The sequence below is a fragment of the Alteromonas sp. ABM1_013 genome (assembly GCF_056160505.1).
On record NZ_JBSWXH010000004.1, the window covers coordinates 1 to 57671 of the forward strand.

54 protein-coding genes are annotated in these 57671 nt (G+C 41.6%); 4 read left to right on the forward strand and 50 right to left on the reverse strand.

All coding sequences use genetic code 11. The annotated features are described in order from the left end of the window. Positions 1-395: 395 nt before the first annotated feature. Positions 396-1208 (forward strand): hypothetical protein, encoded by an 813-nt coding sequence (locus ACXAGK_RS11910; RefSeq protein WP_474804523.1) that lies wholly within the window; start codon positions 396-398, stop codon positions 1206-1208. A gap of 192 nt (positions 1209-1400) precedes the next feature. On the opposite strand, the gene ACXAGK_RS11915 is transcribed toward ACXAGK_RS11910, so the two are convergent. Genes ACXAGK_RS11915 through ACXAGK_RS11925 form a run of 3 tightly spaced genes read right to left on the reverse strand, consistent with a single transcriptional unit; the run spans position 1401 to position 5647 of the window. Continuing rightward, positions 1401-2855 (reverse strand): TolC family protein, encoded by a 1455-nt coding sequence (locus ACXAGK_RS11915; protein WP_474856408.1) that lies wholly within the window; start codon positions 2853-2855, stop codon positions 1401-1403. Next, positions 2849-3901 (reverse strand): HlyD family secretion protein, encoded by a 1053-nt coding sequence (locus ACXAGK_RS11920; RefSeq protein ID WP_474856409.1) that lies wholly within the window; start codon positions 3899-3901, stop codon positions 2849-2851. Before ACXAGK_RS11920 ends, ACXAGK_RS11915 begins: the two co-directional genes overlap by 7 nt. Continuing rightward, a complete protein-coding gene (locus ACXAGK_RS11925) occupies positions 3902-5647 on the reverse strand; it encodes an ABC transporter transmembrane domain-containing protein (RefSeq protein ID WP_474856410.1) in 1746 nt (581 codons plus the stop codon). Between the two features lie 201 nt (positions 5648-5848). Between ACXAGK_RS11925 and ACXAGK_RS11930 the strand changes: the two genes are divergently transcribed. After that, positions 5849-6739, forward strand: coding sequence for a LysR family transcriptional regulator (locus ACXAGK_RS11930; protein ID WP_474856411.1), 891 nt, complete (start codon positions 5849-5851; stop codon positions 6737-6739). 30 nt (positions 6740-6769) lie between these two features. On the opposite strand, the gene ACXAGK_RS11935 is transcribed toward ACXAGK_RS11930, so the two are convergent. Both ACXAGK_RS11935 and ACXAGK_RS11940 read right to left on the reverse strand, forming a co-directional pair. Then, a complete protein-coding gene (locus tag ACXAGK_RS11935) occupies positions 6770-7432 on the reverse strand; it encodes a transposase (protein WP_474856412.1) in 663 nt (220 codons plus the stop codon). 166 nt (positions 7433-7598) lie between these two features. Next, the gene (locus ACXAGK_RS11940) at positions 7599-8255 is read right to left on the reverse strand and encodes a YkgJ family cysteine cluster protein (RefSeq protein ID WP_474856413.1); all 657 of its coding nucleotides are present in this window, start codon (positions 8253-8255) and stop codon (positions 7599-7601) included. A 484-nt stretch (positions 8256-8739) separates the two neighbouring features. Between ACXAGK_RS11940 and ACXAGK_RS11945 the strand changes: the two genes are divergently transcribed. Continuing rightward, complete coding sequence (locus ACXAGK_RS11945; RefSeq protein ID WP_474856414.1) at positions 8740-8925, forward strand: type II toxin-antitoxin system Phd/YefM family antitoxin; 186 nt, start codon at positions 8740-8742, stop codon at positions 8923-8925. Next, positions 8925-9305, forward strand: coding sequence for a type II toxin-antitoxin system VapC family toxin (locus ACXAGK_RS11950; protein ID WP_474856415.1), 381 nt, complete (start codon positions 8925-8927; stop codon positions 9303-9305). Before ACXAGK_RS11945 ends, ACXAGK_RS11950 begins: the two co-directional genes overlap by 1 nt. Before the next feature lie 65 nt (positions 9306-9370). Here ACXAGK_RS11950 and ACXAGK_RS11955 read toward each other — a convergent pair whose 3' ends face one another. The 45 genes from ACXAGK_RS11955 to ACXAGK_RS12175 form a co-directional block, all read right to left on the reverse strand. Continuing rightward, positions 9371-10558 (reverse strand): nucleotide sugar dehydrogenase, encoded by a 1188-nt coding sequence (locus tag ACXAGK_RS11955; protein ID WP_474856416.1) that lies wholly within the window; start codon positions 10556-10558, stop codon positions 9371-9373. Positions 10559-10853: 295 nt separating this feature from the next. Further along, a complete protein-coding gene (gene rfbB, locus ACXAGK_RS11960; RefSeq protein ID WP_474856417.1) occupies positions 10854-11936 on the reverse strand; it encodes a dTDP-glucose 4,6-dehydratase in 1083 nt (360 codons plus the stop codon). A gap of 37 nt (positions 11937-11973) precedes the next feature. Next, positions 11974-12843 (reverse strand): dTDP-4-dehydrorhamnose reductase, encoded by an 870-nt coding sequence (gene rfbD / locus ACXAGK_RS11965; RefSeq protein ID WP_474856418.1) that lies wholly within the window; start codon positions 12841-12843, stop codon positions 11974-11976. A gap of 58 nt (positions 12844-12901) precedes the next feature. Continuing rightward, complete coding sequence (gene rfbC / locus ACXAGK_RS11970; RefSeq protein ID WP_474856419.1) at positions 12902-13447, reverse strand: dTDP-4-dehydrorhamnose 3,5-epimerase; 546 nt, start codon at positions 13445-13447, stop codon at positions 12902-12904. 75 nt (positions 13448-13522) lie between these two features. Further along, on the reverse strand, positions 13523-14404 hold the full coding sequence (rfbA, locus tag ACXAGK_RS11975; protein ID WP_474856420.1) for a glucose-1-phosphate thymidylyltransferase RfbA: 882 nt from the start codon (positions 14402-14404) through the stop codon (positions 13523-13525). 92 nt (positions 14405-14496) lie between these two features. Further along, the gene (locus ACXAGK_RS11980; protein WP_474856421.1) at positions 14497-15414 is read right to left on the reverse strand and encodes an FkbM family methyltransferase; all 918 of its coding nucleotides are present in this window, start codon (positions 15412-15414) and stop codon (positions 14497-14499) included. 9 nt (positions 15415-15423) lie between these two features. Further along, the gene (locus ACXAGK_RS11985; protein WP_474856422.1) at positions 15424-16110 is read right to left on the reverse strand and encodes an HAD family hydrolase; all 687 of its coding nucleotides are present in this window, start codon (positions 16108-16110) and stop codon (positions 15424-15426) included. Then, positions 16094-17710: an aldolase catalytic domain-containing protein gene (locus ACXAGK_RS11990; protein ID WP_474856423.1), complete on the reverse strand. Its 1617-nt coding sequence runs from the start codon at positions 17708-17710 to the stop codon at positions 16094-16096. The genes ACXAGK_RS11985 and ACXAGK_RS11990 overlap by 17 nt, the downstream gene beginning before the upstream one ends. A 10-nt stretch (positions 17711-17720) precedes the next feature. After that, on the reverse strand, positions 17721-18800 hold the full coding sequence (locus ACXAGK_RS11995; protein WP_474856424.1) for a hypothetical protein: 1080 nt from the start codon (positions 18798-18800) through the stop codon (positions 17721-17723). After that, positions 18797-19504: an acylneuraminate cytidylyltransferase family protein gene (locus ACXAGK_RS12000; protein ID WP_474856425.1), complete on the reverse strand. Its 708-nt coding sequence runs from the start codon at positions 19502-19504 to the stop codon at positions 18797-18799. The genes ACXAGK_RS11995 and ACXAGK_RS12000 overlap by 4 nt, the downstream gene beginning before the upstream one ends. An 8-nt stretch (positions 19505-19512) precedes the next feature. Beyond that, positions 19513-21117, reverse strand: a complete 1605-nt coding sequence (locus ACXAGK_RS12005) for a capsular polysaccharide export protein, LipB/KpsS family (RefSeq protein ID WP_474856426.1) — start codon at positions 21115-21117, stop codon at positions 19513-19515. Next, positions 21107-21487: a hypothetical protein gene (locus ACXAGK_RS12010; RefSeq protein ID WP_474856427.1), complete on the reverse strand. Its 381-nt coding sequence runs from the start codon at positions 21485-21487 to the stop codon at positions 21107-21109. Before ACXAGK_RS12010 ends, ACXAGK_RS12005 begins: the two co-directional genes overlap by 11 nt. Further along, complete coding sequence (locus ACXAGK_RS12015; protein ID WP_474856428.1) at positions 21487-22581, reverse strand: glycosyltransferase; 1095 nt, start codon at positions 22579-22581, stop codon at positions 21487-21489. The genes ACXAGK_RS12010 and ACXAGK_RS12015 overlap by 1 nt, the downstream gene beginning before the upstream one ends. After that, on the reverse strand, positions 22574-23794 hold the full coding sequence (locus tag ACXAGK_RS12020) for a glycosyltransferase (RefSeq protein ID WP_474856429.1): 1221 nt from the start codon (positions 23792-23794) through the stop codon (positions 22574-22576). Before ACXAGK_RS12020 ends, ACXAGK_RS12015 begins: the two co-directional genes overlap by 8 nt. Positions 23795-24165: 371 nt before the next feature. Further along, positions 24166-27150, reverse strand: coding sequence for a polysaccharide pyruvyl transferase family protein (locus ACXAGK_RS12025; RefSeq protein ID WP_474856430.1), 2985 nt, complete (start codon positions 27148-27150; stop codon positions 24166-24168). A 55-nt stretch (positions 27151-27205) separates the two neighbouring features. Beyond that, positions 27206-28171 carry a beta-1,6-N-acetylglucosaminyltransferase gene (locus ACXAGK_RS12030; RefSeq protein WP_474856431.1) on the reverse strand — a complete coding sequence of 322 codons (966 nt, stop codon included), beginning with the start codon at positions 28169-28171 and terminating at the stop codon, positions 27206-27208. Between the two features lie 57 nt (positions 28172-28228). Continuing rightward, a complete protein-coding gene (locus tag ACXAGK_RS12035) occupies positions 28229-29185 on the reverse strand; it encodes a hypothetical protein (protein ID WP_474856432.1) in 957 nt (318 codons plus the stop codon). A gap of 31 nt (positions 29186-29216) precedes the next feature. Beyond that, the gene (locus ACXAGK_RS12040) at positions 29217-31922 is read right to left on the reverse strand and encodes a glycosyltransferase (protein ID WP_474856433.1); all 2706 of its coding nucleotides are present in this window, start codon (positions 31920-31922) and stop codon (positions 29217-29219) included. Positions 31923-32138: 216 nt separating this feature from the next. Continuing rightward, positions 32139-33482: a hypothetical protein gene (locus ACXAGK_RS12045; RefSeq protein WP_474856434.1), complete on the reverse strand. Its 1344-nt coding sequence runs from the start codon at positions 33480-33482 to the stop codon at positions 32139-32141. 95 nt (positions 33483-33577) lie between these two features. Continuing rightward, positions 33578-35344, reverse strand: coding sequence for a sulfatase-like hydrolase/transferase (locus ACXAGK_RS12050; RefSeq protein WP_474856435.1), 1767 nt, complete (start codon positions 35342-35344; stop codon positions 33578-33580). Positions 35345-35454: 110 nt separating this feature from the next. Beyond that, positions 35455-36768 carry a glycosyltransferase family 2 protein gene (locus ACXAGK_RS12055; RefSeq protein ID WP_474856436.1) on the reverse strand — a complete coding sequence of 438 codons (1314 nt, stop codon included), beginning with the start codon at positions 36766-36768 and terminating at the stop codon, positions 35455-35457. Positions 36769-36950: 182 nt separating this feature from the next. Beyond that, positions 36951-37916 (reverse strand): hypothetical protein, encoded by a 966-nt coding sequence (locus ACXAGK_RS12060; RefSeq protein ID WP_474856437.1) that lies wholly within the window; start codon positions 37914-37916, stop codon positions 36951-36953. A gap of 21 nt (positions 37917-37937) precedes the next feature. Further along, positions 37938-40220 carry a glycosyltransferase family 2 protein gene (locus ACXAGK_RS12065; protein ID WP_474856438.1) on the reverse strand — a complete coding sequence of 761 codons (2283 nt, stop codon included), beginning with the start codon at positions 40218-40220 and terminating at the stop codon, positions 37938-37940. Positions 40221-40430: 210 nt separating this feature from the next. Beyond that, on the reverse strand, positions 40431-41837 hold the full coding sequence (locus ACXAGK_RS12070) for a mannose-1-phosphate guanylyltransferase/mannose-6-phosphate isomerase (RefSeq protein WP_474856439.1): 1407 nt from the start codon (positions 41835-41837) through the stop codon (positions 40431-40433). 178 nt (positions 41838-42015) lie between these two features. Further along, complete coding sequence (locus ACXAGK_RS12075) at positions 42016-43476, reverse strand: phosphohexomutase domain-containing protein (protein WP_474856440.1); 1461 nt, start codon at positions 43474-43476, stop codon at positions 42016-42018. 122 nt (positions 43477-43598) lie between these two features. Beyond that, positions 43599-44948, reverse strand: a complete 1350-nt coding sequence (locus ACXAGK_RS12080) for a flagellin N-terminal helical domain-containing protein (protein WP_474856441.1) — start codon at positions 44946-44948, stop codon at positions 43599-43601. Between the two features lie 279 nt (positions 44949-45227). Beyond that, positions 45228-45629, reverse strand: coding sequence for a 50S ribosomal protein L17 (gene rplQ, locus ACXAGK_RS12085; protein ID WP_012519212.1), 402 nt, complete (start codon positions 45627-45629; stop codon positions 45228-45230). Between the two features lie 41 nt (positions 45630-45670). Beyond that, positions 45671-46660 carry a DNA-directed RNA polymerase subunit alpha gene (locus ACXAGK_RS12090; protein ID WP_039217818.1) on the reverse strand — a complete coding sequence of 330 codons (990 nt, stop codon included), beginning with the start codon at positions 46658-46660 and terminating at the stop codon, positions 45671-45673. Between the two features lie 19 nt (positions 46661-46679). Next, positions 46680-47300, reverse strand: coding sequence for a 30S ribosomal protein S4 (gene rpsD, locus ACXAGK_RS12095; protein WP_012519214.1), 621 nt, complete (start codon positions 47298-47300; stop codon positions 46680-46682). Positions 47301-47324: 24 nt separating this feature from the next. After that, positions 47325-47717, reverse strand: a complete 393-nt coding sequence (rpsK, locus tag ACXAGK_RS12100; RefSeq protein ID WP_012519215.1) for a 30S ribosomal protein S11 — start codon at positions 47715-47717, stop codon at positions 47325-47327. A 14-nt stretch (positions 47718-47731) separates the two neighbouring features. Beyond that, on the reverse strand, positions 47732-48088 hold the full coding sequence (gene rpsM, locus ACXAGK_RS12105) for a 30S ribosomal protein S13 (protein WP_012519216.1): 357 nt from the start codon (positions 48086-48088) through the stop codon (positions 47732-47734). A 175-nt stretch (positions 48089-48263) separates the two neighbouring features. Beyond that, the gene (gene rpmJ, locus ACXAGK_RS12110; RefSeq protein WP_012519217.1) at positions 48264-48380 is read right to left on the reverse strand and encodes a 50S ribosomal protein L36; all 117 of its coding nucleotides are present in this window, start codon (positions 48378-48380) and stop codon (positions 48264-48266) included. Positions 48381-48418: 38 nt separating this feature from the next. Beyond that, entirely contained in the window at positions 48419-49738 is a 1320-nt protein-coding gene (gene secY / locus ACXAGK_RS12115; protein WP_012519218.1) for a preprotein translocase subunit SecY, read from the reverse strand. 5 nt (positions 49739-49743) lie between these two features. Further along, entirely contained in the window at positions 49744-50178 is a 435-nt protein-coding gene (gene rplO, locus ACXAGK_RS12120) for a 50S ribosomal protein L15 (protein WP_012519219.1), read from the reverse strand. 3 nt (positions 50179-50181) lie between these two features. Continuing rightward, positions 50182-50361 (reverse strand): 50S ribosomal protein L30, encoded by a 180-nt coding sequence (gene rpmD, locus ACXAGK_RS12125; protein WP_012519220.1) that lies wholly within the window; start codon positions 50359-50361, stop codon positions 50182-50184. Between the two features lie 6 nt (positions 50362-50367). After that, complete coding sequence (gene rpsE, locus ACXAGK_RS12130) at positions 50368-50868, reverse strand: 30S ribosomal protein S5 (RefSeq protein ID WP_012519221.1); 501 nt, start codon at positions 50866-50868, stop codon at positions 50368-50370. A 9-nt stretch (positions 50869-50877) separates the two neighbouring features. Beyond that, positions 50878-51231, reverse strand: coding sequence for a 50S ribosomal protein L18 (gene rplR / locus ACXAGK_RS12135; RefSeq protein ID WP_014950908.1), 354 nt, complete (start codon positions 51229-51231; stop codon positions 50878-50880). A 12-nt stretch (positions 51232-51243) separates the two neighbouring features. Next, positions 51244-51777, reverse strand: a complete 534-nt coding sequence (gene rplF / locus ACXAGK_RS12140) for a 50S ribosomal protein L6 (protein WP_334059908.1) — start codon at positions 51775-51777, stop codon at positions 51244-51246. 13 nt (positions 51778-51790) lie between these two features. Then, positions 51791-52183, reverse strand: a complete 393-nt coding sequence (gene rpsH / locus ACXAGK_RS12145; protein ID WP_012519224.1) for a 30S ribosomal protein S8 — start codon at positions 52181-52183, stop codon at positions 51791-51793. Between the two features lie 13 nt (positions 52184-52196). Further along, the gene (gene rpsN / locus ACXAGK_RS12150) at positions 52197-52502 is read right to left on the reverse strand and encodes a 30S ribosomal protein S14 (RefSeq protein WP_012519225.1); all 306 of its coding nucleotides are present in this window, start codon (positions 52500-52502) and stop codon (positions 52197-52199) included. A 12-nt stretch (positions 52503-52514) separates the two neighbouring features. After that, positions 52515-53054, reverse strand: a complete 540-nt coding sequence (rplE, locus tag ACXAGK_RS12155) for a 50S ribosomal protein L5 (RefSeq protein ID WP_012519226.1) — start codon at positions 53052-53054, stop codon at positions 52515-52517. A gap of 17 nt (positions 53055-53071) precedes the next feature. Next, positions 53072-53386, reverse strand: a complete 315-nt coding sequence (gene rplX / locus ACXAGK_RS12160; protein WP_014950912.1) for a 50S ribosomal protein L24 — start codon at positions 53384-53386, stop codon at positions 53072-53074. A gap of 12 nt (positions 53387-53398) precedes the next feature. Then, complete coding sequence (gene rplN / locus ACXAGK_RS12165; RefSeq protein ID WP_012519228.1) at positions 53399-53767, reverse strand: 50S ribosomal protein L14; 369 nt, start codon at positions 53765-53767, stop codon at positions 53399-53401. A gap of 220 nt (positions 53768-53987) precedes the next feature. Next, positions 53988-56096, reverse strand: a complete 2109-nt coding sequence (locus tag ACXAGK_RS12170) for a GAF domain-containing hybrid sensor histidine kinase/response regulator (RefSeq protein WP_474856442.1) — start codon at positions 56094-56096, stop codon at positions 53988-53990. A 132-nt stretch (positions 56097-56228) separates the two neighbouring features. Then, positions 56229-57623 carry a DUF4397 domain-containing protein gene (locus ACXAGK_RS12175; RefSeq protein ID WP_474856443.1) on the reverse strand — a complete coding sequence of 465 codons (1395 nt, stop codon included), beginning with the start codon at positions 57621-57623 and terminating at the stop codon, positions 56229-56231. Positions 57624-57671 lie beyond the last annotated feature (48 nt).

The window sequence follows — 57671 nt, forward strand, 5'->3', positions numbered from 1 at the left end:
ACTTACTTCAGGAGGGTTGCTGTTTTGCTTTTCCCCCGAAGCGGATGCGCATTTTAGGGAAATGAGCGCTCACGTCAACACTTATTTTAAAAAAGATGAAAAAACTGAACCAACCGTCTATTTTTCATTCAAATGTGATAATTAGTAGACAATATGGACTAATTACTAATAGGATGGAGATTCAGATCCTATAAAGTAGTAGTTCTTAAAGTAGTATTTGATCCTGCCGTTATTATGAAAGTGCTTAGTATTAGTTACTGATATTGAAGCCAGCGTAAAGGAATACGTATAAGAATGTATATTAGCGTAAACGATGCACGCTTTGCGTTCTTTATAAATGTATTAATACTGGTGGTGTCATAAATTGACTACGCAATAATTATAAAGGTGGGTTTATGTTACGAACTCTTACATTGCTATCAGCGGCAATACTAGCTTCTCAAGTTAGTTATGTGGCAATGGCACAAGACACTTCTTCTGATGAAGTAATTCAGCCATCCACTTCAGCGAGTGTAGAAAAATCCGTTGATGAGTCTAATCGCTTTCAAACAGCCTTTTTAAAACGTCAAGTTGACCAAACCATGTCTGTAGGCAGAGCTATAAGCTCTATAGCAGGTCACTATCCTCAGGAAATCGTGTCTATCGTAGATATTGCGCTAGATACCTACCCTGACAAATATCGTGAGATTATCTTCGCTGCCATATCAGCGCAGCCTTCTTCTACCGAAGAAATTGTTCAGCTTGCTATAGAGAAAGAAGTGAGTAGCTGCCCTAACATCGTGCAGTTAGCTATTAAAGCAGAACCTACTTATGTAGATTTCGTTGTGCAAGCAGCTGCGGTTTCTACACCTGAAGAATTAGATGAGATTGTACGCGTTGCCGTATTAACGCAACCTGATGCTGCTGACAGCATAGTGCAGACATTGTCTCAGGAACACCCAAACAAGATTGTCGATATAATGACAAGTGCGTTAAACGCTGTACCTTTTGTTGGTGAATATGTAGTAGATGCACTTTTGGCAGTGTTTCCTAACGAAGCTGAAACTGTGGTCGAGACAGCAGTACGGGAATCAGCGCAGCAGCGTGAACAAGTGATGCGTATTTTGAACACCGCTCAACATGCTGGTGTGTCTGATGATAAGTTAAAAGAATACGCTATGTCGGCGGGTCTAAGTGAAGACGACGTAAATAGTGCGCTAAACAATTAGTCTTCCAGTTCCTAAACAGTGCTTGACTGAAAACGGCGTATTGAACGAATCAATACGCCGTTTTTGTTTGCGGCTTTGTAGTAACTTCATTTGCTACAAGGTTTGTCGTAACTAGAAGCAAGCCTTACTTATAGTCTTTTAGCACTTGCACATCGCCTACATTGCAATTGCGATGACTGGATTCTTCAAAAGCTAGTTGTCGAGGGAATATAGCATTGCCGCTTCTTTATATAACATAAGCTCCGATTTTAATAAGTCGACCTTGGCTTTAATCTCTTTGATCCTGGCTTTAATCTCATTTTGCGCTCGCGCATTTAATACGAACATATCACTGTCACCTGCATCGAATCGCGTTTTCTCTACCTTCGACAAAGTTTTCGCTAACGCAGCATTTTCACTTTGAAGCGACACAATATCCTTTGCTTGCGACCAATAAATAAAAGCTTGTTCGAATCGTTGAACGATAGCTTGCTGCGTTGATGTTAGCTTGTGTGCAAGCTCTCTTTGCTTAGACTGTAATTGTGCGCGCTCTGCTTTTGCCTTTCTATTGCCTAGTGGATAAGAAAACGATAGGCCCACTTTGGTTTCTGTACCTTCTAATGTTTCAGATCCTGCACCTACATCTCTGGCGATAGAGGCTGTAAGGTCAAGCTTGGGGAGTAGCGAGTTGTCAGCTAGGGCAACTTTATTTTCTACCACCTGCTGTTCTAACTTCATTACATCTAATTCTGGGTGACTTCGAAGCGCATTGCGAAGCGTCACCAACTGGCTGTTGCCAATCCAAAAGGGCCAACTTAAATCGGTAGGTGGCTGGTCACTGTTAATTGCCAACATGTCACCGGTTGGTGAACGCCAGTAAAAAGACAGCATTTGCGCGTGCGTATCTCGCTTTAGTTTAAGTTCGGCCAGAGTTAAACGCTGTTGAAGTAAGTTGGCTTTAAACTCGGTAAGCACAATACTGGCTAAGTCGCCCTTCTCTACCCGAGTAACCAAGGCTTTTTCACGTTCAGACGCCGTGTTAAGTAATTCGGTAACAGCTTGAATTTGTAACGCACTCTCGTACCACGCGATGTATTCACTTACACCTTTATAGACAAAGTCGTTTATAAGGCTCGTCGCTAGTGCCTGCCATTGCGATGTAGCCAGCCCCGCATTGCGCAATTCAGTTCTGCGTTTATCTATCTCGCGATTTTGCAAAAGAGACATGGCAACACCTACACTCGCCTCGCCAGCAGACAGCGTATCGTAGTACCCTTCATAGCTAGGAAAGTCACCCGCTGCAATTCGATACTCACCAAATACAGACGCGTTAAAATCTTCAATTGGGTTAGTGAAACGCTGAGTGAGATTTGTCCCATCGTAGTAACCTGACACTCGGCTTTTCGTTTTCTGTTCAATAAAGGGGTCGAAGCTGCTCCTTGCAATCTCAAGTTCAGCGGCAGCTTGATAGTTACCTTCGTTAATTGCCTTCACATAAGGATGATAGTTCACCATACTATCAACTAACGCCTCGATGGTTGGCGCTTGTCTCTCCTGTTGAGTTTGCACTTGATTCGTATTTTGTGTCTGCGCAAATGAACCAGATACACTTCCACCTATATATGTAGCTAATGCAATTGCAGTAAAAAACAACCTGCGCATTACCATATTGATGCTCCTGAGCCTTTCGCTCCACCTGTTGATGATTGCTGTGTAGGTAATGGCGGGAAGTTATTTAACTGTCTCCACATTTCATAACCTAACCGCACTTCTTCTAACAACACCCATGCTTTTACTCGGCTACCTAAACGGGCTGAACTTTCTGCTGGCCACGGGACATCTGACTCGTCGGGTCTGATCCACACATTAAAGTCACCCGTGGCGTTTGCCACTGGCTCTACATATACCACTTCACCACCGAAGGTTCCTATTGCACTTCCCGGCCACCCGCTAAACTGGAAAACAGGCCAACCCTCGAACTGCAATCGCGCTTTTGCACCAGGCTTTACCAATGGTGCGTCTAAACCTCTTACCGTTACCCGCACACTACGCTTGGCATCGGCAGGAATAAACTGACCCAAGATATCGCCAGATTTCACAAAAGTAGATACGCCACCTGACAGTAAACGCACCACGGTACCATCTACCGGCGCAAATTTGGTTTGGGTAGATTGGCGAGATAACGTCATACTTACTTCGTTTATTTCAGATACTGACGCTGCGGCTTTTGCCCTTAACTCTTGTACTTTGATTTCGGCTTGCTCAACTTCTTTACGAGACACCAAGCCTTGTTCCTGCAGTGACTTTTGGCGCGCCAAGTTATTTTCGGCATTTTTCACCGCCGTTTCGTTAGCTTGGTTTTTAAGATTTGCAGCAGAAAGTTGAGATTGAAGCTTTTCAAGACGCTGGGCGTCAATATCAATAAGCGTAACAATAGGCTCGCCCGCTTTAACTTGCTGACCTTCTCTCACATGCCATTTTTTGACCTGCCCATCGACAAGAGCGTTAATAGGCTGGGTTCTGTCTTTAGGGTCGAGCGAGTCAACCATACCCGTTCCATAGGCGGTTTGGATCCATGGAGTAAAGTACAGTATTAATCCGGCAGCTAGTACCAAGAAAATGATCACGCCTGTGATGACGCGGTGGAGCTTTGGTACTCTCAAAGAGGGCAATGAGGTAATGTTGTCTAAAAAGCGACGTTCTGCGTTATTCACTTACTCACCCTCCTTATCATTTGTTTGTAAGTTATTACTTTGTCCATTATTAGCATTAGTACTTTCATGCTCACCACTGACTGGCGATTCGCTAGCGCTATATGTGTTCAACATAGCCGTGGCATTATCGTGTAGATGAAGCACACCCTCGAAGCAGTCCGGTATTGGCATATTGGTAAAGTACATTACAGTGAAATCGTACTTGCTTAAGCGTCTTAGCAGTCTTGCTCTTAAATCGACAGGTATGGCATCAAAGTGCTGGTTCAACACGAGCAACTTAGGTTTGCCTACGATAGCAGCAGCCAGCTTAAGCAGTAAGAATTCTAACGGCTGTAAAGGCGCACCTAATACCGACACTTTGGTCTGCAGACCTTCCGGTAAGCTATCGACAACCTTCGTCATTTCAACTTCTTCAAGGGCGGCGCGAATATCGGCAATGCTCGCGTCGGGATGAGCCAGTTTCAAGTATCGCTCGATAGACACTTCAATAATTAAAGAACGATCTAAAATAGTTACCGCCTGCCTTAACTCATGGGTGTCATAATCGTTTAGGCTAAATTCACCTAATAATATATCGCCTGACTTCACGCGGTCATATTGCTTTACTAGCCCCAACAGTTGCTTTTGAACCCAGCTTTTATCAGTAGTCACGAAATACTTAGTACCTGGCTCGAACACAACGTTTAAATGGCAGGTATCATTTCCATGTTTAAGCTCTACATTGTTAAAAACCAACTTAGACGATGTAGGGATGTGCTCTGAGGCATTTAGCTCTTCCTGAGGCATAGCTAAAGCACCACCTAATTTTTCGGCTGCACCGTAGAGTTCATAATAAAGCTTTAAGTACTGAGTAAAGCGTGATAAGCCAAAGAATACGGCAGACATCACCAACTCAGCAGCAACGAGCTGGCCAATAGACAGCTCACCTTGTACAACAAGCACACCGCCAATACCAAGTAGTGACGCACTTGCCACCGCATACATTAATAGGAACATTACCACTTGCGCGAAAGTGTAATTAAAGTGGCTTTTGTGCTTTTTCACATAGTTACTAATATAGCCTTCGGTACTGCGCCCGGCATATTCCACGTGATCCGCCGATTTGAAAAACTCGTGTGCAATGGCAATGTCGTGCAGCCACTTCGCGGAATCATACTTAGCGTGAGAAAGTTCGATGGCCGTGCGTTTAGCGCCCCGCCCCCAAATCTTCCATACGGCATACATAGTAAGTAGAAGTACTACGTTAAACGCAAAAAGCGCAGGATGATAAAACGAGACAAGTGTGAAACCCACCAGCATCTGCAGTACCAGAGCAAAGCCGTCGATCATCAGCGAAGGCATGTTCTTTTGAAACGTCATAATATCGAAGTAACGCTGCGTAATACTTACGTTTTGACGACCTTCGAAAAAGCTATGCGGGGCAAGAATAGTTTTAAGCCCTAAATCTGCGGTAAGACGTGCATACACCTTGCGCTCGTAAAACTCCATTACGCGCATACGAAGTGCGCTGAACACACCTGATATAAACAAGGTAAGAAACAAAATAACGGCAAGGATGATAACCGCACGGGTTGAGCCAATATTGGCAATACTATTAATTAGCGTTTGTACCGCAATAGGTACTGCCAGTGTCATCAAACTGATTGCCACGCCATAAGCGATAGCAACCCAAAAAAAGCCAGCCTCAGGTTTCAATAACGAAAACAGTGTTTTTCGCGTTTTACGTAAGTTTATTGTTTTGGCCATAGTTATGTCTTTAATATACCGCTAGCTTGGAAAAATCAGTTACACGTTGTTCAGTTAACTTACGGAACAACACTTATAGTGTATTGCAATGTTTAGTTAGAACAAATCTGTTATATTCTTAATAGTTCATCGAAAATAATTGCGTTTATGAATGATGGGGTCAGAGTACATTTCTCTACCCGTTTAACAGGCTGCTAAAGTATGCACCACCTTAACTACCACCATCTCTATTATTTTTATCTAGTCGCCCGCGAAGGTAGCATTGCCAAAGCAGCTAAGTTACTCCACATTACCCCTCAAACAGTAAGCGGGCAACTGAGCACGTTTGAAAGTCAGCTTGGTTATTCACTATTTGACAGAATAAACAAGCGGCTGTACCTAAACGCACGGGGTAAAGTAAGTTATCAGTATGCCAGCGAAATATTTCATAAGGGTAACCAACTGGCTGAAATACTTAACAATAGCGATGAAGTAAATACGAAGGAATTCGTAATAGGTATTACAAATGGCATTCCAAAAGTGCTTTTTTATGATTTTGTGCACGACACCATGCGCAAGTTTTCGCAAGCAAAGTACGTCATTAAAGAAGATAGCTTTGATGGTTTACTAAAGGAGTTGGCTATAAATGCTATCGACTTTATTGTTGCTGACAGAGGCATAGCGCCCGGTACGCAAATTAGCGCTAACAGCTACTTCTTAGGGGAAAGCTCTTTGAGCTTTTTTGCTAAGTCGCCTCTTAGTGAAGGGCTACAGTTTCCAGACTGTTTAAACCAAATGCCATTGCTTATTCAAGGTAACACGTCGGGCATACGCCAAGCACTTACAAGCTGGCTTGAGACAGAACAGCTTTACCCCAAAATTGTGGCCGAATTCGATGATACAGCGTTGCTGAAGTTATTCGGCAGCGAGGACTTTGGCGTGTTCTGCGCCCCTTCAGCCATATCAAAACATGTAGAAGAACAGTACGGGGTGCATTGCATAGGTATCGCCAATACGCTTAACGAAAGATACTACGCCATTACCGGTAAAAGCCGTGCCGACTATACGATTAGTGAGGCTATTGTGGAAGCGGCACGTGGAATTTTAGCGTAAAGCTTTGAGTTATGGGGTCAGAGTTAAGGATCAGAGTCGGGACTCTGACCCCAATGCTTCATATAGTCGCGTTTTAAACTGTTCTGAGCCAAGCGCCTTACCTATTTGACTGTATGTTCGAATAAGCTCTATATCTTTATTTGAAAGTTCGTCATGAAAAAGTGCGCTGTAAGACTTTTGCCGCGCTTCAGGATCTGCGCCTAATGATGTGTATATTGGGTGCTCAGTGCATAATGAGGTGTGAACCCCACGTGCATTGCGATGATAGCTTGACCACTTATAATTAGCTGGGTGTTTCGCCAGGCCAGCTCTTACTGGGTTGAGCTCTATGTAGCGTGACACCGTCATTAGGTATTTCTCTGAATCCACTATACAGGAACGAAAACGTCCTTCCCATAATGTTCCGGTACGCTCATATTTTGCATTAAACCTCCTTACATACATTCGACCGATTGACTGCATCATTGCACTCACACCTCTATTATCTTCTTGAGGTGTGCAAAGTAAATGAACGTGATTTGTCATCATTACCCAGGCATGTATGTGTATATTAAACTTCTTCGCGTAGACATTGAGCCATTTTACGTAAGCAATAAAGTCCGTTTCACTTAGAAAGCAATTAGAACGATTATTGCCGCGTTGAATAACATGTACAGGGAAACCTGCTGGGGAAATCCTTCTCCTTCTTGCCATACTCTCGCTCAGACTAGTCGTTATTATTTATCGATGATAAGTGGACTTTTGCGGAGTACAATCCTGTACCTTGAAATTCAGGCTCAAAGTTCAGCAACGAAGTTTTTGGAATTAGTGAAGCACTTGGGGGGCAGAGTCATGACCCTGACCCCATGCTTACTGCATGTTACGCTGCAACGCCATCATCTATATTTTGTGAATAGAAACTTAGCGTAAGTATTTTTTCTAATGTGTAGCATAGCGCATCGTTTATAGGCATAAGCTTATCGCCTAACTCGTAGTCCAGTTGCGCCAGCCTTTGCCTACCTTCAGCAATCATTGGTGGTTTGCTGCTTGATATAGACATGGTAGACATGGGGTCAGAGTCGTGACTCTGACCCCATGCCGGCTGTATAGAAATTAGCGCGGCCGCATACTTTTCTGGTACTGCTTGCTTTATTAGTTTGCATACCGAAAGCGTGGCTTCGCCAGATTTGGTTTTATAGCCTGCTGCACCAAACATACGGCAAATTCCTGGGCGGTATTCGTAAATTCCGCAATAACCTTCTGTACCGTCTAAACTCAAGCGTTGATATTGCTTGCATGCAAAACCGCTATAGCTTTGAAGCTCATCGAATACTTGTTCGGATTGACCACTATCAAACAGATGCAGTGCATATGGCAGCATTTCTAAAGGCGACACTTCAATGTCGGGTTTATTGCAACATGCGCCGCATTTCTCAACACAGTTTAACGACTGACTTGATTGATATGCGCTGAATTCTTGAGAAAGAGATTGGTAAACATCCATCACTTGGCTGGAAAGCTCACGCAGCCTATTCATAACGACTCCGCTAATAAAAGCAAACTAAAACGAAACGAAGTTCACGCTGCGGTATATGGTAGGTAGCATGAACTCACTTTACTGCTTGTAAGCTTTGATAACTTATAAGCAGTTAGCAGTGGGGTCAGAGTCACGACTCTGACCCCACAATTTAAAGCATGCTTCTTCCCCGCCGGGTGTGAGTAAGCTTAAGGCTTGATGGCAGGGGTTGAATTGGTGTGGATTTTATTTTGAATTTTGAGGTTTGGGAAGTTTTTTGTGAGTTATCTTTGGTGATAAAGAATAAGCATTACCGACACGACAGATATTCTGTTTATTTCAGTATCAAATTTTTATGCCACTAGTGTTAAACACAAATGAGCTAAAGCCATCGTTGCAACTGCTGCTTTTTTAAACCACCATATTAGATAAGTTTAGCTAAGCCTATTAGAGGTTTTGTATGCAAGCCAATATGCACGAGGCAAAAAGTTAGTTATCCCAACTTGTGGAGCGGGCAGAGGCCGGTGAAGAAGTTGTTATCGCCAAATCGGGAAAGCCAGCAGTGAAGCTAGTGCCCTTTAAAACTGAAAACAAACGCATGTTTTGGCAATTCAAAGGCCAAGTTCATGCAACCGAAGACTTCGACTCGAAAGAGGTTAACGAAGATATAGCAAATATGTTCGGTTTGTAATGAAAAGAATCTTACTAGATACCCACGTTTTAATTTGGTGGATGAGTGGAGATGAGCAATTAGGCCTTAATGCTCAGAAGCATATTTCTAATACTGAAAATGGCATTTATATCAGCGCCGCGTCTGTTTGGGAAATGTCGATAAAGCAGCAACTGGGAAAACTTACGGTACCAGATGATATTGAGTCGCTAATCGAACAATTAGTTTGTAGCGCTTTACCTATCAGCTTATTCCACGGCCAGCAAGCAGGAAGACTGCCAATGCACCACCGCAATCCATTTGACCGAATGCTGATTGCTCAAGATCAAGGATTACAAATATTGACGAAGGACGAACACTTTCCCGCTTACGGGGTCAGATTGATTAACGCTTTAAAGTGAATTAGTGACTGGGAAACTATTTAATTGTAGGGTCAGAGTAATGACTCTGACCCTACAATTCGTAACTAGTCAGCATTGAACAGGTCGCGGCTGTATACCTTGTCTAGTACGTCTTCGATATCGCCCGTTACACGGTTTGCTACGATAACGTCAGAGATTTTCTTAAACTCTTCTAGGTCGTTTACTACGCGTGAATTAAAGAAATCTTCTTCATTAAGTACTGGTTCGTAAACTACAACTTCAATACCTTTCGCCTTAATACGCTTCATAATGCCTTGAATAGCACTTGCGCGGAAGTTATCAGAACCGGTCTTCATAATTAGGCGATAGATACCGACAATCTTCGGGCCACGGCTAACAATTGAATCAGCAATAAAATCTTTACGCGTACGGTTTGCATCTACTATAGCCTGAATCATATTGTTAGGCACTTCACTGTAGTTTGCTAAAAGCTGCTTAGTATCCTTAGGCAAACAATAACCACCGTAACCAAAGCTTGGATTATTGTAATGCTTACCAATGCGAGGGTCTAAGCCTACACCTTCAATGATTTGTTTGGTGTCTAAGCCGTTTCGTTCTGCATAGCTATCCAACTCATTGAAATAAGCAACGCGCATTGCTAAGTAAGTGTTCGCGAAGAGTTTGATAGCTTCTGCTTCGGTGCTGTCGGTGAATAACACATCAATTTCTTCTTTAATTGCACCTTGCTGAAGTAATTTTGCGAAAATTTCAGCGCGTTCACTTTGTTCACCCACAATGATACGACTTGGGTAAAGGTTATCGTAAAGCGCTTTGCCTTCGCGCAAGAACTCTGGAGAGAAAATAATATTTTCAGAACCAAAACGTGCTTTTGCGTCTTTAGTAAACCCTACTGGTACAGTCGATTTTACAATCATCACAGCATTAGGGTTAATTTCCATCACTGTTTTGATAACCGCCTCTACACTACCAGTATTGAAGTAGTTAGTTTGAGGGTCGTAATCCGTTGGTGTTGCAATAACAACATAATCCGCATCTTTATACGCAACTTGTGCATCTAACGTAGCTTCAAGGTTAAGCTCTTTTTTTGTTAGGTATTCTGAAATTTCTTTGTCTTCAATTGGAGACGTTTTGTTGTTAAGCATCTCAACTTTTTCGGGTACCAAGTCGACTGCTTTCACTTCATTGTGCTGTGCAAGTAGTACTGCATTTGAAAGCCCTACATAACCCGTACCTGCTACTGCTATTTTGTACTTAGCTAACGTACTTTCCATTTACTGTTTCTCCAATCCTATTGACTATCAGCGATAGAAATAATTACTAAAATATTCTCTTTATATATTGCCAGAGTTTTTTGAAAATCTCATGAACAATGCATCATAAAGGTGCTTAACTCACAGAAAACTCGGTAAGCCGGTGCGTTTCAGCCTGAAACCATCGTTTCAACATAAAGCGTAAGTGAGATATTGCTAGTGAAGCAACAATCACACCACCAAGAATACCGCATTTGAAAACAAAAAAGCCTCAGCAAACTAAGTAAGCTGAGGCTGCAAAACTAATAAGAGCTAACTAGCTTCCTGTACCTAAACGCTCGCCTTGGTAACTGCCGTCAAGAACCGCTTTCCACCAGCCTTCATTCGCTAAATACCACTCTACGGTTTTACGAATACCGCTTTCAAACGTTTCTTGCGGCTTCCAGCCAAGTTCACGTTCAATTTTGCTTGCATCAATCGCATAGCGCATATCGTGCCCTGGGCGGTCTTGTACGTAGGTAATTTGATCAGCGTATTTGCTATCTTTTGGCTTAACTTCATCCAAAATAGCGCAAATAGTTTGCACCACTTCAATGTTCTGCTTTTCGTTGTGTCCACCAATGTTGTAGGTTTCACCGATTTCGCCATTAAGCGCAACCACTACCAATGCACGTGCATGGTCTTCAACATACAACCAGTCACGAATTTGGTTACCTTTGCCATATACAGGCAGAGGCTTTCCAGCTAGTGCATTTAGAATAACCAACGGAATAAGCTTTTCCGGGAAGTGGTACGGGCCGTAATTATTTGAGCAGTTAGTTACAAGCGTTGGTAGCTTGTATGTGCGAAGCCATGAACGCACTAGCTGATCTGAACTTGCCTTACTTGCTGAGTAAGGCGAGCTTGGTGCATACGGGGTAGTTTCTGTAAAGAGTGGAAGCTCTGTGCCTGGCTCAACTTCATCTGGGTGAGGAAGGTCACCGTACACTTCGTCGGTTGAAATATGATGGAACTTGAACCCTGCTTTTTTATCGCCCTCAAGTGCAGACCAATATGCTCTTGCTTGTTCAAGCAATGTGTATGTACCTACAACATTGGTTTGAATAAACTCGCCTGGCCCGTCAATTGAACGGTCTACGTGTGACTCTGCAGCCAAGTGCATGATGATATCTGGCTGGTGTGTATTGAATACACGCTTTACTTCTTCAGCATCACAAATATCAACTTGTTCAAAGCTATAGCGGTCGCTGCCTGAAACAGGTGTTAATGACTCTAAGTTACCCGCGTAGGTCAGCTTATCTAAATTAATCACTGTGTGGTCAGTGTCATTTATAAGATGGCGAACTACTGCAGAACCAATAAAGCCCGCGCCACCTGTTACTAAAATCGTTTTACTCATTTTCTTTTTACCAAAAGTATAATCTTGTTCTTGTCACTTACGCTTTCAATTCGTCTAGCATGCTGGCTAACTGCTTACGCCAATGCGTGGGCTTACACGCCGCAAACGCTTCGCGCGCGGTTTGCTTATCTAATACGCTGTAATGCGGGCGCTTGGCAGGCGTTGGATACTGGCTTGACGGTATAGGTAACACTGGAATTGATTTATCTAGCAAACCTTTCTCGACACCTAGCTCTTGAATAGCTAAAGCAAAGTCATACCAGCTAGCTACACCTTCATCAGTCCAGTGATACACGCCACTGGTTTTATTCAAAGCGGCAGTAACACAAATTTCAGCTAAACCTTTAGCCCAAGTCGGGGTTCCAATTTGGTCATCTATTACGCCCAACTGAGGTTTATCAGCCATCAAACGCAGCATGGTTTTCACAAAGTTATTACCATGAGACGAATAAACCCAAGCAGTTCTAATTAGACAGCTAGCATCTGGCAGTATTTCAAGCAGCGCTTTTTCGCCTTCTGCTTTTGATTTGCCATAAGCACCTTGTGGTTCAATGGTGTCGTCAGTTAAATAAGGTGAACCTTTATGACCGTTAAACACATAGTCAGTAGACACATGCACCATGAAGGCGCCGTTAGCTTTGCAGAAGTTTGCTAAGTTTTTAACGGCAAGCGTATTAATAGCAATACACGCTTCGGTATCTTCTTCGGCTTTATCAACAGCTGTATAGGCCGATGCGTTTATTACAACTTCAGCCGATAAAGACGATAGCGTTTCTTCAATATTAGAGGCACTCGTAATATCAATATCATCACGCCCCAAAAACGAAACATGATGCACGCTGCTTTCTAATGCACGAGAAAGCTCAAATGCTAACTGCCCAGACTTACCTATAATTATAATATTCATTAATCGCTAATACCTAGTAAAACACCAATAAAAAGCCAGTGAAAAAAATTAATGACAATTAAAACGTGGGTGCGTCTACAAATGCCAAGCCCGCCTCATCTTTACCTGACAAGGAAGGCTTCTCGCCATTTACTAAAGGCCAGTCGATACTTAAGGTTGGGTCGTCGTACTTAACTGATATTTCTGATTCTGGGTGATAGTAGTCTGTGCACTTATACACAAACTCAGCAGAATCGCTGGTTACATAAAAGCCGTGAGCGAAGCCCGCAGGTACCCATAACTGACGTTTATTCTCAGCTGATAACGTCACCCCAACCCACTTACCGTAAGTAGATGAGTCTTTACGCATATCTACGGCTACATCGTACACTTCGCCACTAACTACACGCACTAATTTGCCTTGGGTTTGCTCCATTTGATAATGAAGGCCGCGAAGAATACCTTGGCTAGATTTAGAATGGTTATCCTGAACAAAATCTACGTCTGCACATTCTTTCTTAAACCAGTCGGTGCGAAAGGTTTCTAAGAAGAAGCCGCGCTCATCGCCAAATACTTTAGGCTCGATGATTTTTACATCAGGGATATCTGTTTTAATTACTTGCATTTACTTTCCGTACAAACTGGCAATTTAAAATAAGAAGAAAGGTGGCAATGCCACCTTTTAGAATTTGATATGAAGCTAGATCTTAACTCTATCGTTAATCACTTTAAGCAGGTAATCACCATAACCACTCTTCTTTAGTGGTGCCGCAAGCTTTTCAAGCTGCTCAGCGTTGATATAGCCCATTCTGTAGGCTACTTCTTCTGGGCAACATACTTTCAAGCCTTGGCGTTTTTCGATAGCCGCCACGAAGTTTGCTGCATCAAGAAGTGAGTCTAGTGTGCCCGTATCGAGCCAAGCAGAGCCTCGGCCCATTAGCTCTACTTTCAAACTTCCATCTTGAAGATATAAGTTGTTCAAGTCAGTAATTTCAAGTTCACCGCGGGGTGATGGCTTCACTTCTTTAGCAAAATCGACTACGCGGTTGTCGTAGTAATAAAGACCTGTTACGGCATAGTTTGACTTAGGAACAAACGGCTTTTCTTCAATAGATAGCGCTTTCCAGTCGTCATCAAACTCTACCACACCATAACGTTCAGGGTCGTTAACGTGGTAACCAAACACTGTTGCACCATGCTCTTGTTTAAACGCATTTTGCAAAGATAGCTTTAAGTCGTGACCGTAATAAATATTGTCACCCAGAACCAGTGAACAGCTACCATTGCCAATGAACTCTTCGCCTATCAGGAAGGCTTGTGCCAGGCCATCTGGCGAAGGCTGTACCGCGTATTGAATGTTCATTCCTAACGCGGAACCATCTCCAATAAGGTCGATAAACCTCTGCTGCTCTTCGGGCGTGGTGATAATGAGTACATCACGAATGCCAGACATCATTAACGTTGTTAATGGATAAAAAATCATTGGCTTGTCGTAAACAGGCATTAACTGCTTACTGACCACCTTAGTCAACGGGTGCAAACGTGTGCCAGATCCGCCAGCTAGTATTATTCCTTTTCTCATAAAATAAGAAACCTGCAAGTGTTATTTAAAGCGCAACGCGAACGCTATTTCAATCATTCTGAGTTCTAGCTCGATAGTAAATACATCAATATTCAAAAGTCACCATAATCCGGCTTTACTTTGCGGCCAAAGGGATGAGGGAGCATATTCGGTATAGATTGAAGAACTATTTTTTTTATCGCTGCGGCAGTTTTAGGAGCTATGGAGCTCAACGAATTAACAACATCTAACGCAACAAGCGGATACCCTAACATAACTAATATAAAAATTAAGTTACAAGACTTTCTTACGCTACTTTGCTCTGATAAAGAATCAGTGAGAAATTTTCTCTTTACTAATAAAAAATCTCCAAACGCAGCAACTCCGTCGTGGTATTTTGCATTACCTTTGTCAGAGGTATTCCAAGATACGACACCGGTATCAACAACCATAAAACCTAAGTCATTAAGATATTTGAGAACATCAAAGTAAAGTGGCGCTGAGGAATAAATATCTAAAAATGAAAGCTCAATTTGAACAGCAGTAACATTTAAAAGCGTTTTTTCACCACCTTTTACTACATCTAACTCAGCACCTTGAGTATCAATTTTCACAAAATCGATGTTATTTTCAATATCGATTAAATTATCAAGCATATCGGTATCGATCTGAAGAACCTCGTCGATATCAAAACGCTCTGGATGCCGATAATGCTTTATAGTATCAAAGTTAGGTTTGTAAAATGACGAACATTCTCTCTTTTTTGTTAAGAAGAAGTCTTTTGTACATTTACTTGCCCCAACTAATACTTTGTGATGATGATGCTCTCTGTAATCAGAAAAGTCATTTTCATCTAGATTGATATCGAAGGTGTGAAGCGAAACGGCTTTCTTCAATGATTGAGTTAAAAAAGATGTCCTATTGAAAGAACCCACATCAATTATCTCGACTGTGCTCACTAAGCCCTTTTTCAGCATAGCTTCGCATATTGCCCGACGATACTTTAAAGGTAAAAATTTAACGGCCCCCACAGCAAGTCCTCATTCTAGAATGCCTATGCTCGAGTTTTTGTGCGTTAGTTCGGGCCAATCTGAAATACATACAAAGCCACACTCGCTTGCCTTTTTCTCGAGCTCTTCTCGCACATTACTAAAAGGCAAATATCCAAGAAAATCTATACCATTACTAATTGCAGCATCAAGATCTGACAAGGCATCACCAACCATCAATGGCGTTTTAAAGTGGCCTGACTCAATAATTTTTCTAACATTGTCAGACTTTGATGTCGGAGAGCCATATATAGCATCAAATTGCTTAGATAAGCCTCGCTTCTCAAACACCCATCGAAGTTCACCCTCTTCCGAGCCACTGGCAATAAATTTAGGTACCTTTATATCATTAAGTAGATCTATGCAATGTGGAGTTATTGTCGAGCTCATATATAACTGTCTGGTTTTATTCGCATATAAATCCAAAATTTCCTGATAGAGCTCTTGTTCTTTACCCTGCTCAACATTAATTAGATTCTCGACAAAGAATTCCACATGATAGAAGCGGGACTTTCCAAAATTTTTTGCAAAAAACGAGCAGCATTGCTCAACAATATCTTGCGTAATAGAGAGAGAATCTAAAGATTCCCTCATTGCATCTATTTTAAGCTTGTTAGAGTCAAAGATTACACCATCGCAATCAAATATGATTACATCATATTTAGACAGTTGGTTCATAAATTGAGCCTTTCGCTATGGCATAAGAAGACGGGGTTAATGCTCTAACTGTAGTTGAGCTATATGTTGCATGCATTAATTTAAACAACTCATTCACTTCGGCTTGTCTTGGGTCAAACTTTTCGTAACCATCGAAACCAACAAGTGATATCGACTTAGGCTTCATTGCAAGTGCTGCCGCCAAAGCATAACAAGCAGTCAGATCATAAGGCACAACACAATTTTCGTCTTTCGACTCGAAAGTTCCATCTTCGACAACTACCCCATAGTCTAGTAAACGATTATTTGACTGAACAAAACTCAAGTCCTCTTCGCTAAACCTATGGATTGGTAAAATAACAGAAGTATTGAAGCTACTATATAATTGCTTTTGCGAAAGAAACTTACTGTTATGCGATATCACGTATGAATCTACATACTCGTTCAGTAAGGGTAATGCGTTTACTGCTAATACGTAAGGCTTATGCTCCTCAATATAGTTTTTAATACCCGTTTCGTATGTTTTAAGACTTGGTCCATTCGCGACAACTAAAATCTCCTTTCCTTCCGCAAGACCAATTAAATCTGAGCTTCCGGAGACTTTTTCATCGATACTATTAATGCTCAAAGCCTTACTATACAGCGACTCATCAAATGAAGCTGTATCATCAAACTCTTTCAAGAAATCGATGGCTCCGACGACCTCATCCACACCATAATGTGAGTCAGATAACAGCTTTTGTATGTATGTTGGGTGCACGTTGTTTTGCGCCCCGATGAAATAAAGCAAGTTACTGCCCCACCCATATTGCTTTTGCATTGGTTCAAAGTAGCGAATAACTAGTTCGTAAATTGGGTTACATTCATAATCTGCAACCCCTTTGAATTTCAACTCAGATATCAATCTTTCAGTTTGGGTATTACCAGCTCCCCGTCCCATTCCCGTTATTGTGGAATCGATCCACTCTACACCATTTTGAATTGATGTAATGCTGTTAGTTAGCCCCAAAGACATGTTGTCGTGAGTGTGTATTCCTAGATCGCCTTCCCACTCTTTTCGCAATGCAGTGATGATCCTAACAACTTCGTCTCCATCCATATTCCCAAGAGAATCTGCAAAATAGAGAGCGTCGACAGAATCCCAGGAACTAATCTCTGCTGCCAGCTCTGAAATTAACTCTGATGATTTCCCCCCAGATTGCATCAAGTTAAACCCGACAGTATATCCCATGGTCTTTAATTTCTGGGTTATTTCTTTGCATCCATATACTTCAGCAAAATGAGCAGCAACGCGGACTAAGCCGACCTTACTATCGCTTTTGGGTACGAATAATTTATCTATTGCTTGGTTAACACTCACCCCTGAACTAAGGATTGTTTTAGCGTCAACCATTACACCGTAAGTAGGTCCCGAAGGCAGCTCAATAGTATTCAAGAAGGATTCTGTTGTATACGCAAACGCACCAAAATAGCCGTTTTTCTTAAAATTACGTAAACCCAACTCAACATACTCAATACCTGATTCAGCAACAGCATGTAGATACGCATTCACGACTTCCGGTGAAAAGTCCCAAGAGTTGTAGTACCCGCCGTCTCTCAATGTACAATCTAAAATCTTCATAATTTACCAATTAATCTTTTCTAATATAAATCGCAGCAATTCCAGCTGAAATTTCTCTTTCGTCTACACTACCTAGTTCACTCATATTAGTAATCTCATCAAATTCTAAGCGAACGTCTAAAACTAACTCACTATTTTCAACTCTCGAGCCATCTAATTTCATTTCAATTTCTATGAAGTTTTCATCAAAAACAAAATCAACCTTACATATGTCATTAATAGTCGCGATTCCTCTGCGTTTTATTACTGGAGATGCTAATTGCATTACAACTCTTGTTGCATCTCCCGGCACCAAAAGTGAAAACTCACAGTTTTGAGTGTTTAACCAAATACCAAACTCTTCCGGAGGATAACAACTAAGGTTTCCCGAGATAACTTCAGCAACGGTCGAATCAAAACCAGTTGATTTCTTACCCCGTCTAAACTGTACTTCGTCTTTAACAAATGGGAGTGTCCCTTCATTAAACTGAACTTCTTGGTAGCTTGTATTATCTGAGATGAGTCCAAATGCGATGTCTTTTAAGCCAACGGATAAATTACGCCCCTTTTCATCTTTCGTTAATTTCTCACAATAGATATTAAGGTCTAATTTTACTTTCTTAGCAATGTAACTATTAGGAACAGGGAGTTCAAAAAAATACTCCGTACTACCTGACAACGTTACATTTAGAATTTCACGATCTTCCATCGTTAAAACCAGAGGGGCAGGAGGGTGCCCATCTGGCATTACAAATATTACTTTTAATATAGCATCCTTTTCGATTGGTTTTTCCAATTGAAAAGTAATAGTAGCTCTCCCTGCTTCACCAATCCATCGCCCCCATTTCTCCATTGGAAGCCAAGAATTACTGACACCAGAAAACTTATAACCTTTGTTCTGAGCGCACTTTTCCAGTGTCGGAGTCGGAACAAAGTACTTCTCAGCAACTGTTTGTTGCGAAGAGTAAAACTTAGTGCTGCCAGAGTAAGTGCGCTCTGAAAAACCACAACCTGAACAAACAGACAATAAGTTCCTGTCGAACTCAATGGTATTTAACTTAACTTTACCGCAGTTTAAACAACTATTCCGTTGCGAAGCAGAAAGACTCATATCTGATTCCTAAGTTTGAAAATTTGTTCTGCTAGAATAAAATCTTCCGGCCAATCAATATCGAAACCCGACATCTTATCAACTTCATACATATAAGGGTTTTCACCGATCCTATCGTTCATAGTGATCATCAAGTTCTTTTCAATAACGAACGCAGCACTATTTGCGAAGTATAAGGGGGGTAAATCTTGAGTTTGGGGCCATTTGTTTTGAGCGCGATCGTGAGAAATACACTGTCCTTTGCTATCCCAAGTAAAAGTTTGTTCCTTGGTTACCGTAAACAGGCTATCACAATCACCATTTACCACTTCTGAATTGTATTTTTCAATCATACGGTCCATTTGTTCCGAACCGAAGAATGGACTGGTTACATGCGTCCAAATACACACGCCTTGAGGCATAATCTGCGAAACATATTCAACAAACTCATCCAGTCTGTCGGAGGTTGCAAATTTCGCAGGGCGCTCCTCAATAATCATTTCTTTTGAGATGCTTGCTTTCACATCATTTGCAATTTCGAGTACGACTTCATCATCAGTAGAGACTATTATGGTGTCAATATACTCACTGTCTCCTAACTGTCTTAACTTTAAGGCTAACAATCCCCCTTCAACACCAGCAAAATCTTTCGTGTTTTTGCCCTTTATTCTTTGGCTTCCTCTTCTGCATGGAACCAATACGTTATAAGAAATGTTATTAAGCATCCGAATACCTATGCCAAAATGGGGTTAGTTAGAAACGAGGGGTTAGACTCGTCAAAAATATCAATGTTTGAAATTGCTCTGTACACAGGGTCAAGGCTAAGAAGGTTGTTCGTAAAGCAACTGACTAGACCTGGCCACTTGGGAGAGTTTATGTCAACTTGCGCAATTCCAGGGATAAAGGAAGTATTCAGTTTTGTGTATATATTTTCAAAAAACGCGAAATCGATCGCTTTTTCTATAACAGTTTCCGTTATCTCTGGTTCAAGGCATGCCTTCTCTAACTCACCAAAGTATTCTGCTGCGCTTGTGCAATGAGGTGTTATTCCAAGACGACTATATCTGGCTTCACCTGCTACTACTGTTTTAAGGCCTTGTAGCGGCATTTCATAGCCAGGAGTTCCCTGTACAGTACTCCCAACTTCACAAAACTTTGCAACTTCTCTATTGTTTATGTGTTTGGAAACTATACCGAAATTTGATACATCCTTGAACTTGTTATACAGATAGGTAATCCATGAATCTCGAACATACGTCAAATCTTTAGGATGGACCTTCACTAAAACATTAATGGATTCATGTTCCGCAAAATGGCTAATTGTCTCTTCAAGCCATGTTGAAAAGTCATCAAACAGCATAGGCCCATTAGCATGAACGGCATCGGTGAGAGCATGAGAAAGTAACACTATACTTTTCTCTCTGGGGCTCTTAACTCCTGTAGATCGGAAAAACTCTTCCTTACTCATTTCAATGTGAAACTGATTAAAGTCAGCGTAACTTCTTGACTTCGTCAACCTATCGATAAGACCTTGGCTGTATTCATCGATCGCACTTTTCAATTGACTTTTTTTATTTAAATAAAACTTTTGATAATCGGACTCGAAATCTTTTGACTTCACAACTCTTAAGTCATCGAGAGTCCTCAGTATACGAACAGAACCAAAGACTAAAGGCCAATGAAACAGGACACACCCACCATTTTTTAAAACTGCTTCAGCAATAAAATAGTACGGGTTGTATTCTACATGCCCTAAAACAGCTATCTTGATATTGTTTTTCTCTACTATTTTACGGGCAATTTTTCTAAAGGAATGACATTCACTAAATACTTGAATAAATTCTTCATTCAACTGAGTTTCTGTTGGCTTGAGAACAGATCGTAGATAATGATCATATGCAATTCTCAAGAGATCTCTGTCATCTTGCTCAAGGTGATTATGATCGCCGAAAATAAGTTGTCGTAATGATAACTCGTTCGCTGACAGCAGCGATTTGATCTTTAATAGATTCTCTTGAAAGCTATCATCATAAATATTGCTAAGCGTATCTAAATGATAAAACTCGTTAACACCAAACGCATTTGCTATCGCTTCATTAGCACTTGGCTGGTAAGAAATAAGAGGGGTTTCCCAGTTCTTAGTCGCTGAAACCAGGCTGCATTTATATTTCTCTTGTACAACCTTCGAAAGGTGGAAATTGAAAAATATATAGTCCATGTTATCGTGCATTGCATCAACAAAGAGGGACCAATCCTGTTCAGCTTTTGTCTTGTCCGACCAAAAAGCCTGAACCGAATCCAAACATTCCTCAAATTTAGTTGAACCATCAAGCTTCATTACTACCTCTCAGCAATTCAATTATCGAGCGCTGCGTATTTGCGTAGTGCGCGCTATCTTTATTCTTACTAGGTGTCTGTGACTCTCGGATATCAATTACTTCGCTAAACTTGCGCAAAGATTCATTTATGACTTCCCCATTTTCTTCATCTCGTAAATACAAACATGAATTTTGGCTTATAAGAATCTGATTAGGAATTGCAACAATCATCACAGAAAAGCGATCACCTCGATTCCATACAGTTCTTCTCTCTACAAGTTGGCCATCAATATAAAGGCCCACTTTTATTTTTCGGTTTACATCAGATTGGTCAAAAACCTTGAAAGCTAAACCACCACATTTGGCAGCATAAACCGTAGAAATCAACATCAGCTTTCTCCAACAATAATGCTTAACTCATGCATCGCGCGCTCAACAATGCGTTCCCATGTCTGACGTTCAGAAAACTCAGACATGCTCTCTAATAAGCGATTCACAGACTCTGATGACATAGATTCTAATTTACGAATCTGCTGAAAGAGCTCATCCGGGGAGAATGGGTCGAAATAAAAACCTAGTCCGCCTGAGGCCTCCACCAAACTGGAACTTGATGAACAGAGCACTGGAGTCCCCAAGGCTATAGATTCTAAAACGGGCATACCGAAGCCCTCATAGAATGATGGGTATATTGTTGCGCTTGCGTTCCGTATCAAGAGAGACTTTTCAGATTCAGTAATTTCATTTATGTAAGAAATCTTTCCTGCGAACTTGCTTATATCGATGCCTTTATCGTGCGCGATTTGAGTTATTGTTTTACCCCACCCGAACTTACCTGCTATAACAAAATCGTAGCTTTCGAGAACCTCTGGGTATTGCTTTATCATCTCGAATATTAATTGATGGTTTTTTCTTGGTTCCACTGTTCCTAGTATAAGCAAATAGGGCCTAAACGGTTCGTTAATGGTAGGCTCAGATACGTTGTCCAGGTAACTAGCACAACCAATTGTCACCGAATCCACATCCAGAGAATGAAAGTATGTGTCCACCTGATACTTAGTTGAATCAGAAACCGTAAAAATCAGATCATTTTGAGCCAGAGATTTGTGTATTATTGGTGATAGTTTCTTAACCATTCCTCGCTCATGAAATTCACTGCATAACAAAATGCCTAAATCATGAACTACTTCTACTTCAAACTTAAATTGTTTGTCTTTACTTCTTGGGGAGAAATAGATTGCCACTATATTATCATTCGCGATTTTTGCGTAATCTAAGTAATCACCGTTTTGGAGAGCTGTTTGAATAGCACCTTCATTCAAAGGTGTATCAGCCAAATCAAAATATCTGTCGTCAACAAATCCCATTAAAGAAACTGGCTGAAGCTTTAATTCTTCAACGAATGAAATAGTATAATTTTTCACGCCAGCAGATGTGGCATCTAAAATCGGTTCAAGGTTGATATAAATTTCAGAAATATTACCCATAAATTTTCACCAACCGTTTAGTTGAAAGCTCACCCACTGCGCGATCCGAATACAGATTGCCGATGATTTCCTGACAAACTTTCATTTTACACTTCAATTCGTCAGGTTCAGCTAATATTGAACTTTCCAAGGCTTGATATACATCAGACAGGCTAACTTCGTACCAAGTTAAATTCTCAATCTTATGAAAACAAACTTTATCTTCGATATTTATCGGAATTTCTCTTGATTTAATTTCAAAAGCAGAATTGATATTTACGCAATCACTCATCGCAGTATTCGATACAGAAACCGGGATGCATCCTCGAGCCATTGATTCTTGCAGTGGCAAATTCTGACCTTCACCATGAGATAAACAAAAATAAAAGTCAGCCAAGTCGTATAAGCGTTTTAGTTCTGACTCGTCAAGTCTTTCATTTATAATTATTATATTTTCGAGCAGTGTATCCACGCTCTTCCTGCACCTTTTCCAAATTAAGTTTAATAATGAGGTCAATAATTTTAAGTCAGTATTACATTTGATAATCAAATATGCGTCTTTATATTTTTCAGAAAAGCTAGAGAAAGACTCTATAAGCTTTGAAATATTTTTTCTGTGATCATGCGGGTTAAAAACCGTCAAATATATTTTTTTATTTTTTATATCTGGAATATTAAAGTACAGAGGCTTTATCTCTGCTAGCTTATTCGCTCCTGTGCTGAAATAATAAGCAATGGAGTTAAGAAACCCTAAACTATCAAAGCTCTTATCAAGTTTATTCTGGAGCGAAATATCTTCTTCCTCATCCCAATAAGGAAGCCCTATCGGGCAAGGAATAAAGTGAACATTTGAAAGGCCATAGCTTTCAAAAACTTCTTTCAAATGGCTACTAGCAACCCATATCTCATCTGCCATTTTAAGCATGTCAACTTGATTGTAAAAAATCCCGTCGAATTCATTAGAATCTTTCTGAAGTTGATTAAACTCCCAGGAAATTACCGCAATATTGTAAGCCCCGTTAACAGGCCTGAATGCGCGAAACTTCCTCATCATCAAATGTACTTCGACGTCTTTTAGTTTTGGAATGAATTCAGGGCGGGGGACAAATTTCATTTTGCAATTTGTCGCAGAGAGGCACCTTTCAAAACTCTTAGCAACTACACCGTAAGAAAAATCAATATGACCAATTTCCTTATCAGGTGATGTTTTCATTGTACTAAATAATACATCCATCTAGTTTGTCACTTATTGTTACTCATATAAGAAAGAGGATTATGGAATGAGGAGGCATTCCTTTCTATACTCCAATTAAATTATCTTCCTTGTGTAGATAAATACTACTTATAGAAGTTTCACATCGAAGTTAGGATAACAAATCTTCGATTAATATAGAACTACTCTTGAAAGTTTGAATTTATTTTCAAATGACAGAAGCTTATGTGCTCGAATCTACTTATGTTAATTTCCTTTTTGACTTCGCTAAAAGTCGAAGAGAGATTTAGCATGGGGGCAAGGGCAAAGCCTTATCGGGCCCCCTAGGGCCAATCAAACTTTGCCTTGGATAAGACTTCTAATGATGAAATATTAACCTCAACCGAACTGACTCACAGCTTATTTTTCAAAGATTCAATATACCGATAAACAGCAGTCTCACTCGACATCAAGTCGAGAAAGTAACTTAAATCATCTTTTTCCTTGGCTTCAGCAAATATCCTACCACTCATTACAGACATTTTACGACGCTGACGGAGCAACTCTACTCTCCAGAATGGTAAGTTAACCTTTTTAGGGTCAATTCTTTTACTTGGAAAGCTGCGTCCTTCCTGTTCATCATCTTGCGTTCTAACTACTAGTCCATGCCTTCTATGTGAAATACCACCGAACTGAGTCTGTACAATTTCATTTAACGATAAGTTCTCGGTAGTTAACTCTCCGCTCGCTCCACCATTTTCAAACAACTCTGTTAATTCAGGGTTCCTTGATACAACAATGTTAGTTCCTCTCCACTCGTCGTTAAACTTTGGCAGCCAAGCGTCTCCAAAAACGATATCTGCAGTCTCAGCGAAAATGTCGTCACAATAATTACACGCATTAGGTTGAAAGAATGCATGCCCCCAGTTTCCGCCTAACATGCTTGTCGGCTGCGCGGATTTCTCTTCATTATCTTTAGAAGTAACCGAAAAGTGATAGTTGCCTACTTTGGTATTTGGAATTTTTTTCCTAAAGTCTACTTTTTGTACCTCAGAAGGGGCAACCCCTAGCTGCCAAGCATTAGATTCTGCAAAAAAACGAGTCTTCATATGGCCACATACAATACCAATAAAGTATTTTAGCGAGTTTTTAAGCCCCTCATCGTTTTCACAAAGTAATCGTGCAGACCTTATGAAGCATGGTACTCCAACAATTGCATAGCGTTTATCACTGTTCGAACTAACTTTTTTGAGCACATTAGCTAATGTAGTTGGGTAATAGTTGCTTTTACGGTTACTATCAAGTTCGTTTTGCGTTTTTGATATGCGGTATTCAAATAAATCGCCGTCACAGGCAGCTTTGCCAACATGTACAACACCATCAATCAAACCTTTCTCTAAGAGCTTCTTAGTCAACCAAGATGTTAAACCTCCAGAACTACTCCCCATCAAACTTTCTTCGTCCGATTGTCGGCCCGCAAATAGCGCATTGTACCTTCCAACAACCTCATTGAATGGAAGTAAGTTGGCACCTTCAAAAGGAGCATCTAGCTGGTCTTCATTCAAAGATTTATCACTAAAGGGGCAAATAGCATTTATATTACCCTTTACGTCTGATGGTAACGCAGAAACATCGTTTAAAGATACTGTTGGTGCTCCAAGCTTGTTCTCTTTCAAACTCAAAGCACCATTACTGGCAAAGGCGCATCCTCCGCAACCTATACACATATCCGACTTTAAAACGTCCTCAATGTTAAATTCTGTTTTACTTTGCTTAGAAGGAAACTCTCTTACATCTATAGTAATTGGACTTTCTGAAACATACCTTTTTATATGCTGAGCTTCGCTTTCTTGTGCGACGTTAAGTTGCGATGAATTTTTTTTGTTTGTGTAAGTTAAATTGGTTATCAACTCCTTTGATATACCGAGCGCTTCAACTAGAAACGTTAAAGACTCAAGCCTCATTTCATTAAGTTTATGGTTAACACTACCCCATTTTATTGGAGCCAACATCGAACTTTTAGTTACTTGGGTGGAAGAAGTAACTAGCCTGTCTTGCAACCCAAACATATTTAGCAATGAGGTGAACCTTGCCATCCCCCTTGCCGGATTTGCATAAGCCAAGAATGGTTTGTTAAACAAAATAGAGAATGCAACACCGTGAAAAGAATCGGTAACGATGTACTGAGCCTTATAGAATGAGGCAAGCCAACCTTCAACAGACTGGTCACCATCTGAAGAATTAAGTGCATTTACCCTTTCAAAAAGCTTTCCATTTACGGAAAGCGCATCCAACCCCAATGTATTCGACAAGTTCTTTATAACAAGCTCTTTGTCATCGTTAATGTCTAATACATAATTAAGCAAGTAATCATTGCTAGTTCTGCGTTCGTCAAGATTGAATTTGTTAGCATAGTGCTGTGCATCTAGCAACATAGTGGGGTCTAAGACGTGGGTAGCATTAGTGCTTAGTTCTTTAGCACACATCGTAACAGCAGCGTCTTCACGTACTCCGACAGCATCGAACCGTTTCAAAAGCCTAGATGCCATAGCCTGCCGACTTTCGTCATATTCCCATTTATCTGAGCCAAAAGATGCAGCATAGCTAAGTCTTTTTATCTCGCTATTTTCAGGTAAAAACTCAAAGAAAAAATCATTAAGTATTTCTTTAGCATACTGAGGGCGCCATACCTGATCGCTGCCCACAATCAATGCATCAAAATCGTATTCATTGATATCACTTTCGAGTTCATGAGAATGAAAAAAAGGTTTTGTTATTAAGGGAAAATACGTGTCGAGGAATTTTTTATTCGCTACAGAAGGAGACAGCCCTACGGACTTAACGTATTTCTGCTTTGAAGGTTTTGCATGCGCGTGGTGAAACCGCCTATTTACAAATACCGCTTTCTGCCCCAACGTTTCTATTACTTCCATCAAAGCATAAGCTTGCAGATTTCCACCATAGTTCTTATTCATTGGCAGAGTCAAAATACCCACATTCAGAGGTTTTGTATTAGTTCTGTTCTTCTTTTCTTGTGAAGTATTAATGTTAGAAATAATAGAACCGATTACTTCTTGCATGTTTTTAAAGCAAACTACGAACTCTATGTTTTGGAAGAGTTTCTTGTGGTTATTGAATTCATCATTAAGTCTAAATTCTGTCGAGCTAGCTCGTTGAAGTAAATCCACGTGAACAGTGTCACTACCTGCTGCGTATATATTGAATGCAAAATGCACATTTTTATATTTAAAGTCTACAACGGCACATTTTTCTTGGTATATCCAAGCTTTTTTGAAAACTAAATGATTAAACTGCTCTTGTTTTGGTGAATTGCTAAAATACTCTTCAGCGCGCTGCTTAATTGTCTCCAACTTAATTGGAGTGCTACTTTCTTTCATAATTTTATGTGCCTTGAATATTAAACCTTGTAACCTGAAAACATTGATGCATCCCCTAACTCATCTGTGATATTTTTTCCGAAACTATATTTAGGTCACTTTCGGTTACTGAGGGATGCAGCTTTCGAGCAAAGCATGCACTTGAACTTAATATGGTTTTTATATCATCTCGAGCGATGCTGATAGGAGACCCTAATCCATATCGCAAGTTGTCTTTCGATAATTCCTTAATGAAAGGGTTCTGCTCTGAAAATAACACACTTGGATATAAGGTTTCATCTGGCTCGAAGGTTGTTTGTAAATGCTCAAAAATTTCATTGAATAAAGAGCTGTCTACTAACCATTCGACTTGTTTGCGATGCAGAATCATCCATGTCCGTCCAACTGTGTAAGTGTGCTTGGTCCAAAATGCTTTTCGGAAGTTTATTTCATCTTCGGTCAGACTTCGTATAAATAAACGTTTATTGCCTATTTCTTCGCAATACAGTGCACGTCTTTCCATTACCCGGCTAATTGGGTTTAAATTTCCGTTGTGCAGTTCTCTATCGACTTCACTGTCGCACACTATTTGTAATCTAGAGTATTTTCTTTCTATTCGAGAAAATTCTTCACTTTGTTTGAGCCAATAGTGTGGCTTGTTTGGCTTGAAGCCAAAGCAAAAAGAGGTTTTATTATTTTCTTTTTGTTCGAACTTCAAACGCTCAAAGAATTTGCGCTGTGAAATTAGAGGTATATCTACGCCACTCAGATTAACAAAGTAATCCCAACCAGAAACTGCTAGTGCCTTTTCTATACTTTTCTTCATTTGATAAATTTGAGAGGGGCCACACCAGGTAACAGGCAAACTTTTGGAAATACTAAAGCCACCACTATAGCTATCTAAGCTTTGGTTCAATAACTCTAGACTGCTAATGTCGCCATCGTACGTCACATTGATATGGTTGCCAAAATGAGAAAGGTGGCTGACTAGCCACCTCAAACGGTCAACACTACCGTGATGCTGGATGTCATAATAAATCAATGCAATTTCCCCTTCAGAAAAGAAAGTGAAGGTTTAAGGCTACGACAGAAATTACAGTTATACATTTAATGACATCTTATCTTCTATTGAGATTAATATTGATATGAAGTTTTCAGCTAAAACGCTATTGCAATTTGGAAGGAGGTAAACCTTTCTGCTATCGGAGGGTTTTGCGAAATACATTTCATCCTTATGGGCAAACTTATTTTCGAAAAAGTTAATTGTCCAAGACTCATCAAGCGTTTCTTCGGCAAGCCCATTTTTAACCACTTCAAACGCTTCGGTGACAGAATCATCTTTTTCACTTTTCAGCTTCAAATAGGCATCTCTAACCCTCGTCCGAGGATGTTGTCCAGTACGCTCTTTAAACCTATGATTTAGCAACCGAATAATTTCTATATCAGCGAGATTCATAGACCTGTTAACCGCAGCAGCTTTAACAGTTAGCTCGACATCTAGGAGCTTACTACACATAGTCTGAGCAATATCTAAGCCTTCTGAAAGCATAGCGTCATAATCAAAAACATGAATATGATTTGCTATTATGCTCCAATTATCTATAACACTTGAAGCATTTAGAATTTTAGATTGGAATGGCTTCAGAGCATGATTCAAGAAAAACTCAGACCATGTTTTACTTTCGCCTTGTTTAACCGATTCTTGCCAAGCTGAAACCAATAACTTCGAATACGCTCTCTTAAAGAAAATAACTTCGACGGTAAATTTTTCAGTAAATTTAGATAAGAAGCTAATATCTTCTTTCGTCAAGTCTTCAAAATTTTCACTTGATATAAACACTCTGTCTTCATCTGTTTCGAAAAAATTTGAAACGGAATCTGCATCTCTCTGCTTGATTTTTTCGACTAGCTTGTGGTGCCCCCATTGCGGGCCTATTAAGCTTTCCGAATACAGCACACCTTGTTCTTTAAGCGCATTGCTTTGCTCGAACAAATTTTTTTGTATATAGGTACTTCCCGTTTTGTGCGGACCTATATGAATAAATAGCTTTTTCATTTACTTCCTATAAATTTTTCTTCAACCCGCGCTAAACTGACGTGAATATGCCTACGGACTCAAATATCTTTTTAAATCTTGACACCCCACTAACAAACGAGTAATTCTCCTGTGCGAGAAGTTTGCTGTTTTCGCTAAAACGTTTCCACAGCTCCTCATCATCGTACAGTTTAATAATTGCTTGGATCCATGCTTCTGAATCGTTTGCGATAAGAGTATTTATACCATTCGTTAAGCCAGTTCCTTCCGCTGCAACATCCGTTAGAACCGTTGGCGTAGCATAGGCTAGTGCGTCTAACACTTTACCTTTTATTCCTGCCCCTGAGAGAAGCGGAGCAATGAAGATACGGTGGTCGTTGTATACGTTATCTAAAGTCTCGGCGAAACCAACTATATCAACATTCTCACAAGCAAATTTTTCAAATTCTTTTGGCATTTTGCTGCCATATACAGTAAACGTAATGTCAGGTCTAACCGCCTTTAGCTTAGGCATCACCTGTTCAACCATAAACTCTACAGCTTCAACATTTGGCTTGTGACCATAACCACCTAAAAAAGCAATTCCACTTCTATCTGAGAAATCTTTGCCTGAAGGCTTGGGGTCGACTACCCATGGGGTTATGTGCATGTTGCATGTTTTGGCTAAATGGCTCGAGATTACCGCTTGTTCGGTAGTGTTATAAGTTAAGATAGCATCAACCTCTTCACACACAGCCAATTCTTCATCACGAGTTAATAATGCTTCATCCATTGCCTCTTCATCGTTTTTAAGAAGAGCTGCTCTCATTTCTCTTAAGAAGTGAAGGTCGGCATTATTAAATAAAATAGGTTTGTCCTCCGCCTTTATACGTTCTATGTAATTCTTCGCCACTTCATAACGCGTAATGTAGACCGCATCCATTTCTTCTAATCTACGGTCTAGAACATCGTCCAATGAATAGTAAAAAGGAACGTAGAGCACCTCTACTCCCATATTCTGTAGTTTTTTGGTATGAAGTCCCATAATCGCAAGGTTTTGAGGCACAAAAGTAACCTTGAAACCAAGCGCCAGCATTATTTCAATTTCTTTTAATGCTGCATGACTTCCAGCATCCACGCCTTCCATTGGTGTTGCATAATCAATTACTAGAACTCTTTGTTCAATATTTCGGTCTTTTTCTAAATGTAAGTTTGATAAAGAAGGTTTTGTTCCGTGTTTGTAGGAGTTGAACCAAGCTCTGCGAAAAGTCGCTTCGTTAACTTTTTGATATTGCTTTAAACCTTTCGACACATCTGTACCATGTGACTGGCCTTCGAAGTGAATTACTTCAGAGTGCGGAACGTAAAGCACTTTGTATCCAGCTTCTCTCACTTTGAATGACAGATCAGTATCTTCATAGTAGCAAGGCGCATATTCTTCGCTAAATCGACCTACTTTTTCCCAAACATCACGAGAAATGCATAGTGCAGCTCCGGTAACGTAATCAACTTGTCGAACATAGTTCCATGAACAATCGTAGGAATTAGCATTTCTTCCAGCGTTCCAAGGTTCACCGTTAGACCAGACAATTCCTCCAGCTTCTTGGAGAGTACCGTCAAGGTTTAATAATTTTGAGCCCGTCATCCCTACGTTCGCATCAGCTTCGTGCTGGCTGATAAGTTCGTCTAACCACAAGCTTTTTACTTCGGTATCGTTGTTTAGGAATACAATATAATCGCCGGATGCAATCTCTGTAGCTTTGTTACAACTTCTAAGAAAACGTAAATTCTCGGTGTTTCTAGAAACTTTGAGGTTAGTTATGATTTCTTCAGCTCGGCTGGTTTCATCTGTAGAACAGTCATCAGCCAGAATGACTTCATAAGGCGTTTTGTTGAAGGCTAGTAATATTGAAGCAATGCAGTGATAAGTAAGTGAAAACTTATTATATGCTGGAACAATAATTGACACTTTAGGGTTTTCAAAGCTAGGCAAGGTTAGATTAGGAAAGTTTTTTCGCCCTTCATAGCCTTCCACTAACACACTGTGCGCCGTGCTTAAGCTCTCATTATCTATTGTTCTTTCTTTATCGCGCAACTGAAGCGTTAATGATTCGTATCTTGAGTCTGCGCTTGGTGGCTTGCTGATATAATGAGGAATACTTCTGCTATGATTCAAGTATTCCCATGGGGTGAGCACGGGGTCGCCCTGAATTTCTAGCTTGCCACAGAAGGCTGGCTCTCCATATATGAAAGCCACAACGGTATGCTTTACATTATCTAAAAACTTTGCGGGAACGTATATATAGCCATAACTTACACTCTTAGAACCATCGCATTCATAGTGAGCGACAACCTCATTTCCAACTCGGAAAGAGAGAGTGAATACTCCTCCCGATTCATGTTTATTCCTTACAATGAAAGATAACTTGTTGCCGACAAGACTTTCAAGCGAAACAGCCGCCCTACCAAGGATATTTGACACTTTGAATTTAGAGGTAGCTATTTTTTTATCACTGGCTTTATCTTTAATTACAATCGCACTTTCTTTTCGCAAAAGTTCATTATTAAGGACTAGACTAAAACCGTGCACACCTTTATTAATATTATTGACACTTAAGTCTTCTCGGAATTCATTGGCAACTCCAGTTCCGAGTAACTGACCAGCTTCATCGCATGCCACGATCTCTAGTGGGTGTTCATCACCTAAGTCCGCAGCCCAACCTCTTAAGATTCCACCTTCAAAACTATCTATGTGGCCCGCCAAATTTTTATTTGTCATCGTATTCCTTACAAATTATTTGTTCTGTACTGCAAGAGGTGCTGCGTAATAGAAAAACGGAGCTATTTATTATATAGCCAAGCACGAAAACACAATAGTGTATTCATATGTACTGTTTTCTTCAATAAATAACGTGAAACCGCACTTACAGTGGCTCTCGCTAATCTAAACTGAATATCAAAATAGCGAAATCAATTTGATTTACTGCTACTGACTCTACGGGTTAAGCTTTTTCGTAATTTTTGCTTTAAGTTTTTTAATTACAGGTCCATGAGGACGCTCTTTCAGCGCAGCGTTTACAAGACTCTCAGCCTCTGCATATTCGCCTCTACGATACATTAGGTCTGCAATATCGCGCAGGAACTCTGCTTTCTCGTAGTTTGGCATCCTCTCAATTTGCCCTTGGGAGAACCACTCTGAACTTTTTCCTTCAAATTCTAAATTAAAAAATTCAGCTAGTTTAAATATCTCAAAATGAACTGACCTTTCACTTAGTTTAATCGCGATCATCTTTTTTAACTCATCAAAGAGTTCTGGCTCTCTTTCTGACATCTTTTTAAGCAGCTGAAATATTTGGATATTCAATTGCATTGCGCTCAGAGGTGACGATTTACCTGTCTCTGATTTTGACAGGCTACGCACCTTGGAAAGTACAGCCTCAACTTGATATTTGAAATTTGATTCTGTTGTTTGTTCCAAACGATAGTACAAATCCTTTGGAACACGAGTTTCTATGTCATGCTGTTCAACATCCGTATCAGCTATACTCTGCAAGTAAATATCGACCTTGTCGTTAATATCTTCAAATTCATCTGTTAACACGAAATTCAACATCCGTTTTAGCTCTAATGCGCTTAAGGGATAACTTCGATTAACAAACTTATTTTCTATAATGAAATTTTTTTCGACATGTCTATGGTCAAGTCCTAGCGATATTAGAAATAGTTTTTGAATTGGTAACGTCTTTAAAGTAGCTTCGCAGTAGCTTATTAGTGCTATCTTATTGTGGCCATACTTTTCCAACCACTTAGCATGGGCTTCACTAGTTAGGAAACCGTTTGGTTTCTCTAATTGCGCTTTGCAGTAACTGGCTATATCCGTCGTTAAGAAATGCCTCTTTACTAACTGATTGTAATTCGAATATAAAGCCTCTAAAGGGGCTCGGTAGAATGCGACAAGTTTGAACTTTAAGTCACCGAGTAAAACCGTCAGCTTATCTGGAGAATAGAAAATCGACTCAGCAGAAAGTAGAAGTACGCAATTATTGTCTTTTGCCTCTTTGACATAATCATTCAGAATGGTGGTAGCGTCATCTAGCCTATTTTCGATTAAAGCCTGCCCTAATACAGAGTGGCCACCGGATATACCATTTTTATCCAAACCATGTTCAGGGTAGTAAAAGCCATGCTCTTTAAGCATTTCTTTGTTATACAGACAAAACTTTTGGATAGCGGTCGAGCCAGTTTTTGGAGCGCCAATGTGAAAAATAACATCTTCATTCGTTACAGAGGAGAATCTCGGTAACTCAATATTTGACTTGCGTTTGAAAATCGACTTCATGTTTTTAGGTACGATTTGAAACCTCGGCAGTATATTAAACCTTGATTAATACGTTTAGTAAGTGTATCAGTTTTGGGTTTCCTACACACGCCCCCTCAATGCGCTAAATAAAACGACAACCATTCACGCTCTTGAGAGTTAAGGCTGTTTTGCTGAGGCTGCCTAAACATCTCCGCATTCCAAGCCTCGTACATGCTTTTAAGCTCTTCTGCTTTTTCTGGCATTTCTGAAATTAGGTTATTGGCGTTTGACTCTTCTGAAGACATATCAAATAAGAACTCATACTCCGCGCCCATTTTAAGGTACTTATAGTTACCAAGACGCACTGCAGACTGATTCCAAAAGCGCCAAAAAAGCGGGCGACTCATAAGAGCACTGCTGTCAAAACCTTGAGTTGGAAAAATATCAACACCGTCGAGTTCTGATAAAACAGTTTCAGGCGCACCTGCACGTTTAATAGCAGAGTACAGTACATCTAGGCTGATGACCGGCTCTTCAACAACGGTATTGCTTTGCAGTTTGTCAGGCCAATGAACGATAAAAGGCACTTTTATCCCCCCATCAGTTAACATACCTTTTTCACCGAGTAAGGGAGTATTCAGTGAGCCATTCCAAGCCTCTTTTTCTGTTATGGGAGCATCAAGAAAGTCGAGCCCTATTGGAGCACCATTGTCACTGATAAAAGCGATAATAGTGTTTTCCAGTATTCCATGTTCTTCAAGCTTAGATACTATGCTGCCCACGCCTGCATCTACTGCGTACATCATTGCCAATGCGTATCTACGCCTATTAGATGACTGTTCAGGGAACAGTGATAAGTAATCTTCCGTTGCCTCTAAAGGCACATGCGGGGCGTAGTGAGCCACATGAAGATAAAACGGTTCATCGTGATTTATGTCTATAAATTGTGTTGCTGCATCTGAAACAACATCTAACCTGTAGTCAGAGTTACTTATCCAACCCAGCTGGGTTTGATTGCCCTGAAGATCATAGTTAGCCCAATAACGGTTTGCATAACCGAAATAATTGTATTTATAACCATTGGATGATGGGTAATATCGCTCCTTTAGCGATGAAGGTAACCTTCCTGGGTTAAACTCACTTATGGGTGTATTTGGAAAGTTTTCTTTGAACCATGGCTTTGAGTTTTGATCTATTTCTAGGTGCCACTTGCCAACCATTCCTGTTATATAACCAAGGTCAGAATAACGGTCTCCCATGGTAACCACATTTTCAGGTATTGGTGTATACTTATTGTCATCTACCCCAAAACGTTGCTGGTACACTCCCGTAACCATTCCTGCTCGCGACGGCGTGCATTGTGGTGCTGTTATGTAGCCATTGGTGAATAGCACACCATTAGCCGCTAGCTTGTCTATATTAGGCGTGTTGATGTCGTTAACAATGTTATGGGCACCGACGTCAGCATAACCTTGATCGTCGGTGAAAATAACAATTAGATTTGGCTTAGAAGGAAGTATTAAAGACTGCGCGCTGACATTAAATTTCGTTCCGGCTTCATTTACTAAGTTCGCTGTAATAGTAAATGATGTGCGTTTACGTACTTGGGGAGCGATGAAGCTATACGTACCACCGCTGGTATTCACTATATTTAGCGAAGTTTCCAATGATGTACTCCACGACTCTATCGTAACCTTTTGCGAATTGCCGTCATTAGAGTCGTTTAGAGTTAATGAAACTGTGTCATCAGAAGTAATTTCTTGTGACAGCGTTATTGAATAAGAGCGACTTAATTGCTCCTCTTCAGACACCGTTGGTGGGGACGATTGAGAGTCGCCGCCACATGAAACTACACATAATAAAACTAAAAAAAACAAGCCACGCAACTTTTCAGCATCCATACTTTTATTCCAAAATCGGCGAATTACACCTCACCAGTATTCTTGTATTATTGTTTGGCGAATTATCTAGCGTCAACAATAAAAATAGTAGTTACGAATAATTCGCTGTTTTATTGATCTTTAATAGATGCTATTTCTTCAAGAAACTCATTTTCTTCATCAGTGTTTACCCAAGGTTCACGCTTGTGAGTATCTTTACTTATTTTTTTCTTCAGCGCTCTGTTTTTTTCTAACTGCTCGGGATTTTTGAAAGTTGGTGCGTCATCAGAATTTAAGCCAGTGTTGATTGCAGGATACACCCAGTGTTTTTCCGTGCTGCCGTTGTACCCCTGCCGGATGAACCTCTCAGTCCACTCGACATGTCCGGCACCATAGCCACTAAACCTTGGATCCAAGTACCCTATATTATCCATTGCATCCTTGCTACAAGCTGTACATTGCCCTGTTACCAACCTGCAAAGATACGGTAAGGTACTCGATCCAGTACCAGAAACCACTGCATCTTCTTTTTTGATTATTCGCTTATGCGCATAATTAATGTGACCCCATAAAAGCGCAGCGATCACCCACTCTTTTTGCCAGTTTTCTTGATTTGGCCGACAGTCGTCCTCTAGCAAAATTAAAACATCAACTTTTTTGACTTCGTTGAGATAATACAAAGCTCTGTTTTTGTTTCGAACAACGCCTTTATTTGGGCAATTAGTATGAGGTACGTTATTTTGTTCACACCATTCTAATGTATCGTCTTTACTGCCGTCGTCAGCAACAACAAGTTGATAATCACCTGTTGTGAAGGCTTTGATGGCTTCGACAGTTTTTGCTAAATGGTCTTTTCTATTGTATGTGATAACTCCAATACCCACATTTAAAGTAGCTATGTATTCGTCTGTTATTGATTCAAACAATTCAGATATAACCGGCCCGTCTGGACGAAGCATTTTAGCTCTTGCGATTAACCAAAAGCTTGTACTCTTATTAACAGTTCTAAAAAGTATCGCTAAGTCTCTAAAAATCTCAGGGGCCAAATTTTCATGCATAATGAATTCATTAACTGGAAAATCTGCGTGATTCAATATTAATGTAACTAGTGAAGTGACATCTGTATATGATGCACAATGAGAAACTAGTGCTTTTGCTGTATCTAAGGACACTCTTACTTTAATGTGGTTTTCAAGATCAATGCTTTTTATGCCAAGGAGCCTAGTGAGTTCTTTATTACCTTTTTTTATTTCTTGCTTGATAAAGGCTAGTTCAGAGCCCTTTAGGGGGGAGACATCTTCTTTAACGAGGCTTCGAATACTTATACCCATACCAGCCTTTTTGTTATTGGTCTCTTTACTTTCGAATTTAAAGTAAGGCTTCGCCCGTTGTTTTCGTTTGCCGGCTTCTTTTAGGAGGCCTAATTTTTTCAAAAAGTTTTTCATTTCAAAGTAACTTTCATAACTGGTCGTAGCTAACCTATGTGCTTTAAAATTGGACTATCGAAGCTTGTTTAGATAAAAACTCTATGTTGCTTCCCTTCTAGCAGTCTATAAGCCTGATTAGTACAAAGGGAGACCATCAAATCACTCTTATAGACTCGCATAACAACACGTTTAGATTAAAGTTATCCAACCGTACCTTCAAACAGAACGACTTGAGCTTTCTGTTCAATTACTTTAACACTCTGCCCCGTTCTAAAACTGCTCGGGTATCTATACGCCTTCCCAATGAAACCACTCCGGTGAATATTCCGCTCCGCCGCAACAGGCCTATAGTCCGCGATTCTAATCTCATCTACAATGTCACCGTCTAGGAGTACATCAGCTGTAAGTGCTTCTTCATCCTCATAACAACATGCCCAGATGTTGAAAAGCTTCCCATTGTCTTTCGGTGCTATATGAAGCTCTCCGTAACGTACAATAGGCAACTCTTTTTTAAGGAGGCTTTGGTGCAAATCAAACCTCCTTAAGGCGTACTCGTACAGCTTAAAGTCCTGTGCATTCTCTTGTTTAATTAATGAGAGCTCATCTTCACTCAATATGTATTCACTTGAAGATTTGGAAGCGTTTTTGTTTATATCGAGTTCTTTAATGTCAGTGTCATAGTAAAAGTTGAAAATTTCTAATGACTCGCGATAGCGTTCGGTAATTCCGATAAAGCCAATTGCATCGTTCCAAATACCACTTAACGCCTTTGATTGCATGTTTGCAAATCGGCTCTCCTTGATAAAGCTTTCAAAACTTCCTTTATAACCGTGCAGTCTTGAAAAGTGTTCGTAGTGAGAGCGAACTTGTTGAGCTGGATTACGAACAAAAGTAACAACACTTTTAGTATTAAAAAACGGGGCGTATTTGGGATAGATGACATGCCCGGATAAAAACTTAGCGTTTCGCTTAAAGCTTTGCGCAGCTAAGTACCTATCTTTTAGTTCATACTCGTATTTTAGGATATCAGGATGAGTCTCTTGATTACCTTGGCCATAATCATAATAAGTAGCATCAGAGCCAAAATACTGCTCTGCAGCTACTCGGAAACTAGATCCAGCAGTTTTGGGGATATGGATAAAAAATAATGGAAAATTGTTTTTCATAATACTTCTAAAATTCAGTTACTATTTAAGCGAAAAGTTTTCATGTGTATTGGACAAATTAGGGTTATAAGCTGTGTCATTGCACAGTAGTTTTTTCCACTTATCCTTCATATACTCACTTTCTTTATTAAATCGCGCCACCTTCTCTGGCGTATCTTCTTCACCGCGGCTTATCGACTCGTGATGGTAAAGTTCAGCCCACGGGGTAAATAGGTTTCTGTAGCCTGCAGTATGTACCTTCAAGCAAAAATCTACATCATTAAAAGCTACTGTTAAATCTTGTTCGTTTAACCCGCCTACTTCCTCAAATACAGACTTTCGGACTAATAAGCATGCAGCTGTAACGGCAGACATATTTTGAACAAGATGCAAGCGCGTAAAGTAACCCGGTTCGCTCTTATGGAAATATTTATGAGAGTGACCGGCAACTCCCCCAATTCCCAGAATGACACCAGCGTGTTGGATAGTATCATTAGGATAATAGAGCTTCGCCCCTACACAGCCAATTTCTGGTCTTAGGGCATGCGATACCATTTCTGACAACCAGTCTTCGTTTATAACCTCGATATCGTTGTTAACTAGCCCAACTACTTCGCCTTCGGCCTGGGAGACTGCAAAGTTGTTAATTGCGGAATAGTTGAACGGTTTGTCCCACTTCAAGACTCTGAAATTAGTTTTGGTACTAGTGTACTCACTGAAGAGGCCCAAAGTTTTGGCACAGGTAGTTTGGTTATCTACAACAATAATTTCGAAGTTCTTGTATGACGTCTTGTCGTAAATAGACTCTAAACACTGCTTTAAAATGTCATAACCATCTCTTGTCGGAATGACTAAGCTAACCAACGGTTGCTCATCTGGCAACGCCCAATTAACTTTATACGTATTTGGATAATTGCCTTTATCAACTCTAGCATTTTGGCCCGAATTTTCGAGGAAATGTCTTATGGCTTCAATGCCAGCATCTGTCGTGTACGACTTAGCGGAAGCATTCGAGGCTGTCGAGTTCTCAATAACACGCCAGTGATAAAGAATGAAAGGTAGATGAACAACTTCATCATGCTTAAGGCCAGCGGTCGCTCGTAAAAGTAAATCGTGGTCTTGCGAACCTTCAACACCTACTCTAAAGCCACCTATCTTTTTGAGCACACTTGTTTTGTACACTACGGGGTGACATATGTAGTTTTGGCTTAGAAGTAAATCTTGGTTCCAATCAGGTTTAAAGTGCGGCTGATGGCGATTGCCCTGCTCGTCTATTTTATCTTCGTCGCCATAAAGGACTTTCGCGTTTGCGTTATCTGTTATAGCTTTCGCAAAGAAGGATAACGAGTGCTCGGGTAACGTATCGTCATGGTCAAGCAGTAGAACGTAGTCGCTGGTTACCATGCTTAAAGCGGCGTTACTTGATTTGGAGATATGCCCGTTTTCACTTAGCAGATTCAACTTTATGTTGGCGTGCTTTTGTGCGTACGACTTCAATGTGCTGATAGTCTCAGCGTTGGTCGACGCATCATCGGCAATACATAGCTCCCAATTTTTGTGAGTTTGCTGCAGAACAGAATCGATACACTCTTTTAAATAAATAGGGTCAGTATTGTAAGTAGGAAGGATAATGGAAAATTTCACCTCAGATTGCGCTTGAGTGAAAGTTTGCTTCATTTTCTCTAATGCACGCGGCTCGTCGAACTCAACCCAAAACGGATAGCTTTTTTCCATCACTCCTGTGGTAAAGGTTTTATTGTATTCTTCGTATACTGTCTCTATTAACGTTCCACCGTTAAGCTTACGTTTTGTATCAAGGTATTCTTCTACATCATCGACATGGCTGAGCAGCTTATATAATCGCTGTTTCATGTGTCGCATCGCAATGAAAGATGGCACTTTCGAAATCATGAACGTGTTCAGAGTAAACTCAGTTTCTGCTTCACAAGGATCAAAGCGAAGCATGCTATTGTTACTTTCAAGATAGAAAAGGCGGTTTACAAATTTGGTGCTGTGCCATGGTACGTCAACAGTGGTTAGCTCGCCTTTTTGTAAATTGGAATACAACTTTCCCACGTGCGACTGATGGTTTTTTTCAGTTATTTTTACGCGAAGAAGATACCATCCTTTCGCAAAGCTTCGTGAAGGTATGCGGCGAGCAGGATGAATAATAAACTGTGGATCATCACCGGTTGACAACCAGCTAGAACCATTACTTTCGGTCGTGGTTTCATTCAACTGGTGGTGAGGGACAATGATTAACTTTTTGGCTAGCCGATACGCTAATCGTTTTAGATTAGATGGCTTTAGTACTTTTGATAACAAAATGCGTAAACACCCTATTCCTATGCAATGCTAAACTGCTTTCCTTAATATTGCATGGTTCAGCTACTGAGCATGCAAACCAGCTATTACAGCTAATAATAACCTATTTCAAATAGTGGCAACACAGGATATTCGTCATTTTGTCTTCTTGAGAGTGTCCCTGATAAGAAAAAAGCACCTTTCGGTGCTTTTTAAAAATGTCATTATTAATTATTTGGCAACACGCCCATATCTATCAGAGAAGCGAACTATATCGTCTTCACCAAGATATGCACCTGACTGCACTTCAATAAGCTCTAGGGGGATCTTTCCTGGGTTTTCAAGTGCATGAACCGCACCGATAGGAATGTAAACAGACTCGTTTTCGGTAACTAGCTGTGTTTCTTCATCAATAGTTACGTTTGCACTGCCAGATACTACAATCCAATGCTCAGCGCGATGATGATGCATTTGAACAGATAGTTTTTCACCTGGCTTAACCGTAATGCGTTTTACTTGGAAACGGGCGCCGCTATCGATAGAGTCGTAGCTACCCCATGGGCGGAATACTTCACGGTGGAATTCAAACTCTGGGCGATGCTCTGCTTTAAGCTTGTTTACTACCGTTTTAATGCTTTGTGCATCGTCTTTGTGGGCCACCATAACGGCATCTTTTGTTTCTACTACAATAACGTCTTCTAGCCCGATTACAGAAACCAAGCGCTGCTCAGCATTTACGTAACTGTTTTTAGTATTTTCTAGGATAGTATCGCCTACAGTAACATTACCGTTTTCGTCTTTTTCTGCAGTTTCCCATAGTGACGACCAACTCCCCACATCGCTCCAACCTGCGTCTAATGGAACCATAGCTGCGCTATCGGTTTTTTCCATTACCGCGTAATCGATTGAATCGTCTGGGCAAGTCGCAAAAATGTCGTGGTCAACACGGATGAAATCTAGATCTGGTGTTTCTGTGTCGATAGCACGCTTACACACGTCTAGCATTTCAGGGTTATATTTCTCTAGCTCTTCCAAATAACGGCTTGCTTTAAACATAAACATGCCGCTATTCCAGTAATAACTACCCGAATCTACATACTCTTTTGCAGTTTCCAAAGCAGGCTTTTCTACAAACTGTGCTACTTCAAAACCATCGCCCGCTTGCTCACCAGCTTTGATATAACCATACCCAGTATGCGGCTGGTCAGGAACAATACCGAAAGTAACAAGTTTGCCCTGCTCTGCCAGCTTTTCGGCTTTAGCAATAGCAGTTTGAAATGCTTGGTTATCTTTAATAAGATGGTCAGCGGCCAACACTAGAAGAACAGGGTCTTCGCCATTAATTGTGGCGTGTAGTGCAGCTAATGCAATTGCCGGTGCCGTATTACGACCAACAGGCTCTAGAAGAATGCCACCATGCTGAATATCTTTTTGTCGAAGCTGCTCAGCTACTAGGAAGCGGTGTGCATCATTACAAATAAAGATTGGATTTTGAGCTGGTGTACCTTTTAAGCGTGTGATCGTGTCTTGCAGCATAGTGCTATCGGACGTAAGAGACAAAAACTGCTTTGGAAGCGCTGCACGAGACTTTGGCCACAAGCGACTACCTGAGCCGCCAGCTAATACTACTGGTTTCATTTGTAATATCCTTGATGTGTGGGTGCGTGGCCCACGTCCTGTTATTTATATATTCAGTGTTTAGTATACAAAGGTTTGTGTTGCGATTAAATGGCAAAAACTAGGTAGAAATAAAAATAGGGCGAAGTTCAGCACTTATGCCCTATCTTTATCGTAAAATTTAGCGTTCGGCGTTTACTTATTCAGCGCGTATAAGAGCTAACACCTCTTTAGTTTTTTCTTCCATTAGGGAAATATTGCCCTTACTTTCTACATTAAGACGAATTACCGGCTCAGTATTCGATTTACGTAAATTAAAGCGCCAATCGTCAAACTCTAAACCTAGACCATCGGTAGTATCGACAACGTCAGCTAAGGGTTGATACTTTTTTGTCACTCGGTCTAGCGCTGCGTCAGCATCTTTCAATTTACTGTTTATCTCGCCTGAAGAAGGAAAAGCTTTTATACGCTCTTTCACCATGCTGGCTAGAGTTTGCTGTTTTACGCACACAAGTTCTGCAATTAACAACCAAGGGATCATGCCTGAATCGCAGTAGGCGAAGTCGCGAAAGTAATGATGCGCACTCATTTCACCGCCATATACTGCATCTTCTTTACGCATTCTTTCTTTAATAAATGCATGGCCAGTTTTTGACTTAATTGGCGTGCCGCCTGCGTTCACTACTATGTCTTCGGTATTCCAATACACTCTTGGGTCATAAATTATTTTGCTGTCGGTATTTTTCTCAATAAAAGCCTCAGCAAGAAGGCCAACTATGTAGTATCCCTCAATAAATTCGCCGTCTGCATCGAATAAAAAACAACGGTCGAAATCGCCATCCCAGGCTATACCAAAATCGGCACCTGAGGCTTTGACTGCATTGGCTGTGTCGGCACGGTTTTCGGGTAAAAGAGGGTTAGGAATACCGTTTGGGAAAGTGCCGTCTGCGTTGTGGTGAACTTTAACAAATTCGACAGGCACGTTTTGTTTGTGCATCTCGAGCTCAATGGCATCGAGTGCTGGACCAGCCGCACCATTACCAGCGTTAACTACAATTTTAAGGGGGGTAAAGTTATAAAGTTCAACGTACGACAGCATGTGGGCAACATAATCTTTCAAACATGATTGTTTGAGGTATTGGTCAGTTTCTTCTAGCTTCTCTAGCTGCACATGCGCTTGACCGTTGAAAAAAGCATCTGCATCGATAAGCCCGCCCGAAGTATAATGAGAAAGACGTCCTAAAACGAACTCATCGCTTAACGCTTCTGCGCGTACTTTTATTGCGTTTAAGCCTGTATCGCCGCTTATTGGAACAGAACCAGCTTTCACGAGCTTCATACCATTGTAGTTTATCGGATTATGACTTGCGGTAACTTCTATACCACCGTCGAGACCAAGATGTTTGGTAGCAAAATATATTTCTTCTGTGCCAGCCATCCCAATATCAGTCACTTTAGCACCGGCATCGATCAGACCTGCACTTAGTGCTAGCTTTAAGGGGGTAGAGGTTAAACGAACGTCACTGCCAACCACTACCGTTTTTGCACTCAATTCTGCAGCGAATGCATAGCCAATTCTGTATGCCACTTCTTCAGTAAGCTGTGTATTTAGTTCACCTCGAATGTCATAGGCCTTAAAGCAGGTAATCTGGCTTCCCATCTCTCGTATTTTCCTTGGTTTTTGATTGTGGATAAATTTACAAAGCTTTTAAAGCGTTTTACGTCGAAAAGCATAGGTTGATATTACTATAAATCGCTATTGAAATGATAAAACACGCACTTCTAATTATCACCTATAGATCCCAACAACCCCAAAACCTGCTCATCACTGGACTGAGCCTGGGCCCGAACAGAAATGCTCGCTTGTTCAACTATTTGCGCCTTTGTGGATTTAGCAGTTTCTTCAGCAAAATCAGTATCGAGGATTTGAGAACGGGCCGCCATTAGGCCTTCGTGCATTCGGTCATTTATTTTGAGCGCTGACTCCATTTGATTCATTTTTGCGCCATAGAAAGCGCGACTCTCGCTAACATACTCCAATGCTTCATCAATTTGCTGTAACGCCACTTCTGCATTTTCAAAGGAAAGCACATCGCTTTCAACCATGTCTAGGTCAGATAAACCCACTGGCGTTTTAGTTAAGTTTATAAAATCTGTGCCATCGCTAAGCGAGTTAGTAGCAGTGATATCCACAGGGCCCGCTTCAAAGCTGTTTCCACCGCTCCCTGCAGCACCCAACGTATCCCAATCTACTGTGGCATCAAATACACCTCGCCCCACTACTGCAATAATGAGCGGCTCGCTAGTGTTATCAATGGTTAAACTTTCTGTTGTTACGCCTGGGTGTTGGTCACCTGAAAAGGTGAATGTTGTTCCGTTAATCGTACCAGAACCATTTGTAATCAATGAACTTCCATCGTAGCTTGCTGTTGGTGCATACCCTTCTTCAGGTAAGAATAAAAAACGTTTGATGTCGCTTGTTGAGTTTACGTTATTGGTACCCCACACATTATCAGACAGTGGGGTGCCAACTAGGTGCCTACCACTTGTTGTGAATACCTGCAGATCATCGTCTGCTGAAAAGCTATCAATATCTATAGATATATTTGTTGAACCAGCGGGAATATACGCTATCGAGCGTAAGCCACTGCTCAATCTCGTTGTATTTCCCTTTACGAAGGTATCGCCTATTGAAGGTACGTTATCAGATAATAAGTCGTTATCACCAAGCAAAGGCAATCGGTTAAATGCTTCGGTATTGTAGGCAATGCCATTGAGTGCGTTTTTTAACTGTTGGAATTCTCTATCTAGTGCGCGCCTATCTGAATCAGTATTAATGCCATTTTGTGACTGCATGGCTAATTGCCGCATACGCTGCAATATATCGGCAGATTCTTGCAGCCCGCCTTCCGCTATTTGTGCATAGCTAATGCCGTCGTTTAAGTTACGGCGAAGTTGATTTTTTGCAATTGACTCTGACGTGAGTCTATTTGATATCTGTAAACCTGCACTGTCATCTGCAGCACTATTTATTCTAAGCCCCGAACTCAGCCGTTCATATGCAGTAGACAGTGTTTTACTGAACACAGGATTTGATGATAGCGACTGTGTAAATGATGAAACGGTTAACATAAACTTCCTTGCAATGAAAAACAAAAGTAACCAAGTGCCAAAAGCCTAGCGTAGAACGGCGCTTTCAATGCATGGACTAAATACTTACCTATTTGTTAGCAAGCAACAAGCCAAAGTGATTATTAAGGTATGACAAAATACTTCGTAAGCTTGATGAGCAATTGTGAGATAAAAAACAATAATGGGGTCAGAGTTGCAACTCTGACCCCATTATTCTTTAGGTACAAAAAAAAGGGGCCTGAGTTTTCACTCAGGCCCCTTTTTCTAATCGAGTAATAATTACTCTTCAGTTGCTTCTACTGCTTCTTCTTCAGCTTCTACAACTGGACGGTCAACTAGCTCAACATATGCCATTGGGGCATTGTCGCCAGCACGGAAACCGCATTTAAGAATGCGAGTGTAACCGCCTGGGCGAGCTTCGTAACGAGGACCAAGCTCGTTGAATAGTTTACCTACAACCTCTTTGTCACCAGTGCGGGCAAAAGCTAGACGGCGGTTTGCAACGCTGTCTTCTTTAGCCATAGTGATTAGAGGCTCGATTACGCGACGTAATTCTTTCGCTTTTGGTAACGTAGTTTTGATCACTTCGTGCTTGACCAAAGAACCGGCCATGTTTTTGAACATAGCTTGACGATGGCTGCTGTTGCGATTCAACTGACGACCACTCTTACGATGGCGCATAGTTTTATCCTTCTCTACAAATCAGTTTGATAAAAACCTGATTAATCTTTTTCAGCGATGCTCTCTGGCGGCCAGTTTTCTAGGCGCATACCTAGAGAAAGACCACGAGATGCTAGAACATCTTTGATTTCAGTTAGCGATTTCTTACCAAGGTTTGGCGTTTTAAGTAGCTCAACCTCAGTGCGCTGTACCAGGTCACCAATGTACTGGATAGCTTCTGCTTTCAAACAGTTTGCAGAACGTACTGTTAGCTCTAGGTCATCTACTGGGCGAAGCAGAATCGGATCGAATTCTGGCTTCTCTTCTTTCGCTTCTGGCTCAGATACATCACGTAGGTCTACGAATGCATCTAGCTGTTCAGCTAGGATAGTAGCAGAACGGCGGATCGCTTCTTCAGGATCCAAAGTACCGTTCGTCTCCATGTCGATGATTAGTTTGTCTAGGTCTGTGCGTTGTTCAACACGTGCAGACTCTACACTGTAAGCAATACGTTCAACTGGGCTGTATGAAGCGTCAACTAACAAACGACCAATTGGACGATCATCTTCTTCAGAGGAGCGACGGGTAGAAGCTGGTACATAACCACGGCCCATTTCTACTTTAATGCGCATGCTGATTTCAGCTTCGCCAGTTAAAGTACAAATAACATGCTCAGGGTTTGCAATTTCTACGTCGCCATCATGCTGAATATCACCAGCAACAACAGGGCCAGCGCCAGATTTCACTAGAGTTAGGGTTGCCTCAGTTTTACCTTCAAGGCGAACCGCTAAACCTTTAAGGTTTAGCAAAATCTCAATTACGTCTTCCTGAACACCTTCTTTGGTGCTGTACTCGTGAAGAACGCCGTCAATTTCTACCTCGGTAACTGCACATCCTGGCATAGATGACAGTAAAATACGACGTAGGGCGTTACCTAGAGTGTGGCCAAAGCCGCGCTCTAGTGGTTCCAAAGTTACTTTGGCACGAGTAGGAGAAACGTTTTCGATCTCAACTAATCTCGGTTTTAGGAATTCAGTCACAGAACCCACAATGCTTCCTCTTTAGTTAGCTTTACTTAGAGTAAAGTTCGACGATCAACTGTTCGTTAATTTCCGCAGACAGGTCAGTTCTTTCAGGAACGCGCTTGAAAGTGCCTTCCATTTTGCTGCTGTCTACTTCAATCCAGGTTGGCTTCTCACGTTGGTCAGCCAGTTCCAAAGCAGCTACGATACGCGCTTGCTTTTTAGCCTTTTCACGAACAGAAACCACGTCTTCGGCAGAAACGTTAAACGATGGGATGTTCACAACTTGACCATTTACCATGATCGCCTTGTGGCTAACTAGCTGACGTGCTTCAGCACGAGTGCTAGCGAAACCCATACGGTAAACTACGTTATCAAGACGCTGTTCTAAAAGCTGTAGCAAGTTTTCACCTGTGTTGCCTTTTAGACGTGCAGCTTCTTTATAGTAGTTGCGGAATTGTTTTTCCAGAACGCCGTACATACGACGAACTTTTTGTTTTTCACGCAGCTGAACACCGTAGTCAGACAGACGGCCACGACGGGCACCGTGCTGACCAGGCGCTGTATCGATTTTACATTTAGAATCGATTGCGCGAACGCCGCTTTTTAGGAACAGGTCAGTTCCTTCGCGACGGCTAAGTTTGAGTTTAGGACCCAAATATCTTGCCATGATCTTTCTCCAACTGTCCGTCGATTAAACGCGACGTTTTTTCGGTGGACGACAACCGTTGTGAGGAATAGGGGTCACATCGGTAATGTTTGTGATCTTATAACCTGTAGCGTTAAGAGCACGGATCGCAGACTCACGGCCTGGACCTGGACCTTTAACGAATACTTCAAGGTTCTTAAGACCGTATTCTTGTGCAGCAACACCTGCACGCTCAGCAGCTACCTGTGCAGCAAATGGGGTAGATTTACGTGAACCACGGAAACCAGAACCACCAGATGTCGCCCATGCTAGTGCATTGCCTGAACGGTCTGTAATAGTCACAATTGTGTTGTTGAAAGACGCATGGATATGAGCCATTCCGTCTGCAACCTGACGTTTAGCGCGCTTACGCGTGCTACGAGCTGGTGCTTTAGCCATAACTTACTCCCCGTTTACTTCTTAATTGGCTTACGAGGACCTTTACGGGTACGCGCATTAGTTTTAGTGCGCTGACCACGTAGAGGCAAGCTACGACGGTGGCGAATACCACGGAAGCAACCCAGGTCCATCAAACGTTTGATGCTCATAGAGACTTCACGGCGTAGATCACCTTCAACGGTGAATTTAGCCACTTCGTCACGAAGCTTATCAATAGTAGCTTCGTCTAGCTCTTTGATTTTTGTATTTTCTGCAACACCAGCACCCGCACAAATGCTTTTCGCACGTGTGGGACCAACGCCATAGATCGCTTGGATAGCGATTACAGCATGCTTGTGCTCAGGAATGTTAATGCCAGCGATACGGGCCATTAACAGCACTCCTCTTGTTTATTTGTCGACGACCTAAAAAGCCCGATAGGATACTTACCCGTCGACTAAATTGCAAATTAAGGTTCAAAATACTTTTAAACAAAACTAGCAGAACCTGACAAGTATAATTCAGGTTCTGCTCACTTAGTCTTGCAAATATTCTGTTCCGCTTTGATTAGCCTTGACGCTGCTTATGCTTTGGGTCAGAACTGCAAATTACACGCACAACACCGTTGCGCTTGATAACTTTACAGTTACGGCAAATCTTTTTTACTGATGCACGAACTTTCATTACATCTTTCCCCTTTCTATCAATATTAAGGGGCTAACTTATCGGCCGTAGCCTTTAAGGTTAGCTTTCTTCAGCACAGACTCATATTGACTAGACATCAAATGTGTCTGTACTTGTGCCATAAAGTCCATGATAACCACTACAATAATTAGAAGCGACGTACCACCGAAGTAGAACGGAACATTCCAAGCGATTAGCATGAATTCAGGCACTAAACAAATAAAGGTTATGTACAGTGCGCCAGCCAGTGTAAGGCGAGTCATTACCTTGTCAATGTATCGTGACGTTTGCTCACCCGGGCGGATGCCTGGGATGAACGCGCCAGACTTCTTCAAGTTATCTGCTGTATCACGCGGGTTAAATACCAACGCCGTGTAGAAGAAGCAGAAGAAGATAATCGCAGCTGCGTATAACATCACGTACAGCGGTTGACCAGGAGATAGCATAAGCGCTACATCTTGCAACCACGCTGTTGATTCATTCTGTCCGAACCATCCTGCGATGGTACCCGGGAACAGAATAATGCTAGAAGCAAAGATTGGTGGAATTACACCAGCAATGTTGACTTTTAGCGGTAAATGGGTGCTTTGCGCAGCAAAAACCTGACGGCCTTGCTGACGTTTTGCATAGTTTACCACAATTCTGCGCTGTCCGCGCTCTACAAATACAACTAGATATGTAAGAGCAATAACAATTGCGCCAATCAACAGTAGGAACAACAAGTTAATGTCGCCCTGCCTTGCTTGTTCCGCAGTCTGACCTATCGCTGTTGGCAGACCGGCAACAATACCAGCAAAAATCAATATAGAGATACCGTTACCAATACCTCGTTCGGTAATTTGCTCACCTAACCACATAAGGAACATAGTTCCTGTGACTAGACTCACCACTGCCGTAAAGTAGAATCCGAAGCCAGGGTTTATCACCAATCCATTAATCAGGTTAGGCAAACCAGTCGAAATTCCAATAGATTGGAAGATAGCCAATACAAGCGTTAGATAACGCGTGTACTGACTAATTTTACGACGGCCTGCTTCGCCTTCTTTTTTAAGCTCCACCATCGGTGGGTGAACCACCGAGAGCAACTGCATGATAATGGATGCAGTAATGTATGGCATAATGCCCAAAGCCAGAACGGATGCACGCTCAAGCGCACCACCAGAGAACATGTTAAACATTTCTACAATGGTGCCTTTTTGTTGCTCGAACAAGTCAGCAAGTACCGCTGGATCGATGCCAGGGATAGGAACATAAGAACCTAGTCTGAATACAACAATCGCACCAAGTACGAACAACAATCTTGCCTTAAGCTCACTCAAGCCGCTTTTAGCGCCTGAATCCAATCCTGGTTTAGCCATCTAGCTTATTCCTCTACTTTACCGCCAGCAGCTTCAATCGCTTCTTTAGCGCCTTTAGTAACCTTTAACCCGCTTACTGTAACAGCGCGTGAAACTTCACCGCTCTTAACAACTTTAACGAACTGGATTTCTTTCTTAACAAGTCCAGCTGCTTTTAAAGTCTCAAGAGACGCAGTATCACCATCAACCTTCGCGATTTCAGCAAGAGTTACTTGATCAGTAACAAAGCTCTTGCGTGAAGTGAAACCGAACTTAGGAAGACGACGCTGGATAGGCATCTGACCACCTTCGAATCCTGGCTTAACACGGCCACCTGAACGGCTTTTTTGACCTTTGTGACCTACGCCACCTGTTTTACCAAGACCTGAGCCGATACCACGACCAGAACGCTTACCAGTAGGCTTTGAACCTTCGGCTGGAGAAATTGTATTTAAACGCATGTCTTACTCCTCCACTATCTCAACCATGTAATGTACACGGTTGATCATGCCACGAACGGCTGGGGTATCTTCCAGTTCACGAACATGGTTGATTTTACGAAGGCCTAAACCTTTAAGCGTAGCTTTGTGCTTTGGCAGACGGCCAATTGCACTTTTAGTTTGCTTTACTTTAATCGTTGCCATGTCTGATTACCCCAAAATTTCTTCTACAGACAATCCACGCTTCGCAGCAACTTTCGCCGGGCTATTCATTTCTGTTAGCGCGTTGATTGTTGCACGTACAACGTTGATTGGGTTTGTAGAGCCGTAACATTTTGAAAGTACGTTTTGTACACCAGCTACTTCAAGTACTGCACGCATCGCACCACCGGCAATAATACCGGTACCTTCAGATGCTGGCTGCATGTAAACTTTAGAGCCAGAGTGACGACCTTTAATCGGGTGCTGTAACGTGTGACCGTTAAGGTCTACGTCAACCATGTTGCGACGTGCCTTTTCCATTGCTTTTTGGATTGCAGCAGGTACTTCACGTGCCTTACCGTAACCAAAACCAACGCGACCGTTACCGTCACCCACTACTGTCAATGCAGTGAAACTAAAGATACGACCACCTTTAACCACTTTAGAAACGCGGTTTACAGCGATCAATTTCTCTAGAAATTCACCATTTTGAACGTCTTGTTTAGCCATTATAAACTCCTAGAACTGAAGACCAGCTTCGCGAGCTGCATCAGCTAATGCTTTAACGCGACCGTGGTATTGGAAACCACTACGATCGAAAGCCACTGTTTTAATGCCTTTCTCAAGCGCGCGCTCTGCGATTGCTTTACCGACTACCGTCGCTGCTTCAGCGTTACCTGTAGACTTAAGATCTTTCGCAAGATCTTTCTCAACAGTTGAAGCCGCTGCCAACACTTCAGAACCGCAAGGAGCGATTAACTGAGCGTAGATGTGGCGAGGTGTACGGTTAACTACCAAGCGATGCGCGGCCAGTTCACGAATTTTTGCTCGTGCGCGAGTAGCGCGACGAATGCGAGCTGTTTTCTTATCCATCGTATCACCCACCTACTTTTTCTTAGCTTCTTTACGACGTACGTGTTCGTCAGCGTAACGTACACCTTTACCTTTGTAAGGCTCTGGTGGACGGTAACCACGAATGTTCGCCGCAACCTGACCAACCACCTGCTTATCGGCGCCTTTAACGACGATTTCAGTTTGGCTAGGAGTTTCAACCGTAATGCCTTCAGGCATTTCGTATACTACAGGGTGAGAGAAACCTAGTGTAAGGTTTAGCTTGGCACCTTGTGCTTGTGCACGGTAACCAACACCTAACAATGTAAGTTTTTTCTCGAAACCTTCTGAAACACCTTGAACCATTGCGTTTAGGATAGAGCGAGCAGTACCTGCTTGTGCCCAGCTGTCAGCGAAACCTTCACGTGGAAGTGCTTTAAGTTGGTTCTCTTCCTGTGCAACTTCTACAGCGTCGTTGAAAACGCGGGTCAAAGTGCCTTTACTACCTTTAACAGTAACTTCTTGACCAGAGATAGAAACTTCTACACCTGATACAACGTCTACTGGGGCTTTTGCTATACGTGACATTTCAACTCCTCCGTTATGCTACATAACCGATGATCTCACCGCCCATGCCAGCGTTACGCGCTGCACGGTCAGTCATCACACCTTTAGAAGTCGACACGATAGCTACGCCTAAACCACCCATAACCTTTGGAAGCTCATCTTTTTTCTTATAGATGCGCAGACCAGGACGGCTTACACGTTCGATAGTGTCAATTACTTGCTTGCCTTCGAAGTACTTAAGCGTAACTTCTAAAACAGGCTTAACGTCACCAGAAGCAGCGAAGTCAGTGATATAACCTTCAGCTTTCAATACTTCACAGATTGCAACGCGAAGTTTTGAAGAAGGCATAGTCACAGAAACTTTCTGTGCCATCTGGCCGTTACGGATGCGGGTAAACATATCCGCGATAGGATCTTGCATGCTCATTATCAGCTACTCCTTACCAGCTGGCTTTCTTAAGGCCAGGGACTTCACCGCGCATCGCTGCTTCGCGAAGCTTAATACGGCTAAGACCGAATTTGCGTAGGTAACCATGTGGACGACCAGTTACACGGCAACGGTTACGTTGACGTGAAGAACTAGAGTCACGTGGCAGTTGTTGTAGCTTCAGAACAGCGTCCCAACGCTCTTCTTCAGAAACGTTAACATCGCTGATAATCGCTTTAAGTGCGGCGCGCTTCTCAGCATACTTAGCTACTAGCTTAGTACGCTTAGCTTCGCGTGCCTTCATTGATTCTTTTGCCATAACCCTACACCCCTACTTTTTGAATGGGAAGTTAAACGCGTCCAGCAGAGCACGTGCTTCGTCATTAGTATTCGCACTGGTAGTGATAGTAATATCCATACCGCGAACCTTATCCACTTTATCGAAATCGATTTCAGGGAAAATGATTTGCTCACGCACGCCCATGCTGTAGTTACCACGTCCGTCGAATGATTTAGGATTCAAACCACGGAAATCGCGAACACGTGGAATAGCGATTGAAATCAAACGCTCTAGGAATTCCCACATACGCTCGCCGCGTAGGGTTACTTTACAGCCAATCGGATAACCTTCACGGATTTTAAAACCCGCTACTGATTTTCTAGCAACTGTAACAACAGGCTTCTGACCGGCGATAGCCGTCATGTCAGCTTGAGCATTCTCAAGTACCTTTTTGTCAGCAACTGCTTCACCTAAACCCATGTTTAGAGTGATTTTTTCAATCCGAGGGACTTGCATGACGCTTTTGTATCCGAACTGCTTAGCAAGTTCAGCTACTACTGTTTCTTTATAGAAATCATGCAGTTTCGCCATCGTACTCTCCAATATAATTAAACAAGTTCGCCGTTAGACTTGAAGAAACGTACTTTCTTCTCATCTTCGAAACGGAAACCAACGCGATCTGCTTTGCCCGTTGCCGGGTTAACAATCGCAACATTAGAAACGTGAATAGAAGCTTCTTTCTCAACGATGCCACCAGCTACGCCCAGTTGTGGGTTTGGCTTAGTGTGCTTCTTGACAAGATTAACGCCTTCTACAATTACACGGTTATCAGCAATAAGCACTTTAAGGACTTTGCCTTGTTTGCCTTTGTCTTTACCCGCTAATACGACTACTTCATCATCACGACGAATTTTATTAGCCATTATCGTGACTCCTTATAGTACCTCTGGGGCCAATGAGATGATTTTCATGAAGTTTTCACTTCTCAACTCACGGGTAACCGGGCCAAAGATACGCGTACCAATTGGTTGCTTGTTAGCATTAAGCATAACAGCCGCGTTACCGTCAAAACGAATGGTAGAACCATCTGCACGACGAACGCCTTTTCTAGTACGCACCACCACTGCATTCAGTACGTCACCTTTTTTAACTTTACCGCGAGGAATTGCTTCCTTAACAGTAACTTTGATGATGTCACCGATACCTGCATAACGGCGATGCGAGCCACCAAGAACCTTAATACACTGAACCCTGCGAGCGCCGCTGTTGTCTGCAACGTCCAGGTTAGTTTGCATTTGGATCATGTTAGTGCTCCGCTCTTAAATTAAGACTCTCCCGAGTCGTTAGTGCTGCTAAAAACAACTGGATATCGTTGCTTTTATGTACATACCCCCATAAAAAGGGCGCGAAATAATAACAGAAAACTTTAGGAAGTGATAGCGGTAAATTGAATTATTTTTAAACTATGTGAGCAATAAAAAAGCCCCGACTAAAAGTCGGGGCCGATAACCACGTCATAGGTTATCAAGCAGGATCTTTTAACGCTGAAACAGTGTTTACAAACTGCTTACTCATATGTCGAAAAACGCATTCTTTCAAGCGACTTACACCAACAGGTTTTGATATGAAGTCGTCCATGCCAGATTTCAAGCATTTTTCTTTTTCTCCTGTCGAAACATTTGCCGTTAAGGCGATTATAGGAACTTCGGCGGTCTGTTGATTTATTAGCCTAATTTGTTTGGTTGCCTCTAAACCGTCCATAACGGGCATATGGCAGTCCATAAATATTAGCGCGTAGGGTGACTTTTCAGCCATTGAACGCTTAACCTTTTCTAGGGCATCCTCACCGTTTACCGCTAAATCACTAACAAGACCTATCTCTCTTAGTTGCTCTTTTATTACAACTTGGTTTATCTCATTATCTTCTACAACAAGCGCTTTAAACGCCCTCAGCTCCTCTTTACTTGGTATGTAAGTATCGTTCTGAGCAACTGTTTTACTTGCAATAGCGCCTGCATTTGCATCATCTAATGTGAGAGTAACGGTAAAGCGAGCGCCAATACCCAACTCACTACTCACTTCAATTTTTCCGTTATAGTGTTCTACTATTCGTTTAACGATTGATAAGCCTAAACCTGTTCCGCCAAAAAGTTGTTGTGTAGAACTGTCTGCTTGCATGAACGGGGTGAAGATTATTTTCTGCTGCTGAGCGCTGATACCAATACCTGTGTCAGTCACAATTAATTTAACCCGATAGCGCCCTTTACCGTAACGCACACACCTTGTCTCGACGGTTACTTCACCTTCTTTGGTAAACTTAAAAGCGTTGTTTACCAAGTTGATGAGTACCTGCCCTAACCGCAACTTATCAGCGATAAAAGTTTGGCCTTTGAGCGCTGATGTATTTACGCTAAACGTTATCCCTTTTTCCTGTGCAAGACTTGTGAACATGGGTATCTGTTCTTCAATCGTTTCTTCAAAGTTAGTAGGCGCGTCTTCAAAGACTAGTTCCCCTTCGTCAATTTTTGAAAAGTCCAAGATGTCGTTCACTATGTTGAGGAGGGAGTCTGCGCTTTGCGCAGCAAGAGAGGCTAATTCCATTTGTTTCGAATTTAATGGCGACGCCATTAGCGCTTCTAGCATCCCCTGAACGCCATGAATTGGCGTACGTATTTCCTGGCTCACATTAGCCAAAAAATCACCTCTCGCTTTGAGGGCGCTCTGCGCTAAGTCGCTTTTATGCTGTAGAACAGCCTTGTCTATCTGCATTTGCGTAATATCGACAGTAGCACCTACTACTTTTACGCACCTGCCGTTGTCCATTATGGGATGGGCTCTGCTTTCAATCCAACGCTTTTCACCTGCATCGGTTCGAATCTCTACTTTGTATAAGAAATCTTCCCCTGTTTGCATTGTTTGCTTAAATTTTTCGGCGTATTTTTTACGATGCTCCTCATCGACGATAAATTTCAGTATATCCTCGGCTACCATCACGCGATCACTGTGAACGTGAAGCATGCGCTTTAGTGCACCCGACCAGATTATCGAGCCGCTTTCTACATCCAGTTCCCATGTTCCAACCCCAGCCAAATTTGTTACTTGTTTTAACAGGGAGTTTCGCTCCTCAAACATGACCTTTTGGGCATTCAGATTACTCATAGACTGCTGCCGTTCAAGTTCATTGCCAATCCAGGTGGCAAGCAGTAACAAGTAGTCGGTTTCTAGTTCATTAAACGGTTCATCTCTTGAAGACAGCGAGGAAAAGTTTACCGTACCGTAGAACTCACCGAATACGCGAATAGGAGAAGCGAGGTAACTTTTTAGCGTGTATTTATCGAAACAAGGATGTGAAGCTCCAGGTTGAACATCGATATTATGGTACGCAATGACTGAGTCGGCTCTTGCAGCGTCGGCACAATACGTATCGCAAAGGGAAAATTCAGCGCCTTTTGGTATGTCACCGTTGGGAGTGACAACGCTTAGCACGCTATACCGCTCTCCCTGAATATTACTCACAATCCCTGTTTCTAAACGAAGCGCTTCTGTACCGATACGCAGCAAACTTTCTAACTTTTCATCTAATGACATAGCCTTATCATCAGATATAACTTGAAGATCTCGAATAATACTCATGAGGATTTTAGCCCTCCCAGACTGCAAATAAAAAAGGCCAATGTACTAACATTGACCTTTTAAACTTATGGGATATTTCACAAGATGAAAGTTTTCCGCATTATCAATTAGTATAATAAATAGACTAACTAATTAATAAAGCACGTTAATTTCATATCCTGTTGCGGTATCTGCTGGCTCTACAGTTACGATGTAGTTTTCCTCTTCAGTAAAACCATACAGAGACGTTCTATCTAGAAGCACTTGCTCTTCATTATCGTCCTCGTAAACCGCAATTACTTCGTAGTAATCTGACGGCAGCACTTCGCTGGTGCTTTCAGCAAACTCTAGGTTCTGTATATCATATTCCGCGGTATCAATGGTTTCGTCGTTTCTTACTAAGTAAAAGTCCACATCATCGAAGTCACTGACTAGGTTGATAAAGTTAACGGTCTTGTCATAAGCCTGTGGTAAACCGCTTTCAACAAAGGTGGCAGCACCTAGTTGGTTGTTAGTGTTGTAGATAAGAATAGCTTTACTCTCACCTTGGTTAAGGGTAATTAGCTTATTGCTAAGCGATGTAACTGTACCTGATGGGTCAGTTACGGTTACGCGATAATCGCCATAGCGGATAGCACTAAATTCAGACATTTCACCCGCTGCCAGCGTAAAGCTCACGTCTTCTTCGTCTGTATTACCGCCAAAGGTAACATTTAGCTCGGCATCTAGATTGGTAGAGTTGTATATACGATACTGCGAATCAGCTTCAACATCGGTCAAGGCTGTTACTGTTGAAGAGTTTAATACCGTGTCGACCACAAGCCCTTCTTGGATAGCGCCGCTTACATCACGAAGGGTCATTAAATACTCAGTTTCATAAACGAAGTCTATCGTTTGAGATTCAAATACCACCTCATCGCTACCTGGCTCGGTAAGGTAAATTGTATACTCGTCTTCATCGAAGTATTCGCTGTCGTCGTCAGCATCCCAATAGTCGAACTCTATCATGTCACCAGTGGTCACGGTGCCAAGAAAATTAGCCGCTTCAAACGGATCGCCCGATTCACTCATGTAGAAATCATATGATGAGTCATCTATAGCCACAGAAAGCGCAAACAAACGGAAATGGTCTTCTAGTGTTTCGCGCTCATACGAATACGTAGTGAAAGTCGGGTTGCTAAAATCACCGCTCATCACAACAATGGTTTTATAGCCATTTTTTAAATCTACGGTAATTTCGTCAATGTAAACTTCTTGGTCATCTGAGTCAGTACGAATGAACTCAATTTCGTATTCGCCATCATCCATCGAGTACATTGAGGTAGCATCACCAAATTGAGCTGAACCAAAGCTATCCCCATCAACCTCTCGCATTTCAACATTCGCGCCATTAGGTGATGCGTTATAAAACTGTATGTAAGCATAAGAGTAATCTGAGCTACTGCTGTCTGAGCCACCACATGCGGTAAGCCCTAGTAGCGCTACAAGCCCCATTGCTGCTGCACGGAACCAAGTTCCCCTAAGCAAAAAGTGAGAGGTCAATTGCATAAATTGAATGTCCTTTGAAGTTGTTCTTTATTGGTTTAAGACTGCGTT

Bases quoted from the DNA above. Each gene is read 5' to 3' on its own strand.
- ACXAGK_RS11910 (WP_474804523.1), top strand. From the start codon at position 396: ATGTTACGAACTCTTACATTGCTATCAGCGGCAATACTAGCTTCTCAA.
- ACXAGK_RS11915 (WP_474856408.1), bottom strand. From the start codon at position 2,855: ATGGTAATGCGCAGGTTGTTTTTTACTGCAATTGCATTAGCTACATAT.
- ACXAGK_RS11925 (WP_474856410.1), bottom strand. From the start codon at position 5,647: ATGGCCAAAACAATAAACTTACGTAAAACGCGAAAAACACTGTTTTCG.
- ACXAGK_RS11930 (WP_474856411.1), top strand. From the start codon at position 5,849: ATGCACCACCTTAACTACCACCATCTCTATTATTTTTATCTAGTCGCC.
- ACXAGK_RS11935 (WP_474856412.1), bottom strand. From the start codon at position 7,432: ATGGCAAGAAGGAGAAGGATTTCCCCAGCAGGTTTCCCTGTACATGTT.
- ACXAGK_RS11940 (WP_474856413.1), bottom strand. From the start codon at position 8,255: ATGAATAGGCTGCGTGAGCTTTCCAGCCAAGTGATGGATGTTTACCAA.
- ACXAGK_RS11950 (WP_474856415.1), top strand. From the start codon at position 8,925: ATGAAAAGAATCTTACTAGATACCCACGTTTTAATTTGGTGGATGAGT.
- ACXAGK_RS11955 (WP_474856416.1), bottom strand. From the start codon at position 10,558: ATGGAAAGTACGTTAGCTAAGTACAAAATAGCAGTAGCAGGTACGGGT.
- rfbB (WP_474856417.1), bottom strand. From the start codon at position 11,936: ATGAGTAAAACGATTTTAGTAACAGGTGGCGCGGGCTTTATTGGTTCT.
- rfbD (WP_474856418.1), bottom strand. From the start codon at position 12,843: ATGAATATTATAATTATAGGTAAGTCTGGGCAGTTAGCATTTGAGCTT.
- rfbC (WP_474856419.1), bottom strand. From the start codon at position 13,447: ATGCAAGTAATTAAAACAGATATCCCTGATGTAAAAATCATCGAGCCT.
- rfbA (WP_474856420.1), bottom strand. From the start codon at position 14,404: ATGAGAAAAGGAATAATACTAGCTGGCGGATCTGGCACACGTTTGCAC.
- ACXAGK_RS11985 (WP_474856422.1), bottom strand. From the start codon at position 16,110: ATGAACCAACTGTCTAAATATGATGTAATCATATTTGATTGCGATGGT.
- ACXAGK_RS11990 (WP_474856423.1), bottom strand. From the start codon at position 17,710: ATGAAGATTTTAGATTGTACATTGAGAGACGGCGGGTACTACAACTCT.
- ACXAGK_RS11995 (WP_474856424.1), bottom strand. From the start codon at position 18,800: ATGAGTCTTTCTGCTTCGCAACGGAATAGTTGTTTAAACTGCGGTAAA.
- ACXAGK_RS12000 (WP_474856425.1), bottom strand. From the start codon at position 19,504: ATGCTTAATAACATTTCTTATAACGTATTGGTTCCATGCAGAAGAGGA.
- ACXAGK_RS12005 (WP_474856426.1), bottom strand. From the start codon at position 21,117: ATGAAGCTTGATGGTTCAACTAAATTTGAGGAATGTTTGGATTCGGTT.
- ACXAGK_RS12010 (WP_474856427.1), bottom strand. From the start codon at position 21,487: ATGTTGATTTCTACGGTTTATGCTGCCAAATGTGGTGGTTTAGCTTTC.
- ACXAGK_RS12015 (WP_474856428.1), bottom strand. From the start codon at position 22,581: ATGGGTAATATTTCTGAAATTTATATCAACCTTGAACCGATTTTAGAT.
- ACXAGK_RS12020 (WP_474856429.1), bottom strand. From the start codon at position 23,794: ATGGATGTATTATTTAGTACAATGAAAACATCACCTGATAAGGAAATT.
- ACXAGK_RS12025 (WP_474856430.1), bottom strand. From the start codon at position 27,150: ATGAAAGAAAGTAGCACTCCAATTAAGTTGGAGACAATTAAGCAGCGC.
- ACXAGK_RS12035 (WP_474856432.1), bottom strand. From the start codon at position 29,185: ATGAAAAAGCTATTTATTCATATAGGTCCGCACAAAACGGGAAGTACC.
- ACXAGK_RS12040 (WP_474856433.1), bottom strand. From the start codon at position 31,922: ATGACAAATAAAAATTTGGCGGGCCACATAGATAGTTTTGAAGGTGGA.
- ACXAGK_RS12045 (WP_474856434.1), bottom strand. From the start codon at position 33,482: ATGAAGTCGATTTTCAAACGCAAGTCAAATATTGAGTTACCGAGATTC.
- ACXAGK_RS12050 (WP_474856435.1), bottom strand. From the start codon at position 35,344: ATGGATGCTGAAAAGTTGCGTGGCTTGTTTTTTTTAGTTTTATTATGT.
- ACXAGK_RS12055 (WP_474856436.1), bottom strand. From the start codon at position 36,768: ATGAAAAACTTTTTGAAAAAATTAGGCCTCCTAAAAGAAGCCGGCAAA.
- ACXAGK_RS12060 (WP_474856437.1), bottom strand. From the start codon at position 37,916: ATGAAAAACAATTTTCCATTATTTTTTATCCATATCCCCAAAACTGCT.
- ACXAGK_RS12070 (WP_474856439.1), bottom strand. From the start codon at position 41,837: ATGAAACCAGTAGTATTAGCTGGCGGCTCAGGTAGTCGCTTGTGGCCA.
- ACXAGK_RS12075 (WP_474856440.1), bottom strand. From the start codon at position 43,476: ATGGGAAGCCAGATTACCTGCTTTAAGGCCTATGACATTCGAGGTGAA.
- ACXAGK_RS12080 (WP_474856441.1), bottom strand. From the start codon at position 44,948: ATGTTAACCGTTTCATCATTTACACAGTCGCTATCATCAAATCCTGTG.
- rplQ (WP_012519212.1), bottom strand. From the start codon at position 45,629: ATGCGCCATCGTAAGAGTGGTCGTCAGTTGAATCGCAACAGCAGCCAT.
- rpsD (WP_012519214.1), bottom strand. From the start codon at position 47,300: ATGGCAAGATATTTGGGTCCTAAACTCAAACTTAGCCGTCGCGAAGGA.
- rpsK (WP_012519215.1), bottom strand. From the start codon at position 47,717: ATGGCTAAAGCACCAGCTCGTAGCACGCGTAAGCGCGCTAAACGTCAG.
- rpsM (WP_012519216.1), bottom strand. From the start codon at position 48,088: ATGGCCCGTATCGCTGGCATTAACATTCCTGAGCACAAGCATGCTGTA.
- rpmJ (WP_012519217.1), bottom strand. From the start codon at position 48,380: ATGAAAGTTCGTGCATCAGTAAAAAAGATTTGCCGTAACTGTAAAGTT.
- secY (WP_012519218.1), bottom strand. From the start codon at position 49,738: ATGGCTAAACCAGGATTGGATTCAGGCGCTAAAAGCGGCTTGAGTGAG.
- rplO (WP_012519219.1), bottom strand. From the start codon at position 50,178: ATGCGTTTAAATACAATTTCTCCAGCCGAAGGTTCAAAGCCTACTGGT.
- rpmD (WP_012519220.1), bottom strand. From the start codon at position 50,361: ATGGCAACGATTAAAGTAAAGCAAACTAAAAGTGCAATTGGCCGTCTG.
- rpsE (WP_012519221.1), bottom strand. From the start codon at position 50,868: ATGGCTAAACAAGACGTTCAAAATGGTGAATTTCTAGAGAAATTGATC.
- rplR (WP_014950908.1), bottom strand. From the start codon at position 51,231: ATGGATAAGAAAACAGCTCGCATTCGTCGCGCTACTCGCGCACGAGCA.
- rplF (WP_334059908.1), bottom strand. From the start codon at position 51,777: ATGTCACGTATAGCAAAAGCCCCAGTAGACGTTGTATCAGGTGTAGAA.
- rpsH (WP_012519224.1), bottom strand. From the start codon at position 52,183: ATGAGCATGCAAGATCCTATCGCGGATATGTTTACCCGCATCCGTAAC.
- rpsN (WP_012519225.1), bottom strand. From the start codon at position 52,502: ATGGCAAAAGAATCAATGAAGGCACGCGAAGCTAAGCGTACTAAGCTA.
- rplE (WP_012519226.1), bottom strand. From the start codon at position 53,054: ATGGCGAAACTGCATGATTTCTATAAAGAAACAGTAGTAGCTGAACTT.
- rplX (WP_014950912.1), bottom strand. From the start codon at position 53,386: ATGGCTAATAAAATTCGTCGTGATGATGAAGTAGTCGTATTAGCGGGT.
- rplN (WP_012519228.1), bottom strand. From the start codon at position 53,767: ATGATCCAAATGCAAACTAACCTGGACGTTGCAGACAACAGCGGCGCT.
- ACXAGK_RS12170 (WP_474856442.1), bottom strand. From the start codon at position 56,096: ATGAGTATTATTCGAGATCTTCAAGTTATATCTGATGATAAGGCTATG.
- ACXAGK_RS12175 (WP_474856443.1), bottom strand. From the start codon at position 57,623: ATGCAATTGACCTCTCACTTTTTGCTTAGGGGAACTTGGTTCCGTGCA.